The 57,671-nt window shown below is 65.9% G+C and carries 48 protein-coding genes (1 of these 48 running past the window's edge); 36 read left to right on the top strand and 12 right to left on the bottom strand.

Translation table 11 applies throughout. The annotated features are described in order from the left end of the window. The 4 genes from uraD to JFY56_RS22780 all read left to right on the top strand — a co-directional run. Positions 1-162, top strand: partial view of a 2-oxo-4-hydroxy-4-carboxy-5-ureidoimidazoline decarboxylase gene (gene uraD / locus JFY56_RS22795; RefSeq protein ID WP_208316514.1) — the end only. 354 nt of this gene lie to the left of the window's left edge; only the last 162 of its 516 coding nucleotides appear in the window; its start codon lies off the left edge, out of view; it ends in the stop codon at positions 160-162. A gap of 121 nt (positions 163-283) precedes the next feature. Continuing rightward, positions 284-1,279 (top strand): allantoicase, encoded by a 996-nt coding sequence (alc, locus tag JFY56_RS22790; protein ID WP_208316512.1) that lies wholly within the window; start codon positions 284-286, stop codon positions 1,277-1,279. Between the two features lie 93 nt (positions 1,280-1,372). Then, positions 1,373-1,885, top strand: a complete 513-nt coding sequence (locus JFY56_RS22785) for an ureidoglycolate lyase (RefSeq protein ID WP_208316510.1) — start codon at positions 1,373-1,375, stop codon at positions 1,883-1,885. Between the two features lie 85 nt (positions 1,886-1,970). Beyond that, the gene (locus tag JFY56_RS22780; RefSeq protein WP_208316508.1) at positions 1,971-3,296 is read left to right on the top strand and encodes a urate hydroxylase PuuD; all 1,326 of its coding nucleotides are present in this window, start codon (positions 1,971-1,973) and stop codon (positions 3,294-3,296) included. A gap of 274 nt (positions 3,297-3,570) precedes the next feature. Here the strand turns inward: JFY56_RS22780 and tpx are convergent, their stop codons facing one another. After that, positions 3,571-4,071, bottom strand: a complete 501-nt coding sequence (tpx, locus tag JFY56_RS22775) for a thiol peroxidase (protein WP_208316506.1) — start codon at positions 4,069-4,071, stop codon at positions 3,571-3,573. 217 nt (positions 4,072-4,288) lie between these two features. Between tpx and JFY56_RS22770 the strand changes: the two genes are divergently transcribed. The 5 genes from JFY56_RS22770 to JFY56_RS22750 all read left to right on the top strand — a co-directional run bounded on the left by JFY56_RS22770 (position 4,289) and on the right by JFY56_RS22750 (position 9,254). Then, positions 4,289-5,116, top strand: a complete 828-nt coding sequence (locus JFY56_RS22770; protein WP_328824952.1) for an EamA family transporter — start codon at positions 4,289-4,291, stop codon at positions 5,114-5,116. Between the two features lie 274 nt (positions 5,117-5,390). After that, on the top strand, positions 5,391-6,443 hold the full coding sequence (locus JFY56_RS22765; RefSeq protein ID WP_208316502.1) for an isopenicillin N synthase family dioxygenase: 1,053 nt from the start codon (positions 5,391-5,393) through the stop codon (positions 6,441-6,443). Continuing rightward, entirely contained in the window at positions 6,440-7,381 is a 942-nt protein-coding gene (locus JFY56_RS22760; protein ID WP_236033039.1) for a hypothetical protein, read from the top strand. The genes JFY56_RS22765 and JFY56_RS22760 overlap by 4 nt, the downstream gene beginning before the upstream one ends. A 268-nt stretch (positions 7,382-7,649) precedes the next feature. Then, positions 7,650-7,946 carry a helix-turn-helix domain-containing protein gene (locus tag JFY56_RS22755; protein ID WP_208316500.1) on the top strand — a complete coding sequence of 99 codons (297 nt, stop codon included), beginning with the start codon at positions 7,650-7,652 and terminating at the stop codon, positions 7,944-7,946. Continuing rightward, positions 7,947-9,254 (top strand): HipA domain-containing protein, encoded by a 1,308-nt coding sequence (locus tag JFY56_RS22750; RefSeq protein ID WP_208316498.1) that lies wholly within the window; start codon positions 7,947-7,949, stop codon positions 9,252-9,254. It abuts the gene before it with no gap. A gap of 260 nt (positions 9,255-9,514) precedes the next feature. On the opposite strand, the gene JFY56_RS22745 is transcribed toward JFY56_RS22750, so the two are convergent. From JFY56_RS22745 to mltA, 4 genes are all read right to left on the bottom strand, one after another. Beyond that, entirely contained in the window at positions 9,515-10,513 is a 999-nt protein-coding gene (locus JFY56_RS22745) for an LLM class flavin-dependent oxidoreductase (RefSeq protein ID WP_208316496.1), read from the bottom strand. A 165-nt stretch (positions 10,514-10,678) separates the two neighbouring features. Then, positions 10,679-11,887: a tryptophan synthase subunit beta gene (gene trpB, locus JFY56_RS22740; protein WP_208316494.1), complete on the bottom strand. Its 1,209-nt coding sequence runs from the start codon at positions 11,885-11,887 to the stop codon at positions 10,679-10,681. Positions 11,888-12,077: 190 nt separating this feature from the next. Next, the gene (locus JFY56_RS22735; protein WP_208316493.1) at positions 12,078-12,731 is read right to left on the bottom strand and encodes an HAD family hydrolase; all 654 of its coding nucleotides are present in this window, start codon (positions 12,729-12,731) and stop codon (positions 12,078-12,080) included. A gap of 152 nt (positions 12,732-12,883) precedes the next feature. Beyond that, a complete protein-coding gene (gene mltA, locus JFY56_RS22730; protein WP_208316491.1) occupies positions 12,884-14,038 on the bottom strand; it encodes a murein transglycosylase A in 1,155 nt (384 codons plus the stop codon). A 114-nt stretch (positions 14,039-14,152) separates the two neighbouring features. On the opposite strand from mltA, the gene JFY56_RS22725 reads away from it, so the two are divergent. Beyond that, positions 14,153-16,513, top strand: coding sequence for a DNA polymerase II (locus JFY56_RS22725; RefSeq protein WP_208316489.1), 2,361 nt, complete (start codon positions 14,153-14,155; stop codon positions 16,511-16,513). Between the two features lie 195 nt (positions 16,514-16,708). On the opposite strand, the gene JFY56_RS22720 is transcribed toward JFY56_RS22725, so the two are convergent. Further along, positions 16,709-17,728, bottom strand: a complete 1,020-nt coding sequence (locus tag JFY56_RS22720) for a zinc-dependent alcohol dehydrogenase family protein (protein ID WP_208316487.1) — start codon at positions 17,726-17,728, stop codon at positions 16,709-16,711. 226 nt (positions 17,729-17,954) lie between these two features. Here JFY56_RS22720 and JFY56_RS22715 point away from each other — a divergent pair, with 226 nt between their 5' ends. From JFY56_RS22715 to JFY56_RS22700, 4 genes are all read left to right on the top strand, one after another. Further along, entirely contained in the window at positions 17,955-18,869 is a 915-nt protein-coding gene (locus JFY56_RS22715) for a LysR family transcriptional regulator (protein WP_236033037.1), read from the top strand. 374 nt (positions 18,870-19,243) lie between these two features. Next, positions 19,244-20,479: a multidrug efflux RND transporter periplasmic adaptor subunit MexE gene (mexE, locus tag JFY56_RS22710; protein WP_208316485.1), complete on the top strand. Its 1,236-nt coding sequence runs from the start codon at positions 19,244-19,246 to the stop codon at positions 20,477-20,479. 85 nt (positions 20,480-20,564) lie between these two features. Then, the gene (locus JFY56_RS22705) at positions 20,565-23,756 is read left to right on the top strand and encodes an efflux RND transporter permease subunit (RefSeq protein ID WP_208316483.1); all 3,192 of its coding nucleotides are present in this window, start codon (positions 20,565-20,567) and stop codon (positions 23,754-23,756) included. Continuing rightward, positions 23,753-25,138 carry an efflux transporter outer membrane subunit gene (locus tag JFY56_RS22700; RefSeq protein ID WP_208316481.1) on the top strand — a complete coding sequence of 462 codons (1,386 nt, stop codon included), beginning with the start codon at positions 23,753-23,755 and terminating at the stop codon, positions 25,136-25,138. Before JFY56_RS22705 ends, JFY56_RS22700 begins: the two co-directional genes overlap by 4 nt. Positions 25,139-25,386: 248 nt before the next feature. On the opposite strand, the gene JFY56_RS22695 is transcribed toward JFY56_RS22700, so the two are convergent. Both JFY56_RS22695 and JFY56_RS22690 read right to left on the bottom strand, forming a co-directional pair. After that, the gene (locus JFY56_RS22695; RefSeq protein ID WP_208316479.1) at positions 25,387-26,601 is read right to left on the bottom strand and encodes a CynX/NimT family MFS transporter; all 1,215 of its coding nucleotides are present in this window, start codon (positions 26,599-26,601) and stop codon (positions 25,387-25,389) included. Continuing rightward, complete coding sequence (locus tag JFY56_RS22690; protein ID WP_208316477.1) at positions 26,598-27,053, bottom strand: nucleoside deaminase; 456 nt, start codon at positions 27,051-27,053, stop codon at positions 26,598-26,600. The genes JFY56_RS22695 and JFY56_RS22690 overlap by 4 nt, the downstream gene beginning before the upstream one ends. Before the next feature lie 88 nt (positions 27,054-27,141). On the opposite strand from JFY56_RS22690, the gene JFY56_RS22685 reads away from it, so the two are divergent. The 5 genes from JFY56_RS22685 (at position 27,142) to guaD (ending at position 34,312) form a co-directional block, all read left to right on the top strand. Then, a complete protein-coding gene (locus JFY56_RS22685) occupies positions 27,142-28,002 on the top strand; it encodes a LysR family transcriptional regulator (RefSeq protein WP_208316475.1) in 861 nt (286 codons plus the stop codon). Positions 28,003-28,201: 199 nt separating this feature from the next. Then, positions 28,202-29,665, top strand: coding sequence for a xanthine dehydrogenase small subunit (gene xdhA, locus JFY56_RS22680; protein WP_208316473.1), 1,464 nt, complete (start codon positions 28,202-28,204; stop codon positions 29,663-29,665). Continuing rightward, positions 29,658-32,048, top strand: coding sequence for a xanthine dehydrogenase molybdopterin binding subunit (xdhB, locus tag JFY56_RS22675; protein WP_208316472.1), 2,391 nt, complete (start codon positions 29,658-29,660; stop codon positions 32,046-32,048). The genes xdhA and xdhB overlap by 8 nt, the downstream gene beginning before the upstream one ends. 112 nt (positions 32,049-32,160) lie before the next feature. Further along, entirely contained in the window at positions 32,161-32,994 is an 834-nt protein-coding gene (xdhC, locus tag JFY56_RS22670) for a xanthine dehydrogenase accessory protein XdhC (protein ID WP_208316470.1), read from the top strand. 13 nt (positions 32,995-33,007) lie between these two features. Continuing rightward, entirely contained in the window at positions 33,008-34,312 is a 1,305-nt protein-coding gene (guaD, locus tag JFY56_RS22665; RefSeq protein ID WP_208316468.1) for a guanine deaminase, read from the top strand. Positions 34,313-34,506: 194 nt separating this feature from the next. On the opposite strand, the gene JFY56_RS22660 is transcribed toward guaD, so the two are convergent. Beyond that, positions 34,507-35,499: an AraC family transcriptional regulator gene (locus JFY56_RS22660; protein ID WP_208316467.1), complete on the bottom strand. Its 993-nt coding sequence runs from the start codon at positions 35,497-35,499 to the stop codon at positions 34,507-34,509. Between the two features lie 373 nt (positions 35,500-35,872). On the opposite strand from JFY56_RS22660, the gene antA reads away from it, so the two are divergent. The 9 genes from antA (at position 35,873) to JFY56_RS22615 (ending at position 44,610) form a co-directional block, all read left to right on the top strand. Next, complete coding sequence (gene antA, locus JFY56_RS22655; protein WP_208316465.1) at positions 35,873-37,267, top strand: anthranilate 1,2-dioxygenase large subunit; 1,395 nt, start codon at positions 35,873-35,875, stop codon at positions 37,265-37,267. Next, positions 37,264-37,755 (top strand): anthranilate 1,2-dioxygenase small subunit, encoded by a 492-nt coding sequence (gene antB / locus JFY56_RS22650; protein ID WP_208316463.1) that lies wholly within the window; start codon positions 37,264-37,266, stop codon positions 37,753-37,755. The genes antA and antB overlap by 4 nt, the downstream gene beginning before the upstream one ends. A 17-nt stretch (positions 37,756-37,772) precedes the next feature. After that, positions 37,773-38,798 carry an anthranilate 1,2-dioxygenase electron transfer component AntC gene (gene antC / locus JFY56_RS22645; RefSeq protein WP_208316461.1) on the top strand — a complete coding sequence of 342 codons (1,026 nt, stop codon included), beginning with the start codon at positions 37,773-37,775 and terminating at the stop codon, positions 38,796-38,798. A 296-nt stretch (positions 38,799-39,094) separates the two neighbouring features. Further along, positions 39,095-40,258 (top strand): ABC transporter substrate-binding protein, encoded by a 1,164-nt coding sequence (locus JFY56_RS22640; RefSeq protein ID WP_208316459.1) that lies wholly within the window; start codon positions 39,095-39,097, stop codon positions 40,256-40,258. A gap of 66 nt (positions 40,259-40,324) precedes the next feature. After that, entirely contained in the window at positions 40,325-41,236 is a 912-nt protein-coding gene (locus JFY56_RS22635; protein ID WP_208316457.1) for a branched-chain amino acid ABC transporter permease, read from the top strand. A gap of 11 nt (positions 41,237-41,247) precedes the next feature. After that, on the top strand, positions 41,248-42,267 hold the full coding sequence (locus JFY56_RS22630; RefSeq protein WP_208316455.1) for a branched-chain amino acid ABC transporter permease: 1,020 nt from the start codon (positions 41,248-41,250) through the stop codon (positions 42,265-42,267). Then, entirely contained in the window at positions 42,264-43,013 is a 750-nt protein-coding gene (locus JFY56_RS22625; RefSeq protein ID WP_208316453.1) for an ABC transporter ATP-binding protein, read from the top strand. The genes JFY56_RS22630 and JFY56_RS22625 overlap by 4 nt, the downstream gene beginning before the upstream one ends. Further along, entirely contained in the window at positions 43,006-43,698 is a 693-nt protein-coding gene (locus JFY56_RS22620) for an ABC transporter ATP-binding protein (RefSeq protein ID WP_208316451.1), read from the top strand. The genes JFY56_RS22625 and JFY56_RS22620 overlap by 8 nt, the downstream gene beginning before the upstream one ends. Before the next feature lie 60 nt (positions 43,699-43,758). Beyond that, complete coding sequence (locus JFY56_RS22615) at positions 43,759-44,610, top strand: alpha/beta hydrolase (protein WP_208316449.1); 852 nt, start codon at positions 43,759-43,761, stop codon at positions 44,608-44,610. Positions 44,611-44,689: 79 nt separating this feature from the next. Here the strand turns inward: JFY56_RS22615 and JFY56_RS22610 are convergent, their stop codons facing one another. Then, the gene (locus tag JFY56_RS22610; protein WP_208316448.1) at positions 44,690-44,980 is read right to left on the bottom strand and encodes a DUF1330 domain-containing protein; all 291 of its coding nucleotides are present in this window, start codon (positions 44,978-44,980) and stop codon (positions 44,690-44,692) included. A 79-nt stretch (positions 44,981-45,059) separates the two neighbouring features. Between JFY56_RS22610 and ribBA the strand changes: the two genes are divergently transcribed. The 6 genes from ribBA (at position 45,060) to JFY56_RS22580 (ending at position 52,538) form a co-directional block, all read left to right on the top strand. Next, entirely contained in the window at positions 45,060-46,169 is a 1,110-nt protein-coding gene (gene ribBA, locus JFY56_RS22605) for a bifunctional 3,4-dihydroxy-2-butanone-4-phosphate synthase/GTP cyclohydrolase II (RefSeq protein WP_208316447.1), read from the top strand. A gap of 620 nt (positions 46,170-46,789) precedes the next feature. After that, on the top strand, positions 46,790-47,815 hold the full coding sequence (locus tag JFY56_RS22600; RefSeq protein ID WP_208316446.1) for an ABC transporter substrate-binding protein: 1,026 nt from the start codon (positions 46,790-46,792) through the stop codon (positions 47,813-47,815). Next, entirely contained in the window at positions 47,800-48,750 is a 951-nt protein-coding gene (locus JFY56_RS22595) for an ABC transporter permease (protein ID WP_208316445.1), read from the top strand. The genes JFY56_RS22600 and JFY56_RS22595 overlap by 16 nt, the downstream gene beginning before the upstream one ends. Positions 48,751-48,753: 3 nt before the next feature. Further along, complete coding sequence (locus JFY56_RS22590) at positions 48,754-49,563, top strand: ABC transporter permease (RefSeq protein WP_208316444.1); 810 nt, start codon at positions 48,754-48,756, stop codon at positions 49,561-49,563. A 17-nt stretch (positions 49,564-49,580) separates the two neighbouring features. Further along, positions 49,581-50,729: an ABC transporter ATP-binding protein gene (locus tag JFY56_RS22585; RefSeq protein ID WP_208316442.1), complete on the top strand. Its 1,149-nt coding sequence runs from the start codon at positions 49,581-49,583 to the stop codon at positions 50,727-50,729. 477 nt (positions 50,730-51,206) lie between these two features. Further along, the gene (locus JFY56_RS22580) at positions 51,207-52,538 is read left to right on the top strand and encodes an OprD family porin (protein ID WP_208316440.1); all 1,332 of its coding nucleotides are present in this window, start codon (positions 51,207-51,209) and stop codon (positions 52,536-52,538) included. A gap of 443 nt (positions 52,539-52,981) precedes the next feature. Here JFY56_RS22580 and JFY56_RS22575 read toward each other — a convergent pair whose 3' ends face one another. Then, positions 52,982-53,815 carry a fumarylacetoacetate hydrolase family protein gene (locus JFY56_RS22575; protein WP_208316438.1) on the bottom strand — a complete coding sequence of 278 codons (834 nt, stop codon included), beginning with the start codon at positions 53,813-53,815 and terminating at the stop codon, positions 52,982-52,984. 172 nt (positions 53,816-53,987) lie between these two features. Between JFY56_RS22575 and JFY56_RS22570 the strand changes: the two genes are divergently transcribed. Continuing rightward, positions 53,988-54,692 (top strand): GntR family transcriptional regulator, encoded by a 705-nt coding sequence (locus JFY56_RS22570; protein ID WP_236033035.1) that lies wholly within the window; start codon positions 53,988-53,990, stop codon positions 54,690-54,692. Positions 54,693-55,153: 461 nt separating this feature from the next. Here JFY56_RS22570 and JFY56_RS22565 read toward each other — a convergent pair whose 3' ends face one another. Then, positions 55,154-56,548, bottom strand: a complete 1,395-nt coding sequence (locus JFY56_RS22565) for a purine-cytosine permease family protein (RefSeq protein WP_208316436.1) — start codon at positions 56,546-56,548, stop codon at positions 55,154-55,156. A 338-nt stretch (positions 56,549-56,886) separates the two neighbouring features. Here JFY56_RS22565 and JFY56_RS22560 point away from each other — a divergent pair, with 338 nt between their 5' ends. Continuing rightward, positions 56,887-57,372: a flavin reductase family protein gene (locus JFY56_RS22560; RefSeq protein ID WP_208316434.1), complete on the top strand. Its 486-nt coding sequence runs from the start codon at positions 56,887-56,889 to the stop codon at positions 57,370-57,372. Positions 57,373-57,671: the final 299 nt, after the last annotated feature.

Here is a 57,671-nt window from a genome sequence, read left to right as displayed (position 1 = left end):
GCCAGGTTCGGCTTCCCCTTCATCAAGGCGGTGAAGGGCAGCAACCGGCACCAGATCCTCGCCGCATTCGAAGAGCGCATCCACAACTCGCCGGAGCAGGAATTCCAGACCGCCCTGGCCGAGATCAACAAGATCGCGATGTTCCGTTTGCAGCAGCTGTAAGCACGCATTGATCCGTAGGAGCGAGCTCTGCTCGCGAATGCCGGCAACGCAAAAAGCTTCGCGAGCATCGGACTGGGCGTCCCCCTCGCTCCTACGAAGAACGAACAACCAGGAGAACAAGATGAGAACCTACAACGCTCCCTTCGAGAAATACGTGAACCTGGCGGACGACCGCCTCGGGAGCAAGGTGATCAGTGTCACCGACGAGTGGTTCGCCGCCGCCAGCCGCATGCTGCAAGCCGCAGCGCCGGTGTGGAAGGAAGGCGTATTCGACGACAACGGCAAGTGGATGGACGGCTGGGAATCCCGCCGCAAGCGCTTCGAAGGCTATGACTACGCGGTGATCCGCCTGGGCGTTCCGGGCTCGATCAAGGGCGTGGACATCGACACCAGCTTCTTCACCGGCAACTTCCCGCCGTCCGCCTCCCTCGACGGCTGCTTCGTGGCCGAAGGCGACCCGACCGACGAAACCCAGTGGACCGAAGTGCTGTCCTCCGTCGAGCTGCAGGGCAACAGCCACCACTACCACGCAATCGCCGACGACCGCGCCTACACCCACCTGCGCCTGAACATCTATCCGGACGGCGGCGTTGCCCGCCTGCGCGTCTACGGCATCCCGTTCCGCGACTGGGCCAACCAGAACCCGAACGAACAGGTCGACCTGGCCGCCGCCCTCAACGGTGGCCGCGCCCTCGCCTGCTCCGACGAACACTTCGGCCGCATGAGCAACATCCTCAACCCGGGCCGCGGCGTGAACATGGGCGACGGCTGGGAAACCGGCCGCCGCCGTACCCCCGGCAACGACTGGGTGATCGTCGCCCTCGGCCATGCCGGCATCGTCGAGCAGATCGTCGTCGACACCCTGCACTTCAAGGGCAACTACCCGGAAAGCTGCAGCATCCAGGCGGCCTATGTGAAAGGCGGCACCGACGGCCAGATCGAGACCCAGAGCCTGTACTGGCGCGAGCTGCTGCCAAGCCAGAAGCTGCAGATGCACAGCGAGCACACCTTCATCGAACAGATCAGGGAACTCGGCCCGATCACCCACGTGCGCCTGAACATCTTCCCGGACGGTGGCGTCAGCCGTCTGCGCCTGTTCGGCAAGGTGGCGAAGTAAGCAATGAGCCCCTCTCCCATTGCGGGAGAGGACCCTCACCCCAGCCCTCTCCCAGAGGGAGAGGGGGACAGACAACGAACAAGTAGACCAGCCATGCGTAGCCTGAAAATCGAGCCGTTGACCAAGGAAGCCTTCGCCCCGTTCGGTGATGTCATCGAAACCGAAGGCAGCGACTATTTCATGATCAACAACGGTTCCACCCGCCGCTATCACAAGCTCGCCACGGTGGAAACCGCGCAACCTGACGACAAGGCGATCATCAGCATCTTCAGCGCCGAAGCCCTGGAGATGCCCTTGCGCATCCGCATGCTGGAGCGTCATCCGCAGGGCAGCCAGGCGTTCATTCCGCTGCTCGGCAACCCATTTCTGGTCGTGGTCGCGCCAATTGGCGATGTACCTGTACCGGGTCTCGTCCGCGCCTTCCTCACCAACGGAAGGCAGGGCGTCAATTACCACCGCGGCGTCTGGCACCACCCGGTGCTGACGATCGAAAAGCGGGATGACTTCCTGGTGGTCGATCGCAGCGGTTCTGGCAACAACTGCGACGAGCATTTCTTCACAGAGGACGAACAGCTCCTCCTCGACCCCCAAGCCGGTCCGGTCTGAGCGCAGGTTCGCGTGCAGCCGGATCTAAACTAATAAGAGTGGCCCCGCTGCCGGCGTGCCGGCGAACGGGCAAGAGGTAAAAACTGTGGAAGCACATCTCATCGAATGGCTGAACCTGCTGGTCCGCTGGATTCACATGATCGTGGGAATCGCATGGATCGGCGCATCGTTCTACTTCGTCTGGCTGGAAAACAACCTCAACCGGGTCAACCCGCGCGACGGGCTCTCCGGTGATCTCTGGGCCATCCACGGTGGCGGTATCTACCACCTGGAGAAGTACAAGCTGGCCCCGCCGAAAATGCCGGAGAACCTGCACTGGTTCAAATGGGAGGCCTACGCCACCTGGATGTCCGGCGTCGCCCTGCTGACCATCGTGTTCTACCTGAACCCGACGCTGTATCTGGTTGCCCCCGGCAGCGATCTGGCTCCGGCCGCCGCCGTCGCCATCGGCATCGGTTCGCTGGTAGCCGGCTGGTTCATCTACTCCGCACTCTGCGACTCCGCCCTCGGCAAGACTCCGGCCCTGCTCGGCGGCATCCTGTTCGTCCTGCTGGTGCTGGCCGCCTTCCTGCTGAGCCAGGTATTCAGCGGCCGCGGTGCCTACCTGCACGTCGGCGCGATCATCGGCACCATCATGGTCGGCAACGTGTTCCGCGTGATCATGCCGGCCCAGCGCGCGCTGGTGAAAGCCATCGAGGAAGGCCGCGAGCCCGATCCGGTACTGCCGGCCAAGGGCCTGCTGCGTTCGCGCCACAACAACTACTTCACCCTGCCGGTGCTGTTCATCATGATCAGCAACCACTTCCCGAGCACCTACGGCAGCCACTACAACTGGCTGATCCTGGCGTGCATCGCGGCGCTGGCGGTGATCGTGCGGCATTACTTCAACACCCGCCACAACGGTAACGGCATGGCCTGGGCCCTGCCCGCCGGCGCAGTCGGCATGATCGCCCTGGCCTTCGTCACCGGCCCGAACTCGCAGCCGGTGGAAAACGTCACCAAGGTCGAACAGGTCGAGTACCAGCCGCTGCCGGCCACCGCCATCGGTGGCAAGACCGCAGCCGAACTGGCCAAGGAAGAAGCCGCCAAGCCGGCCGCTCCCGCCGAGGCTCCGGCCACCGCCCCGGCCCAGGCTTCCAACGCCGCCGGTAGCGGGGACTTCGACAAGGTGCACAGCGTGATCCAGGAGCGCTGCACCGTCTGCCACTCGTCCAAGCCGACCAGCCCGCTGTTCAGCACCGCGCCGGCTGGGGTGATGTTCGACACGCCCGAGCAGATCCAGCAACTGGCACCGAAGATCCAGGCCCAGGCCGTGGCTTCGCAGATCATGCCGCTGGGCAACATCACCCAGATGACCCAGGAAGAGCGCAACCTGATCGGCGCCTGGATCGCCAAGGGCGCGCCGCAGTAAGGACACCCGCAACGAAAAAGCCGCGCTATTCAGCGCGGCTTTTTCGTTTATGAGCGTGGCGGGTTTCACCCGCCCTACCCGATTGCTCCACCGGGAACACCGCGTAGGTTGGCGCTGAACGCAGTGAAGCCCAACGTCGCCACGCCAACCAAATGTTGGGCTTCGTACCTCAGCCCAACCTACAGAGTCGTAGGGTGGAAATCGCGAAGCATTTCCACCACCCCGCAGCGCCTATGGTGGATGGCAAAAGCGCCATCCACCCTACGCCACGAAATCAGCCCAGCGCAGCCACAGCCGCCGCATAGTTCGGCTCATCGGCGATCTCGCCGACCAGCTCGCTGTGCAGGACCTGGTTGTTCTCGTCCAGCACCACCACGGCGCGGGCGGCCAGGCCGGTCAGCGGGCCGCTGGTGATGGCCACGCCATAGTTGGCAAGGAACTCACGGCCGCGCATGGTGGACAGGTTCACCACGTTCTGCAGGCCTTCGGCGCCGCAGAAGCGGTTCTGCGCGAACGGCAGGTCGGCGGAGACGCAGAGCACCACGGTGTTCGCCAGCTTGCTCGCCTCGACGTTGAACTTGCGCACGGAGGTGGCGCAGGTCGGGGTATCGACGCTCGGGAAAATGTTCAGCACCTTGCGCTTGCCGGCGAAGTTCTCCAGGGAGACGTCGGCCAGATCGCTGTTGACCAGGCTGAAGACCGGAGCCTTCTCGCCTTTCTGCGGCAGCTTGCCATCGACGTGGATCGGGGAGCCCTTGAGGGTGACTTGAGCCATTGCTTGCTTCCTTTTCGAGTGGGATGGCCGGCCGCGAGGACCGGCATGGAGGCTCGCGCCAGACACTGGCGGAGCCGGAAGAATCGGGGCCGGGGAAGATGCTAGCACGATCTCCCGCGCCTGGATGGGGTGGTCGGCGAACGGGCTAGCATATGACGGGCCTTCCGATTCAGGCATGCTTGCACCCAGGGTCCATGGGCCGGACAAGGAGGACAGGGTGTCGGTCTACGCAGTCGTACTGTTCGCGGCATTGCTGCACGCCACCTGGAACGCCATCGTCAAGGGTGGCAGCGACAAGCTGCTGAGTACCGTCCTTATCACCACCACCGCGGCTGTCCTGGCCACGCCGATCCTGCCCTTCCTCCCGCAGCCGGCCATGCCTAGCTGGCCGTTCCTCGCCGCCTCGGTGGTCCTGCAGGTGGTGTACTTCGCGCTGGTGGCGCGGATCTACCATATCGCCGACATGAGCCAGACCTACCCGGTCATGCGCGGCACCGCGCCGCTGCTGGTGGCGCTGCTGAGCCTCCTCCTGCTCGACGACCACCTCTCCTCCACCGCCGTGCTCGGCATCGTGGTGATCTGCGCGGGCATCCTCTGCATGGGCGCCTGGCGCCAGCGCAGCAACCGCACCGGACTGGCGCTGGCCCTGCTGAATGCCGTGGTGATCGCCGGCTATACGCTGGTCGACGGCATCGGCGTGCGCCGCTCGGACGCGCCAATCGCCTATACGCTGTGGATCTTCCTGCTGACCGGCCTTGTTCTCGGCGCCTGGGCCCTGTTCGCCCGGCGGCGGGACTTCATCGGCTATATCGGCGCCAACTGGCGACTCGGCCTGGTCGGCGGTTTCGGCACCACCGCCTCCTACGGCATGGCGCTGTGGGCCATGACGCTGGCACCGGTCGCGGTGATCGCCGCACTGCGCGAGACGTCGATCCTGTTCGGCACGCTGATCGCCGGCCTATTCCTCAAGGAGTCGCTGACGCCGCTGCGGATCATCGGCGCAGGCGTCATCGCCGTAGGGGCGGTGGCATTGCGGCTTGCCTGAACGGCCCGCCTGCAATTCCGATACTCCGCACCACTTTCGCCGCGCCGCACCTGCCCGGTGCATCCGGCGCCATCGCCGTCATGCGCCGGCCGCCCCGGAAGGCCCGGATTCCACGGCGCACAACGTCTCCAGGGTAATTGGCACACAACTCGCTTGATCTCCCCGGACTGCCCGACAGGGCGGATCGTTCCCGGGACGACCCGGGTAGCCCCGTGGCTATCGCTCGATCTGGACGACCAGGTGACACTTCGATTCCCCAAATCAGGAGGTTGCCATGGCGTCAGCGCCGCGCGCCCACAGCCCGCACAGGGCCTTCAAATCATTGCCGCTGGTGGACATTTCCGGACTCGATTCCGCAGACCCGCTCGCCCGCCAGAGCACCATCGACGAACTGGACCGCGCCGCCCGCGAGGCCGGCTTTCTCTATCTCGGCGGACACGGCATTCCGCCCCGCCTGATCGAGGCGCTGAAGGCCCGGGCCCGCGAGTACTTCGCCCAGCCGCCCGAACGGAAGATGCGCGACTACATCGGCCAGTCGGTCAACCACAGCGGCTACGTGCCCGAAGGCGAAGAGCAGTTCGCCGGCGGCACGGTGGATCACAAGGAGGCCTACGACATCGGCTTCGACTACCTCGCCGAAACCGGCCGGCGGCCCATGCTCGGCCCCAACCAGTGGCCCGCCCTGCCCGGCTTCAGGGAGGATGTGCAGACTTACTACGCCGCCGTACTGGAGCTGAGCAACCGGCTGTTCCGCGGTTTCGCCCTGGCGCTGGGCCTGCCGGAAGACGCCTTCACCCGCCATGTCAGCACGCCGCCCAGCCAGCTGCGCCTGATCCACTACCCGTTCAATCCTTCTGCCCCGGCCGACCGCCCCGGCATCGGCGCTCACACCGACTACGAGTGCTTCACCATCCTGCTGCCGACCGCGCCGGGCCTGGAAGTGCTCAACGGCGCCGGCGAATGGATCGATGTCCCGCTCATCGACGGCACCTTCGTGATCAATATCGGCGACATGCTCGAAGTGCTCAGCAACGGCGCCTACGTGGCGACCTCGCACCGCGTGCGCAAGGTGGCCGAGGAGCGCTATTCGTTCCCCCTCTTCTGCGCCTGCGACTACGACACCATGATCGAGCCGGTCGCCAGTCTGGTCGAGAAGCACGGACGCCGCCCCTACGAGCCCGTGGTCTGCGGCGAACACCTGTATGCCCAGACCATCCAGACCTTCGGCTATCTGAAACACCGCCTGGACGCCGGCGAGCTGTCATTGCCGAGCGGTGCGAAAGGCCTGTCGTCCTATGGCCGCCAGTCGGCGCTGGAGGAAGCATGAGCATGACCCTCGCCGAACTCATCGCCAGATACGCCCGGAGGCCGACCAGTAGCGTGCCGGACTGGATGCTCGGTTTCTTCAAGCGCCGCTCCATCAGCTTCGCCAACGGCGAAACCGACGTGCGCACCCACGTCTGCTGGCTGCAGAGTCGCAACTTCACCATCGACCTGCGTCTGCCCCTAGCCGACCAGCAGGTGCCCGCCAAGGCGCTGGTCGAGTACTCGAAAGAGGAACTGCGCATCCTGGCCAACTACGAAGGCTGGGAAGCCCTCAGCACCTGGGACGGGCAGGCATTGAGCTGGCATAGCGACACCTCCCTGCAACTGCACAACCGCTGGCCGAAACCGGCCCTGCTGCAGCGCATCGGCAACTGCATGATCGAATTCGCTCCCAGCGGCGCCTACGTCGAGGACTGGCGCCTGCAGCCATCCGCGCCCGGCCCGCTGGTCGGCCTGCGGCTGATTGAGGAACGCAATCTCGCCGACGGCTCCATCCGCCATCGCGGCGGCGGGCTGATCGTCTGTGGTGAGCACGCGGCACTGGTGCTTGGCCGCGCCGAACCGGTGATCGCCGATATTGCCTTGCGCGATCTGGCCATCCAGGCCGTGGGCGATGCCGAACGCCTGGCGCAGCTGTTCAACTTCGAAACCTCCGTGGCCCATGGGTCGCTGGAAGACGGCTACCGCATCACCCTCTCGACCCGCCCCGAACGGCTGCAGCAACAACTGCTGCCGCTGGATGGATTCGAATTGCTGCCCGATGGCGAACGCGTACGGCAGCGGCTGTCGATCGACGGCGCCCCCTGTGAGCGTTTGTTCGCCATCGACACGCTGGAAGAACACTTCGTCTTCGAACAGGCCACCGGATTCACACCGGCCGCCCGCGACTGGTTCGAACGGGAGTCGCAGACGCTGGGGCGCTATACCGAGGTTGTGTAGGTTGGCGCTGAGCGCAGCGAAGCCCAACATCTGCCGAACCACTGCACCGTTGGGCTTCGCAAGCTCAGCCCAACCTACGCGAAGCAACGAATCCTCACGATCTTGCGTATTTTCTTGCGAATGGAGCCTCAATCGCTAAAATCCTTAAGACCGCGAGGATTCTTGTAGTTACCCCTGCTACCCCACCAATAATCCTCACAACCGAAAGGATTTTGTATTCCACGCCCCCCGCTCTGGAACATTCCTTACGATCTTGAGGATTCTGATCATGAAGTTCGTCATCGACTCCCCGGACCAACTCGGCAAGGTCATCCGCGCCAGTCGCAAGGCCATGGACATGCGCCAGGACGATGCGGCCGGCAGCATCGGCGTGAGCGAAAACTTTCTCGGCAAGGTCGAGCGCGGCGGCGAGACCGTCCAGTGGGGCAAGCTCTTCCAGGTGATGAAGGAACTGGGACTCAGCCTGTCCGTCGAGGTGCCCGACGAGTTCTCGGCGCGGGTCGAGGCGAGCCTGCAAGGCAAGGCAGCCCGCGGCAAGACATCGTCTTCGCGCGAGGCCGAGTAAATGGCGCGGGAACTGAACGTCTGGATCAACCATACCCAGGTCGGTGTGCTCGGCGAACAGAACGGCCTCTGGACCTTCGGCTACGGCCAGGAATGGCTGACCAACCCAGATGCCTATCCTCTTTGCCCCGGACTGCCCCTACAGGCGCAAGTACATGTCGACGGCGCCAGCGAACGTCCTGTGCAATGGTATTTCGACAACCTGCTGCCTGAAGAAGGACAGCGGATGCTCATCGCCAGGGCGGCCCACGTGTCCGAGGCGGATGCTTTCGGGCTGCTGGAGCACCTGGGGGCGGAGTCCGCCGGTTCGCTCACCCTCCTTCCGCCAGGGCAGACGCCTACGGCTGGCACCCTGCAGCCGCTGCCCGACGAGGTGCTGTCCCAACGCATCCGCGAAATGCCCCGGATACCCCTTGCGGAGCGTTCGGCGAAACGCATGTCGCTGGCCGGCGCCCAGCACAAGGTGGCGATAGTCCATGAAGGCGGAAGACTGCTGGAACCCGTCGGCAGCGCCCCCTCGACCCACATCCTAAAACCCGACCACCCGGACGAGGCATGGGCGCACTCGGTGATCAACGAGTGGTTCGTCATGACCCTGGCCAAGCGGGTCGGACTCTCGGTGCCGACGGTGTCCCGGCGCTACGTTCCGCAGCCGGTGTACCTGATCGAGCGCTTCGATCGCCGCCACGGCGCGGACGGCTGGGAACGCCTGCATTGCATCGACGCCTGCCAGTTGCTGGGGCTGGACCGGACCTACAAGTACGTCGAGGGGAGCATCGAACGGCTGGCCGAAATCGCCACCCATTGCCTCCCCTCGGCAAAGGCGCGGTTGTCGCTGTTCCAGTGGCTGGTATTCAACGTACTGGTCGGCAACGAAGACGCCCACCTGAAGAACCTCAGCTTCCTGATGAAGGGTCGCAGCGTGATGCTCGCACCCTTCTACGACCTGCTCTGCACTGCGGTCTACGGCACCCGCGCGTTCGGCCAGGACAGATGGCCTGCCCTGGCAAGCATGGCCTGGCCGATCCTTGGCGTTCAGCGCCTGCAGCAGATCGGAATGCAGGAGTTGACGGCGGCCGGCGAAAGCATGGGGATCAAGCCGGCAACGGCCAGGACCACCATTGCGAAGCTGGCTGCGGCGGTTCGCGATCAGGCACAGGCGCTGCTGCTGGAAGCCGAACAGGAAAATGCTGTACTGGCAGAGGCCCACCCCGACATTCGCCCGGCGCTTGCCGGGGAGATGAGGTTGTTGCGGGCTATCGTCAGTATCGTGATTAGCGAGATGACCGGGCAGCTTGCCGGTCAGTGACATGCTCGGGATCGTTGGGCTTCACTGCGTTCAGCGCCAACGGAGCCTCTCCCGCCTGGGGCCCCGTAGGATGGGTTGAGCAGAGCGATACCCATCGATCTCCGGCACCCAGCATGGGTATCGCTTCGCTCAACCCATCCTACGAAAAACCGCGTAGGTTGGCGCTGAACGCAGTGAAGCCCAACAATCATGCGAGCTGGCACCAGGATGTTGGGCTTCGCGGGCTCAGCCCAACCTACAACGCCCAACGCGCCGGCGTCTCAGCGAAGCCCTGCGACGATCTCCAGCGACCGCAACCTCAGCTCCTGGTCGTAGATATCGCTGGTGAAGATCAGCTCGTCCACCCCGGTCTGCTCCAGCAGGATTTCCAGGCGGGCGCGGACTTTTTCCGGGCCGCCGATTACCGCGAGGCCGAAGAAGTTGCCGACGGCTTCCTGCTCGTGGGGTAGCCAGCGGCCGACCATGCTTTCCACCGGTGGGCGCAACTTCAGGTCCTGGCCACGGATCAGCGCCAGGGTGCGCTGGAAGGCGGTGGTGGCGAGGTAGTCGGCTTCTTCGTCGCTGGGGGCGGCGATCAGGGGGACGCCGATCATGGCGTAGGGCTTGTCGAGTACCGCCGAGGGGCGGAAGTTCTGCCGGTAGATGCGCAGGGCGTCGTGCAGGTAGCGCGGGGCGAAGTGCGAAGCGAAGGCATAGGGCAGGCCCTTTTCCGCTGCCAGCCGGGCGCTGAACAGGCTGGAGCCAAGCAGCCAGATCGGCACGTTGGTGCCCTCCCCTGGCACCGCCACTATCGACTGTTGCGGGCGGCGCGGGCCGAGGAGCATTTCCAGTTCGGCGACCTGTTCCGGGAAATCCTCGCCTGCGCCCATCAGACGGTCGCGGCGCAGGGCGTGCATGGTCGCCTGGTCGGCGCCGGGGGCGCGGCCGAGGCCGAGGTCGATGCGGCCCGGGTAGAGGGTTTCCAGCGTGCCGAAGTTTTCGGCAATCACCAGCGGCGGATGGTTGGGCAGCATGATGCCGCCGGAGCCGACGCGGATGCGCTCGGTCTTGCCGGCGATATGGCCGATCAGCAGTGCGGTCGCCGAGCTGGCGATACCTTCCATGTTGTGGTGCTCGGCCAGCCAGTAGCGGGTGAAGCCGAGGCGCTCGACATGCCGTGCGGTCTCCACGGCATTGCTCAGGGCTTCGGCGGCGCTGCCGATATCGCGGATCGGCACCAGGTCGAGCATGGAAAAGGCGGTTTCGGAAAGGGACTTCATCGAACACTCCACTCAAGGTCGCGCCGGAGGGCGGACATGACTTTGAGCGCGACTCTAGCGAGCGGTGCCGCAACTGACCATTTATCGGGATCGATAGTGGTCATGCCGGGCAATGATGGAGGCGCGCCGCCGTCCCGATGGGAGAGCAGCGCGGGTAGTACTTAGTTAGAGGCCGAGCAGGTTGGCGACGTAATCCGCATCCTTGTCGCCACGGCCGGAGAGGTTGACCAGGATGTGCTGGTCCGGGCTCAGGGTCGGCGCGGTGCGGATGGCCCAGGCCACGGCGTGGGCGCTCTCCAGGGCGGGGATGATGCCTTCCACGCGCGACAGGGTCATGTAGGCGTCGAGGCATTCCTGGTCGGTGACGGTGGCGTATTCGACGCGGCCGATGTCCTTCAGGTAGCAGTGCTGCGGACCGGTGCCCGGGTAGTCGAGACCGGAGGCGATGGAATGCACCGCCGAGGGGTTGCCCTGTTCGTCTTCCAGCACGTAGCAGGCCATGCCGTGGATTTCGCCGGGCTTGCCCTTGGTCAGGGTGGCGGAATGGCGGCCGGGAATCTCCAGGCCCTCGCCAGCCGGTTCGACGCCGACCAGGTTGACGCCTTCGTCATCGAGGAACGCGGTGAACATGCCGATGGCGTTGGAACCGCCGCCGACGCAGGCGGTGACGTGATCCGGCAGGCGGCCATGGCGGGCGAGGAACTGCTCGCGGGCTTCGTTGCCGATGATCGACTGGAAGTCGCGGACCATCTTCGGGAACGGATGCGGGCCGACCACCGAGCCGATGGCGTAGATGAAGTTCTGCGGGTCCTTCAGGTATTCCTCGAAGGCGCTGTCCACCGCTTCCTTGAGGGTCGCGGCGCCGCGGGTGACCGATACCAGCTTGCAGCCGAGAATGCGCATCTTGATGACGTTCGGGTGTTCCTTCTCGATGTCCACCTGACCCATGTGGATCTCGCAGGGAATGCCCACCAGCGCACAGGCGGTGGCCAGCGCCACGCCATGCTGGCCGGCGCCGGTCTCGGCGATCACCTTGGACTTGCCCATGAACTTGGCCAGCAGCGCCTCGCCCAGGCAGTGGTTGATCTTGTGCGCGCCGGTGTGATTGAGGTCTTCGCGCTTGAGGTGGATCTGCGCGCCGCCTAGCTGGGCGGACAGTCGCTTGGCATGGAAGATCGGGCTGGGACGGCCGACGTAGTCGGCGAACAGCGAAGCCAGCTCCTCCTGGAAATCGGCACGCTGGCGGATTTCCTCGTAGGCGGCCTCGATATCGTCCATCGCCTGCTTGAGCTCCGGGGGCACCAGTTGGCCGCCGTAGGGGCCGAAGTAGCCGTTGGCGTCAGGCATGGGGGCGAAGCGGGAAGAAGCACTCATGGGGCGGTCTCGTCGAAAGGAGTGAACGAAGGCGAGCCCTCCTCCGCACAGGGCGGCAGGGCTCGGACCGGCACGGCCCAGAGGGGGAGCGGCGTCGGTGAAAACGGCCCCGGATATTACCGCCGCCGCTCCACGGGCGTCGAGATGAGGGGCAACCTGCCGTCGGCGAGCGCCAATCGACAGGCTGGCCTCATCGCCAGTTCAGGATCGGCCAGCCAGCCTCTTCGGCATGGGCGCGCAGGGCCGGGTCGGGGTTTACCACCCTGGGGTTCTCCACTATCGACAGCAGCGGCAGGTCGTTGCGCGAGTCGGAATAGAAGTGCGCTCCGGCCAGGCTCTCGCCCTGCTCCTTCAGCCAGGCGTTGAGGCGCAATACCTTGCCTTCACGGTAGGTCAGCACGCCACGGGTAAGGCCGCTGTACGCGCCCTGCCGCTCGTCCAGGTCGATGGCCAGGACTTCTTCCACGCCGAGGCGTCCGCCGATGCTGCTGACCAGGAAGTGCGCCGAGGCGGAGATGATCAACAGGCGGTCGCCGGCCTCGCGGTGGCGGGACAGGCAGCGGGTGGCGTCGGAGTGGATCAGCGGTTCGATGATGTCCTCGACGAAGGGTCCGACGACATAGTCCACCTCTTCGGTGCTGCGCCCCACCAGCGGCGACAGACTGAAGGCCATGTAGTCCTCCATCGCCAGCTTGCCTTCGGCGTAGAGCGCCATGAGTTCGCGGTCCTTGCGAATGAATGACTCGCCGTCCACCCAGCCCAGCGCCACCATGCGGTCGTTCCACAGGCTGGCGCAGTCGCCGTCGATGAGGGTGTCGTCCAGGTCGAATATTGCGAGGGCCATCGGGCCACCTCCCTGATTGCATGGTTGTCGATGCAAAGGCCCGCCTGTCGGCCTTTGTCGGTTGGAACGGACGTGGTCCGATCTTATCCGGCCCGTCTTACCATGACTTGACCGCCGGATTTCGCTGGCGGCACCTGCGGTCAAGTTGCCCGTTACTGGACGGTGGGCAGCGCCGCTCCCTTCGGCCACAGCAGCCAGATCTGCCCTTCCTGCTTCATGTTGCCGGCCAGCTCGCCGGCCTCGGCGCCGGTGCCGCAGAACAGGTCGGCGCGTACTTCGCCGGTGATCGCGCCGCCGGTGTCCTGGGCGGCCACCGGGCGGATCACCGGGCTGCCGTCCGGGCGTGTGGTGGACAGCCAGAGCATGCTGCCGAGGGGGATCACCTTGCGGTCGATGGCCACGCTGTAGCCGGCGGTCAGCGGCACGTTGAGCGAACCGCGCGGGCCTTCGTTGCTGTCCGGGCGCGGGCTGAAGAACACGTAGCTGGGGTTGCTCGCCAGCAGTTCCGACACCCGCTGCGGGTTGGCGCTGGCCCAGTCGCGGATGCGCCCCATGTTCACCTCTTCCTTGGCCATCTGGCCCTGCTCCACCAGCCAGCGGCCGACCGGCCGGTACGGGTGGCCGTTCTGGTCGGAATAGCCGACGCGCAGTTGTCGGCCGTCTTCCAGCTGGATGCGCCCGGAGCCCTGGATCTGCAGGAACTGCAGGTCCATCGGATCGTGCAGCCAGGCCAGCACCGGCGCCTTCACGCCTTCGCGGCGGATGGTGTCGGCGTCGTCGTAGGGCTTCAGCACATTGCCTTCCAGGCGGCCGCGCAGGCGCTTGCCCTTGAGCTCGGGGTAGACGCTGTCCAGCGCGACGACGATCAGGTCCTCGGGCACGCCGTAGACCGGCACCGGCGTGCGCTCGGTGGGTTCCAGGCTGCCGGGGTAGACCGGCTCGTAGTAACCGGTGATCAGCCCCTTCGCGCCATTGCTGGCCGAGTTCAGGCCGTACACCTGCAGGTTGGTTTCGAGGAAGTGGCGTACCGCGCCGGCCTCCTCCGGCACCTCGGCGGCGTTGCCGCAGGGCGCGGCCCAGACCGGGTCCCTGACCAGCCGGGCGCAGGCGGAACGCCAGGCGTTGAAGCCGCCGAGCACATCGGCGTCGCTGGTGGCCGGCAGGTCGCTCCATTCGGCCTTGCTGTAGGTGGCGACCTTGGCGGGTTCGGTGGTCTCGGTTTTATCGCCATCGCATCCTGCCAGTACCGCAGCGAGCGGGAGGGTGCAGAGCAAGAGCCGGCGCCAATGGGGGAATCGGACAGTCACGCCATGAATCCTGGAGAGTTCGGGACCGGCTAGCTTGGTGAAAAGCACTGCCGGCGTCAAACCGCGCGAGGACGGTAGAATGGCCGTCTGGAATGGATTGGAGAGGTCGTTCAGGTGGATCTGCAGCAGGGCTTCGTGCTCACCCGGCACTGGCGCGACACGCCGGAAGGCACGGAAGTGGCCTTCTGGCTGGCGACCGACGACGGCCCCCGGCACGTCCGCCTGCCCAGCCAGACCTCGGTGGCGTTCATCCCGGCGGAGCAGCGCAGGCGGGCCGAAGCGCTGCTGCAGGGCGAACGCGACGTCGAACTGCGCCCGCTGGAGCTGCGCGACTTCCATCACCGCCCCGTGCTCGGCCTGTACTGCAAGCAGCATCGCCAGTTGATGAAGCTGGAAAAGACGCTGCGCGGCGCCGGTGTCGACGTGTACGAAGGCGATATCCGCCCGCCGGAGCGCTACCTGATGGAGCGCTTCATCAACGCCCCGGCGTGGTTCGGCGGCACGCCGGACGCCAGCGGCACGCTGCTCGATGCGCAGATGAAACCCGCGCCGGACTACCGCCCGCGCCTGCGGCTGGTCTCCCTCGACATCGAGACCAACATGCGCGGCGATCTCTACTCCATCGCCCTGGAAGGCTGCGGCCAGCGCCAGGTCTACATGCTCGGCCCGGCCAACGGCGACGCCGGCGCGGTGGACTTCCAGCTGGAATACTGCGAAACCCGCGCGGAGCTGCTGGAGCGCCTCAACCACTGGCTGGCCCGCCACGACCCGGACGCCATCATCGGCTGGAACCTGGTGCAGTTCGATCTGCGCGTCCTCCATGAGCACGCCCAGCGCCTGAAAGTGCCGCTGCTGCTCGGTCGCGGCGGCGACGCGATGGGTTGGCGCGAGCACCGCAGCCACAACCACTACTTCGCCGCGGCGGCCGGGCGGCTGATCATCGACGGCATCGAAGCGCTGCGCTCGGCGACCTGGACCTTCCCCTCGTTCAGCCTGGAAAACGTCGCGCAGACCCTGCTCGGCGAGGGCAAGTCGATCGACAACCCGTACCAGCGCATGGACGAGATCGACCGCATGTTCGCCGAGGACAAGCCCGCCCTCGCCCGCTACAACCTCAAGGACTGCGAGCTGGTCACGCGCATCTTCGAGAAGACCGAACTGCTCACCTTCCTGCTGGAACGCGCCACCGTCACCGGGCTGGCCGCCGACCGCAGCGGCGGTTCGGTAGCGGCGTTCGAACACCTGTACATGCCGCTGATGCACCGCCTCGGCTTCGTCGCACCGAACCTCGGCGACAAGCAGCCCCAGGCCAGCCCCGGCGGCTTCGTCATGGATTCACGCCCGGGCCTGTACGAATCGGTGCTGGTGCTCGACTACAAGAGCCTGTACCCGTCGATCATCCGCACCTTCCTGATCGACCCGGTGGGCCTGATCGAAGGCCTGCGCCATCCGGACGACAGCGAATCGGTGGCCGGCTTCCGCGGGGCACGCTTCTCGCGTACGCAACACTGCCTGCCGAGCATCGTCGAGCGCGTCTGGCAGGGCCGCGAGGCGGCCAAGCGCGAGCACAACAAGGCGCTGTCGCAGGCGCTGAAGATCATCATGAACGCCTTCTACGGCGTGCTCGGCTCCAGCGGCTGCCGCTTCTTCGACACGCGCCTGGCCTCCTCCATCACCCTGCGCGGCCACGAGATCATGCGCCGCACGCGGGAACTGATCGAAGCCGAGGGCTACACGGTGATCTATGGCGACACCGACTCCACCTTCGTCTGGCTTCAACAGGCCCATGCCGAGGACGATGCGGCGCGCATCGGCCGCGCGCTGGTGCAGAACGTCAACCAGTGGTGGCGCGATCACCTCAAGCGCGAATTCGGCCTGGAAAGCGCGCTGGAACTGCAGTTCGAGACGCATTACCGGCGCTTCCTGATGCCCACCGTGCGCGGCGCCGAGGAAGGCAGCAAGAAGCGCTACGCCGGGCTGGTGCAGCGTGCCGATGGCAGCGAGGAAATGATCTTCAAGGGCCTGGAAACCGTGCGCACCGACTGGTCGCCGCTGGCCCGCGAGTTCCAGCAGGAACTCTATCTGCGCATCTTCAACCGCCAGCCGTACCAGGACTATGTGCGCGACTACGTGCGCCGGACCCAGACGGGCGAACTGGACGACCTGCTGATCTACCGCAAACGCCTGCGCCGCCCGCTCGACGACTACCAGCGCAACGTCCCGCCCCACGTCCGCGCGGCGCGCACCGCCGACCACTACAACGACAGCCTGGGGCGCCCACGGCAGTACCAGAACGGCGGCTGGATCAGCTACGTGATCACCGTCGCCGGCCCGGAACCGCTGGAAACCCGGCGCTCGCCGATCGACTACGAGCACTACATCAGCCGGCAACTGAAGCCGGTGGCGGACGCCATCCTGCCGTTCGTGGGCGGCGATTTCACGTCACTGGTGGATGGGCAGATGGGGTTGTTCTGAGGGGCAAGGCATCGGGGCGGGGGTGAGGAACAACCGTAGGGTGGACAACGCGAAGCTTGTCCACCTTTCGTTTCGGTGGAAAACGCTTCGCGGTTTTCCACCCTACGGACCGGGGTGAGGTATCGGCGTGGCCCATTTCCCCTCACCCCAGCCCTCTCCCTCCGGGAGAGGGCTGGGGTGAGGGGAAGAAACTGATCAATCAGAAACCTTCATCACCACCCGCCCACCGCCAGGACAGGTCTCCATATAACGGTTGGCCTCGACGAAGTCCGCGAAGTCGAAAACCTTGTCGATATTCGGCTTCAGCAGATGGTCGGCAGTCAGTTGGTTGATCCCGTGCAGCGCCTTCTGCACCGCCTCCTCGTCGCGGACCAGGCCAAGCTCGGGCTGGCCGGTAAAGTCCATCACGCAGTGGCGATAGAACTGCAGGTGCTTCTTGAACGCCGCGCAGGCCGGGAAGGCTGTGTCGTTGCCGCCGTTCACGCCGTACAGGACCAGCTTGCCGCGCGGCGCGGCGACGTCGCCGAGGAGTTTCATCTGCGGGCCGGCACACTGGTCGAGGGATACCTCGACGCCCTGCCCCTGGGTGAAGCGCTCGACTTCCAGCACCAGGTCCTGTTCCTCGGTGTAGATCACCTTGTCCGCGCCGAGGCTGCGGATGAAGTCGCGGCTTTCGGCCTCGCTGGTGGTGGCGATCACTTGCGCGCCGAGGGCCTTGGCCAGTTGCACCGACTGTGGCGCCAGGCAGTGTCCGGCCTCGGTGATCAGCACGCGCTGGCCGGGCTTGATCTTGGCCAGCTCGACCAGGGCGAACCAGGCGCACAGCAGGCCGGTGTAATGCACCGCCGCCTCGTTGGGGCTGAGCACGGACGGATAGCGGGTCAGCGCGGTGCGCGGCATCAGCACCATGTCGCCCCAGGCCGGATAGCGGTTCGGCGAGTCCGCCGGGAAGCTGGCCACGGGCACGCCGGGCTGCAGATCGGTGATGCCGTCGCCAACCGCTTCGACGATGCCGGACAGTTCGTAGCCCAGGCCGGCAGGCAGCGTGGCCTGATCGGGGGCGAGGTTCTGCCGCCAGAGCACGTCGCGCCAGAGCACGCCCAGCGCCTGCACGCGCACCAGCACTTCGCCCGGCCCCGGTTGCGGGGTCGGCACTTCCTCGAGCCTGAGCACCGAGGCGTCGCCGAACTGGTGGAAACGGATCATGCGGGACATCGAATACCTCGCCTTTTATTGCCTTATAGCCACGGACTCTATCCGGGCTTTGCCAGCCACGCCACCTGCCGCCGTTGATAGTCGACATAAATGGCGATGATGCGGCTGCTCGGAAAAGCTGCCGCAACACCCAAACATTCTCCTACAAAATCATAGGAACAGTTCTGACAGAACTTGACGTTCACCCCCGTGCGCTTCACTTTTCACCCATCGCCGGGGAGCCTTCATGAATCGCAACGACCTCCGCAAGGTTGACCTCAACCTGTTGATTGTCTTCGAGACGCTGATGCACGAGCGCAGCGTGACGCGCGCGGCCGAGAAGCTGTTCCTCGGCCAGCCGGCGATCAGCGCCGCCCTGGCGCGCCTGCGCAACCTGTTCGACGACCCGCTGTTCGTCCGCACCGGGCGCAGCATGGAGCCCACCGCGCGGGCCCAGGAAATCTTCGGCCACCTCTCTCCCGCGCTGGACTCGATCTCCACCGCAATGAGCCGCGCCGCCGATTTCGATCCGGCGACCAGCAAGGCGGTGTTCCGCATCGGCCTGTCCGACGACGTCGAGTTCGGCCTGCTGCCGCCGCTGCTGCGCCGCCTGCGCTCGGAGGCGCCGGGCATCGTGCTGGTGGTGCGCCGGGCCAACTATCTATTGATGCCCAACCTGCTCAACTCCGGGGAAATCTCGGTGGGCGTCAGCTACACCGACGAGCTGCCGGCCAACTCCAAGCGCAAGACCCTGCGCCGCAGCATCTGGAAGATCCTGCGCGCCGACTCGATTCCCGGCGCGCTGAGCCTCGACGACTACTGCGCCCGCCCGCACGCGCTGGTGTCCTACGCCGGCGACCTTGACGGCATGGTCGACCAGACCCTCGCCGATATGGGCCGCAAGCGCCAGGTAGTGCTGGCCGTGCCGCAGTTCAACGGTCTCGCCTCATTGCTCGCCGGCACCGACATCATCGCCACCGTGCCGGAATACGTGGCCCTCGCCCTCACCGCCGCCGGCGGCCTGCGCGCCGACGAACCGCCCTTCCCGACCCGCCCAGCGGAACTCTCCATGGTCTGGCGCGGCGCCCAGGACAACGACCCGGCCGAACGCTGGCTGCGCTCGCGGATCAGCATGTTCGTGGGCGATCCGGATAGCCTCTGAGCGGCGCCGTTCCTGGCGGGTTGCACCCGCCCTACCCGGATTTCCTTGACGACATGGCGTCCGGCCGACACGGCGATCGCCCGCCGCGTAGGGTGGATCACGCTTCACCGATCCACCATTCCCATACGCCCAAGGATGGACAAGCACCGTAGGTTGGCGCTGAGCTTGCGAAGCCCAACATCAGGTGGGCGTTGCACCATTTCGTTGGGCTTCGCTGCGCTCAGCGCCAACCTACGAAGGCAACGATTCATGCGCATGCCGCAAGAACCTTTATCACTCCACGTGATAATCAAAATCTGCCCGTTCGATTAGTCCATTCGGACGTCGACCTGCAGACTCCGCCCATTAAAACCAGAAACTGGCGGAGTCTTCCCATGGAGCGTGCAACCAACATCCTGCGTATTCCCCTCGCCCTTGCCGCGGCGCTGGTGCTCAGTGCCTGTGGCAAGAGCGAGGATGCCGCGCAGTCGGCCCCGGCGCCGAAGGTCAGCGTGGCCGAAGTCATCGAGCAACCGATCAACGAATGGGACGAGTTCACCGGCCGCCTGGAGGCTCCGGAGTCCGTCGATCTGCGTCCGCGCGTGTCCGGCTACATCGACAAGGTGACCTTCCGCGAAGGCACCATCGTGAAGAAAGGCGACCTGCTGTTCCAGATCGACCCGCGCCCGTTCCAGGCCGAGGTCAAGCGTCTGGAAGCGCAGCTTGCTCAGGCCCGCGCCAACCAGCAGCGCACCGCCAACGAGTCCGCCCGTGGCGAGCGCCTGCGTGCCACCAATGCGATCTCCGCCGAACTGGCCGATGCCCGCAGCAGCGCCGCCGCCGAGGCTCGCGCGGTGGTCGCGGCGACCCAGGCCGAACTCGACAACGCCCGCCTCAACCTCAGCTTCACCCAGGTCACCGCGCCCATCGATGGCCGCGTCAGCCGCGCCGAGGTCACCGCCGGCAACCTGGTCAACAGCGGGCAGACCCTGCTCACCACGCTGGTTTCCACCGACAAGGTCTACGCCTACTTCGACGCCGACGAGCGCGTCTACCTGAAGTACGTCGACCTGGCCCGCCACGGCGGTCCGGATGCTCGCGGCAGCAGCCCGGTGTATCTCGGTCTGACCGGCGAGGATGGCTTCCCCCACGAAGGTCGCCTGGACTTCCTGGACAACCAGGTCAACCCGAAGACCGGCACCATCCGTGGCCGCGCGGTGTTCGACAACACCCGTGGCGACTTCACCCCCGGTCTCTATGCGCGCCTCAAGCTGGTCGGCAGCAAGGCCTACCCGGCCGCGCTGATCAAGGACGAAGCGGTGGGCACCGACCTCGGCAAGAAATTCGTGCTGGTGGTCGGTGCCGACAGCAAGGTCGACTACCGCGGCATCGAACTCGGGCCGAAGCTGGAAGGCCTGCGCATCGTCCGCAGCGGTCTGGCCAAGGGCGACCGTATCGTGGTCAACGGCCTGCAGCGGGTGCGCCCCGGCACCCAGGTGGATGCCCAGGGCGTCGCCATGGCCAGCCCGGAAACCCTCGCCGCCCTCGCCCGCCAGCGGCAGGCGGTGGATGGCACCGATGTGCCGAAGGTCGCGGAGAAGAATCCGCAGCGAAGCAGCCCGCGCGGCTGACCGTCACCCTCAAACCCTTTGAATCGCAGTACCAGGCCCCGTCCTTGGCGGGGTCATGGGTGACCTTTGCCCACAGGACCACGCCATGAACTTCTCGCAATTCTTCATCCAGCGGCCGATCTTCGCCGCCGTGCTGTCGCTGATCATCCTGATCGGCGGGGCCATCTCGCTGTTCCAGCTGCCGATCAGCGAATACCCGGAAGTGGTGCCGCCCACCGTGGTGGTGCGCGCCAACTTCCCCGGCGCCAACCCCAAGGTGATCGGCGAGACCGTCGCCGCGCCGCTGGAACAGGCCATCACCGGCGTCGAGAACATGCTCTACATGTCCTCGCAGTCCACCGCCGACGGCAAGATGACCCTGACGATCACCTTCGCCCTCGGCACCGACCTGGACGACGCCCAGGTGCAGGTACAGAACCGCGTGACCCGCACCCAACCCAAGCTGCCCGAGGAAGTCACCCGCATCGGCATCACCGTCGACAAGGCCTCGCCCGACCTGACCATGGTCGTGCACCTGACCTCGCCGGATAACCGCTACGACATGCTCTACCTGTCCAACTACGCCCTGCTCAACATCAAGGACGAGTTGGCACGGCTGGACGGCGTGGGCGATGTGCAGCTGTTCGGCATGGGCGACTACTCCCTGCGCGTCTGGCTCGACCCGAACAAGGTGGCCTCGCGCAATCTCACCGCCACCGACGTGGTGACGGCGATCCGCGAGCAGAACCGCCAGGTCGCGGCCGGCGCCCTCGGCGCGCCGCCGGCGCCGACTGCCACCAGCTTCCAACTGTCGATCAACACCCAGGGCCGGCTGGTCAACGAGGAAGAGTTCGAGAACATCATCATCCGCAGCGGCCCGGACGGCGAAATCACCCGTCTGAAGGACATCGCCCGCGTCGAACTCGGCTCCAGCCAGTACGCGCTGCGCTCGCTGCTGGACAACCAGCCCGCCGTGGCCATCCCGATCTTCCAGCGCCCCGGCTCGAATGCCATCGAAATCTCCAACCTCGTCCGCGAGAAGATGACCGAGCTGAAGCAGGGATTCCCGCAGGGCGTCGACTACTCCATCGTCTATGACCCGACCATCTTCGTGCGCGGCTCCATCGAGGCGGTGGTGCACACCCTGTTCGAAGCGCTGGTGCTGGTGGTGCTGGTGGTCGTGCTGTTCCTGCAGACCTGGCGCGCCTCGATCATCCCGCTGGCCGCCGTGCCGGTGTCGCTGATCGGCACCTTCGCGGTGATGCACTTCTTCGGCTTCTCGCTCAACGCGCTGTCGCTGTTCGGCCTGGTGCTGGCCATCGGCATCGTGGTGGACGACGCCATCGTGGTGGTGGAGAACGTCGAACGGAACATCGGCCTCGGACTCACACCGATAGAAGCCACCAAGCGCGCCATGAAGGAAGTGACCGGCCCGATCGTCGCCACCGCGCTGGTGCTGTGCGCCGTGTTCATTCCGACCGCGTTCATCTCCGGGCTTACCGGGCAGTTCTACCGGCAGTTCGCGCTGACCATCGCCATCTCCACGGTGATCTCCGCGATCAACTCGCTGACCCTCTCGCCCGCGCTGGCCGCCGTCCTGCTGAAGGGTCACCACGAGCCGAAGGACCGCTTCTCCGTGCTGCTCGACAAGCTGCTCGGCGGCTGGCTGTTCCGTCCGTTCAACCGCTTCTTCGACCGCGCCAGCCATGGCTACGTCGGCACCGTCACCCGCGTGCTGCGCGGCAGCTCCATCGCCCTGCTGGTCTACGGCGGCCTGATCGGCCTGACCTACCTGGGCTTCTCCAGCACGCCGACCGGTTTCGTGCCGCAGCAGGACAAGCAGTACCTGGTGGCCTTCGCCCAGCTGCCCGATGCGGCGACCCTCGACCGTACCGAGGCGGTGATCAAGCGCATGTCGGAAGTCGCCGGCAAGCACCCGGGCATCGAGCACACCGTGGCCTTCCCCGGCCTGTCGATCAACGGCTTCACCAACAGTCCGAACAGCGGCATCGTCTTCACCCCGCTGAAGGACTTCAGCGAGCGCAAGGGGCCGGGCATGTCCGCCGGGGAAATCGCCGCCGAGCTGAACAAGCAGTTCGCCGACATCCAGGACGCCTATATCGCGATCTTCCCACCGCCGCCGGTACAGGGGCTGGGGACCATCGGCGGCTTCCGCCTGCAGATCGAGGACCGTGGCGGGCTGGGCTACGAGGAGCTGTACAAGCAGTTGCAGAACCTGCTCGAAAAAGCCCGCGCGCTGCCTGAGCTGGACCCGAACTCGGTGTTCTCCAGCTACCAGGTGAACGTGCCGCAGGTGGATGCCGCCATCGACCGCGAGAAGGCCAAGACCCACGGCGTGGCGATCAGCGACATCTTCGACACCCTGCAGGTCTACCTCGGCTCGTTGTACGCCAACGACTTCAACCGCTTCGGCCGCACCTACCAGGTGAACGTGCAGGCGGAGCAGCAGTTCCGCCTGGAGCCCGAGCAGATCGGCCAGCTTAAGGTGCGCAACAACCGTGGCGAGATGGTCCCGCTGGCGACCTTCATCAAGATCAGCGACACCTCCGGCCCGGACCGGGTGATGCACTACAACGGCTTCATCACCGCCGAGATCAACGGCGCCGCCGCACCGGGCTACAGCTCCGGCCAGGCCGAGTCGGCCATCGAGCGGCTGCTGAAGCAGGAACTGCCCAACGGCATGAGCTACGAGTGGACCGACCTGACCTACCAGCAGATCCTCGCCGGCAACAGCGCGATCTTCGTCTTCCCGCTCTGCGTGCTGCTCGCCTTCCTCGTGCTGGCCGCGCTGTACGAAAGCTGGGGCCTGCCGCTGGCGGTGATCCTGATCGTGCCGATGACGCTGCTGTCGGCCATCGCCGGGGTGATCCTGTCCGGTGGCGACAACAACATCTTCACGCAGATCGGCCTGATCGTACTGGTCGGCCTGGCGTGCAAGAACGCGATCCTCATCGTCGAGTTCGCCAAGGACAAGCAGGAAGAAGGCATGGACCGCCTGAGCGCGGTGCTGGAAGCCTGCCGCCTGCGTCTGCGGCCGATCCTGATGACCTCCATCGCCTTCATCATGGGCGTGGTGCCGCTGGTGCTGTCGTCCGGCGCCGGCGCGGAAATGCGCCATGCCATGGGCGTCGCGGTGTTCTCCGGAATGCTCGGCGTGACCTTCTTCGGCCTGCTGCTGACGCCTGTGTTCTACCTGCTGATCCGCCGCGTGATGGACGACCGCGCCGAGAAGAAAGCCCAACGCCGCATCGCCCATTCGCCGGAGGCCCACGCATGAAGTTTTTCGCACCCGCCCTGCTCGCCCTCGCGCTCAGCGCCTGTGTCGTTGGGCCTGACTACCAAGTGCCGCAGACCGCGCCGGCGCAGATCGAAACGACGGCGGGCAACTACGACCGCAGCCGTTTCGAGGGTGCCTGGTGGAAGCAGTTCGACGACCCGGTGCTGGAACAGCTGGTGCAACAGGCGTTGCAGGAGAACCGCGAACTGCGCGTCGCCTTTGCCCGAGTGAAGGCATCGCGGGCGATACGCGACGACGTGGCCAACGACCGCTTCCCCACCGTCACCAGCCGCGCCTCCGCCGATATCGGCAAGGGCCAGGTGCCGGGGATCACCGAGGATCGCGTCAACACCGAGCGCTACGACCTCGGTCTGGACATGATCTGGGAAGTCGACCTGTTCGGCCGCGTGCAGCGCGCGCTGGAATCCAGCGATGCGCAGAGCGAAGCCGCGCTGGCCGACCTGCAGCAGTTGCAGGTCAGCCTGATCGCCGAACTGGCCGATGCCTACGGCCAGCTTCGCGGCGCGCAACTGCGGGAAAGCATCGCCCGCAGCAACCTGGAGAACCAGCGCGAATCCCGCGACCTGACCATCCAGCGCCGCGATGCCGGCATCGGCAACGAACTGGACGTACAGCGCTCCGAAGCGCGCCTGGCCGCCACCGAAGCCAGCGTGCCGCAACTGCAGGCCGAGGAAGTGCGCCAGCGGAACCGCATCGCCACCCTGCTCGGCCAGCGCCCGGAGCAACTCAGCGTCGACCTCGCACCGAAGAAGCTGCCGGCCATCGCCAAGGCCCTGCCCATCGGCGACCCCGGCGAACTGCTGCGTCGCCGCCCGGACATCGCCGCCGCCGAACGCCGGCTGGCATCGGCCACCGCGGATGTCGGCGTGGCCACGGCGGACCTGTTCCCGCGGGTGAGCCTCGGTGGCTTCCTCGGCTTCACCGCCGGCCGTGGCTCGCAGCTCGGCTCGTCCGCCGCCCGCGCCTGGGCGGTATCGCCGAGCATCACCTGGGCCGCCTTCGACCTCGGCAGCGTCCAGGCCCGCCTGCGCGCCGCCAGGGCCGACGCCGACGGTGCGCTGGCCAGCTACGAGCAACAGGTGCTGCTAGCCTTGGAAGAGTCATCCAACGCCTTCAGCGACTACGGCAAGCGCCAGCAGCGCCTGCTCTCCTTGGTGCGCCAGTCGGAAGCCAGCCGCGCCGCTGTGGAACAGGCCGGACAGCAATACCGCGAAGGCACGGTGGACTTCCTCGACCTGCTCGACGCCGAACGCGAACAGCTCGCCGCCGAGGATGCCCAGGCACTGGCGGAAGTCGACGTGTACCGCGGCATCGTGGCGATCTACAAGGCACTCGGCGGCGGCTGGCAACCCTCCGCCTGACGGTTTACCTCTCCGGTCGAGCAATCGACCTCTCCACCCCCGCGGTCCCTGCTCCTGGCCGCGGGGATTTTTTTGTCCGGCCAATCGCCGTGAGACCGTCATCATTCCCGCGCTCCCGCGTGGGAATGCATCCCTGGACGCTCCAGCGTCCGGACGCGGAGCGTCCATGGAGTCGCGCTACCACGCAGGAGCGTGGGAGCGATGACCGTAAGCGGGCCATGCCCGCGATTCGCGCGCATGGCGCGCGCCTACAGGTTCGATGCGTATCCCGCCATCGCCCTCGTATACCCCTTCGGCGCAAACCACACCGTCACCCCAAGCATCGCCACCACCAGCACCGCCAGCAGCGTCCACGACATCTGGAAGCTGCCGGTGTAATCCCGCAGCCACCCCGTCACATAGGGAATGATCCCGGTGATGATGAACCCGATCCCCTGCACGAACGCCGCCAGACGGCCAGCCGCGCCGGGGTCGGGAAGGTGGTCGAGGGTCAGGGTCAGGCTGAGGGCGAAGCAGGCGCCGAGGCCGTAGCCGATCAGCGCCACCCACAGGCCGGGCAGGTGCAGCGGTGCCAGCAGCAGGCCGCAGAAGCCGGCGAGCTGGATCAGCAGGCACAGGGCCAGCCAGCCGCGGCGGTCCAGCGAGCTGCGGATCAGCAGCGGAATGCTCAGCGCGGCGAGCACCTGGAAGATGGTCATCAACCCGACCAGTTGCCCGCTGGCCTCGGCGCTCCAGCCGAGCTGGCGGTAGTACACCGGCAGCCACGCCACCATGCTGGTGTAGCCGCCATTGATCATCCCGAAATAGATCGCCAGCAGCCATGCGCGGCGGCTGCCGAAGAAATGCTGGGTGCGACGTGCCGGCTCCTGGGCGACAGCTTCGCGTGGTCTTGCCAGGCACCAGAACAGCAGGCCGACCAGCGCCAGTCCGGCCCAGACGCCAAGCCCGGTCTGCCAATGCCCAAGACGAGTCGCCACCACCGGCGCCAGCACTGCGGCGCTGCCGCCGCCAGCCATCAGCGATGCCGAATAGAGACCCATCGCCCCCGGCACGCGAGTCGGAAACCAGCGCTTGATCACGCCCGGCACCAGCGCCTGGATGATCGCCACGCCGATGCCGGCCAGCACCGCGCTGGCGATCAGCGCCATGCCGCTGTCCAGCAAAAGGCGCCACAGGCAGGCGGTGGCGATGGCCAGCAGGCCACAGGTCATGCCGCGAGCCTCGCCCAGACGCGGGCCGATCCACGGCAAGGCGAGCGCGAAAAAGCCCATGCACAGCACCGGCAGCACGGTGAGCAGCGATGCGCCCTGGAAACCGAGCCCGGTGGCCTCGCGGATTTCCGCCAGCAGCGGGCCGATGGACGTGAGGATCGGCCGCAGGTTGATGCCCAGGCAGACGATCACCACGAGCCCGAGCCAGCCGACCCTCGCCCGCTCGGCCTGCAGGGAAGCCACGCGGTTCATGCCTTGCGCGCCTGCCAGAGTGCGTAAAGCCCCTCCTCGCCCGCCGGCCGCAGCGGGCGCAACGGCAGCGACTGCTGCAGCGGCGGCCGTGCCATTTCGCGGTAGACGGCGGCGGTGGACAGGCCGAACGGCTCGCCGTCGTCGTTGGAATAGGCGAAGTACGCCGCGCTCACCCCGCACAGATGCATCGCGGCCAGGCACATCGGGCATGGGTGGCCGCTGGCGTAGATCACGCAGCCGTCCAGGCGCGGACTGCCGAGCACCTGGCTGGCCTGGCGGATCGCCTGCAGTTCGGCATGGCCGGTGGGATCGTTGTCGAGATGGATGGTGTTGGCGGCGCGGGCGATGACCTGGCCGTCGCGCACCAGCACCGCGCCGAATGGCCGGCCGCCGGCGCCGATATTGGCGCGAGCCAGATCGACCGCCTCGCGCATGAAGTCTTCGTGATGCATGGGGAAATCCTCCTCTCGGAGGAAAGTATGAAGTCGGCGCATTCCATGCTGAAATTAAATGATTCACTACAAATCAGTGGGAATCATGATGCTCGACCCCATCCTGCTGCGCAGCCTGGTCAGCGTGGTGGACGCCGGCAATTTCACCCGCGCCGCCGAACAGCTGAACCTCACCCAGTCCACCGTCAGCCAGCATGTGCTGCGCCTGGAACAGCAGCTCGACGCCCGCCTGCTGGATCGCAGCCAGCGCCAGGTGCTGCCGACAGAGGAAGGCGAACGCCTGCTCGGCTACGCCCGGCGCATCCTCCAGCTCGGCGAGGAAGCCCGCGAGGCGCTGAGCAGCGAACACAGCGAGGGCGTGCTGCGCCTCGGCCTGCCCGAGGATTTCGCCGGTGAGCGGATCATGCCGCTGCTGGCAAGGTTCGGCGCGGAACGGCCACGGCTGCGCCTGGAAGTCTCCAGCGGCCTGAGCCATGAACTGCTGCGCCAGTACCGCAACGGCGAGCTCGACCTGCTGCTGGTCAAGCAATGGGGCGCCGACAGCGACTGCCTGGAACGCTGGCCCGAACCGCTGGGTTGGCTGGACAGCGCCGAACGCCCCGCCGCCGGCCGCGACCCGCTGCCGCTGGTGGTGTTCCCGCTCGGCGCGCTGTACCGCCAGGAGATGCTCCACGCCCTCGAAAGCCTCGGCCAGCCGTGGCGCATCAGCTATTGCAGCGCCAGCCTGGCCAGCCTCTGCGCAGCAGTGAGCGCCGGTATGGGCATCAGCCTGCTGCCGCTGCGCTGCCGTCAGAAAGGTCATGTCCTGCTGGATGAGAAGAGCGGCTTCCCGGCCATCGGCGGGCTGGAACTGGCGCTCTACGCCCGCCCCGGCCTGGGCAGCGCCGGGCGTTCGCTGCGCGATCAGCTCCGGGCTCTCTGCGCTTCTGCCCAACGCAACCCAACGTAGGTTGGCGCTGAACGCAGTGAAGCCCAACGATGGCACCCGGCAATGTTGGGCTTCGCAAGCTCAGCACCAACCTACGAATTCAAACTTCCGTGGATGTTTCTGACCACACAGACAGATTTTAATTGACTTGAAAGTCAGCTTTTCCTACATTCGCCTCATCCCCCATTCCAAAAACAAAAACAGCCTGGAGGCATGCCTTGTGATCAGGTTCCTGCTCAACCGCGAGCTGCGAGTCGAAGACCGCCTCGATCCCAATCTCACCGTGCTCAACTACCTGCGCCAGCACCTCGGCAAGACCGGCACCAAGGAGGGTTGCGCCTCCGGTGACTGCGGCGCCTGTACCGTGGTGGTGGGCGAGCTGGTCGGCGCGGAAGGCGCCGAGCGCATTCGCTATCGCACCCTCAATTCCTGCCTGACCTTCGTTTCCTCGCTGCACGGCAAGCAGCTCATCAGCGTCGACGACCTCAAGCACCGCGGCCAGCTGCACGGCGTGCAACAGGCCATGGTCGACTGCCACGGCTCGCAGTGCGGCTTCTGCACCCCCGGCTTCGTCATGTCGCTGTTCGCCCTGCAGAAGAACACCAGCGGCGCCGACGCCGAGGAGCGCAAGGCCGAAGCCCATGAAGCGCTGGCCGGCAACCTCTGCCGCTGCACCGGCTACCGGCCGATCCTCGATGCCGCCGAGCAGTCCTGCTGCCAGAAACAGCCGGACCAGTTCGACGCCGCCGAAGCCGCCACCATCGCCCAGCTCAAGGCCATCGCCCCGCGCGAAACCGCCGAGCTGAACAGCGGCGACAAGCGCTGTCTGCTGCCGCTGACCATTGCCGACCTCGCCGACCTCTACAGCGCCAACCCGCAGGCGCGCCTGCTGGCCGGCGGCACCGACCTAGCGCTGGAAGTCACCCAGTTCCACCGCGAACTGCCGGTGATGATCTACGTCGGACATGTCGAAGAGATGAAGCGCGTCGAGGTGCTGGTCGACCGCATCGAGATCGGCGCCGCCACGCCGCTGACCGACTGCTACGAAGCCCTCGCCCACGACTACCCGGACTTCGGCGAGCTGCTGCACCGCTTCGCCTCGCTGCAGATCCGCAACCAGGGCACGCTCGGCGGCAACATCGGCAACGCCTCCCCCATCGGCGACTCGCCGCCGCTGCTGATCGCCCTCGGCGCGCGCATCGTGCTGCGCAAGGGCAGCGACAGCCGCGAGCTGCCGATCGAGGACTACTTCATCGACTACAAGGTCACCGCCCGCCAGGAAGGCGAGTTCATCGAGAAGGTCATCATCCCGCGCCCGCAGGGCAACCAGGCGTTCCGCGCCTACAAGGTTTCCAAGCGCCTGGACGACGACATTTCCGCCGTCTGCGCCGCGTTCAACCTGACCGTGGAGAACTGCCGCATCACCGCCGTACGCAGCGGCTTCGGCGGCATGGCGGCGATTCCGAAACGCGCCAAGGCGTGCGAGGCCGCGCTGCTTGGCCAGCCGTTCAACGCCGCGACCTTCGAACGCGCCGCCGAGGCGCTGGGCGAGGACTTCGCCCCGCTCAGCGACTTCCGCGCGAGCAAGGAATATCGCCTGCTCACCGCGCAGAACCTGCTGCGCAAGTGCTTCTACGAGCTGGAAGCTCCTCAGGCCGTTACCCGGGTGACCGCATATGCATAAGCAACACAAGAGCCAGGAAGAACTCGCCGCCCTCTTCCGCGCGGACCTGACCACCGGCGTCGGCAAGAGCGTCAAGCACGAGAGCGCGCCCAAGCACGTGACCGGCGAGGCGATCTACATCGACGACCGCCTGGAATTCCCCAACCAGTTGCACGTCTACGCCCTCATGAGCGACCGCGCCCACGCGCGCATCACCAAGCTGGACGTCAGCCCCTGCTACGAGTTTCCCGGCGTGGCCATCGCCATCACCAAGGACGACGTGCCCGGCCAGTTGGACATCGGCCCGGTGGTCGCCGGCGACCCGCTGCTGGCCGACGGCAAGGTCGAGTACGTCGGCCAGATCGTCCTGGCGGTCGCCGCCGACAGCCTGGAAACCGCGCGCAAGGCGGCGATGGCCGCCATCGTCGAGTACGAGGACCTGGAGCCGGTGCTCGACGTGGTCGAGGCCTACCGCAAGAAGCATTTCGTGCTGGACAGCCACCAGCACAAGATCGGCGATTCTGAAGCCGCGCTGGCCACCGCACCGAACCGCCTGCAGGGCACCCTGCATATCGGCGGGCAGGAGCACTTCTACCTGGAGACGCAGATTTCCTCGGTGATGCCCACCGAGGACGGCGGCGTGATCGTCTACACCTCGACGCAGAACCCGACCGAGGTGCAGAAGCTGGTCGCCGAAGTGCTCGGCGTGTCCTTCAACAAGGTGGTCATCGACATGCGCCGCATGGGCGGCGGCTTCGGCGGCAAGGAAACCCAGGCCGCTGCGCCCGCCTGCCTGTGCGCGGTGATCGCGCGCCTGACCGGCCGCCCGGCGAAGATGCGCCTGCCGCGCGTGGAAGACATGACCATCACCGGCAAGCGCCACCCCTTCTACCTCGAATATGACGTCGGCTTCGACGACGACGGCCTGCTGCACGGCATCCAGATCGACCTGGCGGGCAACTGCGGCTACTCGCCGGACCTCTCCGGCTCCATCGTCGACCGCGCCATGTTCCACTCGGACAACGCCTACTTCCTCGGCAACGCCACGGTCAACGGCCACCGCTGCAAGACCAACACCGCATCGAACACCGCCTACCGCGGCTTCGGCGGCCCGCAGGGCATGGTCGCCATCGAGGAGATCATGGACGCCGTGGCCCGTTCGCTCGGCAAGGACCCGCTGGACGTGCGCAAGCGCAACTACTACGGCAAGGACGAGCGCAACGTCACCCACTACCACCAGACCGTCGAGCACAACCTGATCGAGGAAATGACCGCCGAGCTGGAGGCCAGCGCCGAGTACGCCAAACGCCGCGCCGAGATCCGCGAGTTCAACGCGAAGAGCCCGATCCTGAAGAAGGGCCTGGCGCTGACGCCGGTGAAATTCGGCATCAGCTTCACCGCCACCTTCCTCAACCAGGCCGGCGCGCTGATCCACATCTACACCGACGGCAGCATCCACCTGAACCACGGCGGCACCGAGATGGGCCAGGGCCTGAACACCAAGGTCGCCCAGGTCGTCGCCGAAGTGTTCCAGGTCGATATCGACCGCGTGCAGATCACCGCGACCAACACCGACAAGGTGCCGAACACCTCGCCGACCGCCGCATCCTCCGGCGCCGACCTGAACGGCAAGGCCGCGCAGAACGCCGCCGAGATCATCAGGCAGCGTCTGGTCGAGTTCGCCGCCCGGCACTGGAAGGTCACCGAGGAAGACATCGAATTCCGCAACAACCAGGTGCGCGTGCGCGACCTGATCGTGCCCTTCGAGGAGCTGATCCAGCAGGCCTACTTCGGCCAGGTGTCGCTGTCGTCCACCGGCTTCTACCGCACGCCGAAGATCTACTACGACCGCGACAAGGCGCGCGGCCGGCCGTTCTACTACTACTCGTTCGGCGTGGCCTGCTCGGAAGTGATCGTCGACACGCTGACCGGCGAATACCGGATGCTGCGCACCGACATCCTCCACGACGTCGGCGACTCGCTGAACCCGGCCATCGACATCGGCCAGGTGGAAGGCGGCTTCGTCCAGGGCATGGGCTGGCTCACCATGGAAGAGCTGGTGTGGAACGCCAAGGGCAAGCTGATGACCAACGGCCCGGCCAGCTACAAGATCCCGGCCATCGCCGACATGCCGCTCGACCTGCGGGTGAAGCTGGTGGAGAACCGCAAGAACCCGGAGCAAACGGTGTTCCATTCCAAGGCCGTCGGCGAACCGCCGTTCATGCTCGGCATCTCGGTGTTCTGCGCGATCAAGGACGCCGTGGCCAGCCTCGCCGACTACCGCGCCCAACCGCAGATCGACGCCCCGGCGACGCCGGAGCGGGTGCTGTGGGGTGTGGAGCAGATGCTCAAGCTGAAGGCACAGCAGGCATCGAAAGCCCCCACCGAAGCCGAACCGGCGTAATAACGTAGGGCGGGTGCAACCCGCCACGGTGTGCCCCCATTGGCGGGTTGCACCCGCCCTACGCAACGCAACGAACAAACGTGCCCCGTGCAAACCCACCGAGGTTGACGACATGAGCTGGATCAACGCCCTTGCCGACCTGCAGCAACGCGGCGAGCCCTGCGTGCTGGTGACCATCATCGAGGAGCGCGGCTCCACCCCGCGCAATGCCGGATCGAAGATGGTGGTCAGCGCCGACGCACTGTACGAAACCATCGGAGGCGGTCATCTGGAATATAAGGCGATGAAGATCGCCCGCGAGATGCTCGCCGAGCGCAGCCGCGACACCCGCCTGGAGCGCTTCAGCCTGGGCGCCAGCCTCGGCCAGTGCTGCGGCGGCGCCACGGTGCTGCTGTTCGAACCGCTCGGCCAGCCGCAGGCGCATATCGCCGTGTTCGGCGCCGGCCACGTCGGCCGTGCCCTGGTGCCGCTGCTCGCCAGCCTGCCGTGCAAGGTGAGCTGGATCGACTCGCGGGAGAACGAGTTCCCGGAAGCCATCCCGGCCGGGGTCAACAGGATCGTCAATGAAGAGGTGGTCGACGAGGTGGAGAACCTGCCCGCCGGCAGCTACTACATCGTCATGACCCATAATCACCAACTGGACCTGGAACTGACCGCCGAAATCCTCAAGCGCGACGACTTCGCCTACTTCGGCCTGATCGGCTCGAAGACCAAGCGCGTCAAGTTCGAGCACCGCCTGCGCGAACGCGGCTTCGCCGGCGAGACCGTGCAGCGCATGCGCTGCCCGATGGGCATCGCCGAAGTGAAAGGCAAGCTGCCCGTGGAGATCGCCGTGTCCATCGCCGGCGAGGTGATCGCCACCTACAACGCCAATTTTGGCGAGAAATCCAACGTGCCCCGGCTGGTCCCCGAATCACGCCGCGCACAGCAACCTACGCGGACCTAATGAAGAGATCGATATGAGCAGTTCAGTCAAAGCCTATCGCGCCGCCATTCTGCACAGCATCGCCGACCCCGCCGAAGTGGGCGCGAAGCACTCCTACGAATACTTCGAAGACGGCCTGCTGGTCGTCGAGGATGGCAAGATCGTCAATGTCGGCCATGCCGCCGACCTGCTGCCGGGCGTGTGCGGTGTGGAAGTGGTCGAGTACGCCGACGCGCTGATCGTCCCCGGCTTCATCGACACCCATATCCACTACCCGCAGACCGGCATGATCGCCTCCTACGGCGAGCAGCTGCTGGACTGGCTGAACACCTACACCTTCCCCACCGAGCGCCAGTTCGCCGACCCGGCACATGCCGCCGATGTCGCCGGCATCTTCCTCAAGGAGCTGCTGCGCAACGGCACCACCACCGCGCTGGTGTTCGGCAGCGTGCATCCGCAGTCGGTGGATGCGTTCTTCTCCGCCGCCGAGAAGCTCGACCTGCGGATGATCGCCGGCAAGGTGATGATGGACCGCAACGCGCCGGACTACCTGACCGACACCGCCGAGACCAGCTACCGCGACAGCAAGGCATTGATCCAGCGCTGGCACGGCAAGGGCCGCCTGCTCTATGCGGTGACCCCGCGCTTCGCCCCGACCAGCACGCCCGAGCAGCTCGACGCCGCCGGCCGCCTGCTCAGGGAGCATCCGGGCGTGTACCTGCACACGCACCTGTCGGAGAACCGCAAGGAGATCGAGTGGGTCAAGGAGCTATTCCCGGAGCGCAGCGGCTACCTGGATGTCTACGACCACCATGGCCTGCTCGGCCCGCGCTCGGTGTTCGCCCACGGCGTGCATCTGTGCGATGGCGAATGCCAGCGCCTCTCCGAGACCGGCTCGGCGGTGGCGTTCTGCCCGACTTCCAACCTGTTCCTCGGCAGCGGCCTGTTCGATCTGGCGAAGCTGGAGAAGCACAAGGTCAAGGTCGGCCTGGGTACGGACGTCGGCGCCGGCACCAGCTTCTCGCAACTGCAGTCGCTGAACGAGGCGTACAAGGTCATGCAGTTGCAGGGCATCAAGCTCGATCCGTTCAAGTCGCTGTACCTGGCGACCCTCGGCGGCGCCCGCGCGCTGGAGCTGGACGACAAGATCGGCAGCTTCGCCGTGGGCAACGAGGCGGACTTCGTGGTCCTCGACCAGCACGCCACCCCGCTGCTGGAATACCGCCTGCGTCAGGCCCGTGACCTGGAGGAAAAACTCTTCGCGCTGATCATGCTCGGCGACGACCGCACGGTGAAGGAAACCTTCGCCGCCGGCCGCTCGGTGCACCGCCGCGATTGATGACAGTAGGTTGGCGCTGAGCCTGCGAAGCCCAACATTGCCGGCTTCAGCAGTCGTTGGGCTTCACTGCGTTCAGCGCCAACCTACGGGAGCTACGCTCAGTTTCAACCGTATCAGCCGGGCACGCTCAGAACCTCGGCTGGTACGGTTTTTTTATTCCAAACGATGGCGCACCCACCCTACGCGCTACTCGCTTATCCCCTGCTCCGCTGCTGCGTAACGCTGGGCGTCTCGTCGAACAACTTGCGGTACTCGCTGGCGAAGCGGCCGAGGTGGGTGAAGCCCCAGCTCATGGCGATCTCGGAGATGTTGCGGCTGGCGCCGCTTTCGAGGATTTCCTGGCGCACGACGGTCAGGCGGTGGTTCTTCAGGTAGGCCATCGGCGACAGGCCGAAGTAGCGCTTGAAGCCATCGAACAGCTTGAAGCGCGAGACCCCCGCGGCATTCTCGATATCCTCCAGGCACAGCGCCTCGCGGGCGTTGGCGTGGATGAACTCGCGGGCCCGCAGCAGGTAGTGCGGCGGCTTCACGCCGAGGCTCTGGCGCAATGCGTCGGAGTAGTTGTTCGGCTGGGCGAGGATCAGCCCCTTGATCAGCGCACGCTCCAGATCGCGGGTGAAGAACAGCTGGCCGTACAGGTCGCTGTGCTCCATCTCGTCGATGAAGTGCTTGGCCATGCGCCACCAGGACGCGGTCGCGCCGTTCAGTGCGTCCATTTCCGGATCGAAGCGCAGCGGCTTGTCGATGGGCCGCTGGAGCATTTCCTCCAGGGTCTTGTGCATGGCGGTGCGGGTGATCACCACCTGCAGCTTGCGGCAGTCGCCGGCGATGTTCAGCTCCTGCGGCTCGTTGGGCGAGACGATCACGCCGCGGCCGGGATCGGAGCGCAGGTGCACGCCGCCCTTGCTCAGCTCCTGCTCGCCGTGCAGCGGCAGGCTCAGGCTGTAGCTGTTGAAGCTGTCGACCTCGACGATGCCGATGGTCACGTCGGTGCCGTACTCGATGCAGCCGAGGGTGGTGGACATCGACTTCAGCACGTTGCCGCTGTGGCGGAACTGGATATCGGCGGGATGGCTGGCATTCAGCATGTGCGGCCCGCAAATGCTCGACATCCACGAGCGGGCACCGGCCACGTCGAAAAGATCGGCGTGGATATCGCGGAACGGGACCACGGGTTTCGTACTCATCTGGCAACGCTCGACACGGTAGTTTTAATTCGCGCTCTGACGGCGCATGACATATCAAAAGGCAAGGTTCGGGCCGCTGCCTACACGATAAGGCCCAACCCGGAATTTCCGGATAGCGTTCGTCGATTTTCCGGATAAATGGCCGCCCCGCTCCCGCTCTCGCTGCCTGCCGTCGCTCCGCAACGGTGCGCCGCGCGCCCCACGCTGTGCGCTTTCTACCCATCCGTGTTACCCCCCGGAAACCGCCGCCTGCGCCAATAGAAGCAGCGCCAAATTTGCGGACTGCCTTCGCCAACTAAGCGGATAGACCGGAATACGCGCCGATCCATTTAATGCCTCCAACCGATTCGCCCGATGTGGGAGGTACAAGAAAATGAACAACTCAACGAGAAGCGTCGCGCAGTGGAAGGAATACATCAGCGGTTGCCTGGACTTCCGCCCTGTCGAAGGCGTCTACCGCATCGCCCGGGACATGTTCACCGAGCCGGAACTCTTCGATCTCGAAATGGAGCTGATCTTCGAGAAGCAGTGGATCTACGCCTGCCATGAGAGCGAGATCGCCAACCCGAACGACTTCATGACCATGCGCGCCGGCCGCCAGCCGATGATCATCACCCGCGACGGCAACGGCCAGCTGCACGCGCTGGTCAACGCCTGCCAGCACCGCGGCGCCACCCTCACCCGCGTCGGCAAGGGCAACCAGTCCACCTTCACCTGCCCGTTCCACGCCTGGTGCTACAAGAGCGACGGCCGCCTGGTGAAGGTCAAGGCGCCGGGCGAATATCCGGAAGGCTTCGACAAGGCCACCCGCGGCCTGAAGAAGGCGCGCATCGAAAGCTACAAGGGCTTCGTCTTCATCAGCCTGGACACCGCCGCCAGCGACAGCCTGGAAGACTTCCTCGGCGACGCCCGGGTGTTCTTCGACATGATGGTCGCCCAGTCGCCCACCGGTGAGCTGGAAGTGCTGCCCGGCAAGTCCACCTACACCTTCGACGGCAACTGGAAGCTGCAGAACGAGAACGGCCTGGACGGCTATCACGTCAGTACCGTGCACTACAACTACGTGGCCACCGTGCAGCACCGCCAGCAGGTCAACGCCGAGAAAGGCGCCACCAGCGACACCCTCGACTACAGCAAGCTCGGCGCCGGCGACGCGCAGACCGACGACGGCTGGTTCTCCTTCGCCAACGGCCACAGCGTGCTGTTCAGCGACATGCCCAACCCCACCGTGCGCCCCGGCTACGCCACCGTCATGCCGCGCCTGGTGGAGGAATTCGGCCAGGGCAAGGCCGAGTGGATGATGCACCGCCTGCGCAACCTGAACATCTACCCCAGCCTGTTCTTCATGGACCAGATCAGCTCGCAGCTGCGCATCGTGCGCCCGGTGGCCTGGAACAAGACCGAGATCATCAGCCAGTGCATCGGCGTGAAGGGCGAATCGGACAAGGACCGCGAAAGCCGCATCCGCCAGTTCGAGGATTTCTTCAACGTCTCCGGCATGGGCACGCCCGACGACCTGGTGGAGTTCCGCGAGCAGCAGCGCGGCTTCCAGGGTCGCCTGGAGCGCTGGAGCGACATCTCCCGCGGTTATGACAAGTGGGTCACTGGCGTCACGCCGAACAGCCAGACCCTCGGCATCGCCCCGGCGCTGACCGGCACCGAATTCACCCACGAAGGCCTGTACGTCAACCAGCACGCCAACTGGCAGCGCTTCCTGCTCGATGGCCTGGACCGGAAAGCCCTGAAACTGCAGGAGGTGCAGGCATGAATCCGCAGCTGCAACACCAGATCGAGCAGTTCCTCTTCCGCAAGTCCGAGCTGTGCGACGCCCAGGACTGGGACGCCTACCTCGACCTGTTCGACGAGAACTGCGAATTCCACCTGCCGCAGTGGGACTCCGAGCACACCTACACCACCGACCCGAAGCGCGGCATGTCGCTGATCTACTACTCCAACCGCGGCGGCCTGGAGGACCGGGTGTTCCGCATCCGCACCGGCAAGGCCGCCTCCACCGTGCCGATGCCGCGCACCCTGCACCAGATCAGCAACGTGCGCATCGCCGAGCGTGACGGCGGCGAGCTGGAAGTACGCGCCAGCTGGCACACCCTGTACTACCGCCTGGGCGCCGCCGAGCAATTCTTCGGCCACGCCACCTACCACCTGCGGCCCACCGGCGAGAGCTGGAAGATCACCCGCAAGCACACCCTGTTGCTCAACGACACCATCAACTCGGTGCTCGATTTCTACCATCTGTGACGGGCGGAGTAGCACCCATGAACCACAAGGTCGCCTTCAGTTTTGCCGACGGCAAGACGCTGTTCTTCCCCGTGCAGGGCAACGAAATCCTCCTCGACGCCGCGCTGCGCAACGGCATCAAGATTCCCCTGGACTGCCGCGAAGGCGTCTGCGGCACCTGCATGGGCCGCTGCGAGTCCGGCCGCTACGCGATGGACTACGTCGACGAGGAAGCCCTGTCGCCGCAGGACCTGGAGCAGCGCAAGATCCTCACCTGCCAGACCCGCGTGCAATCCGACGCGTCGTTCTACTTCGACTTCGACTCGTCGCTGTGCAGCGCCGCCGAACCGGTGCACGAACACGGCGTGGTCACCCACGTCGAGCAGGTCTCGCCGACCACCGCGATCCTCCACCTGGACGCCGGCGTCGACGGCCAGCAGCTGGACTTCCTGCCCGGCCAGTACGCGCGCCTGCAGGTGCCCGGCACCGACGACAAGCGCTCCTATTCCTTCGCCAACCGGCCGAACCCGCAGAACCGGCTGCAGTTCCTCATCCGCCTGCTGCCGGACGGGGTGATGAGCAACTACATCCGCGAGCGCTGCAAGGTCGGCGACGAGATCCGCTTCGAAGCCCCGCTGGGCGCCTTCTACATGCGCCACATCGACAAGCCGCTGCTGCTGGTGGCCGGCGGCACCGGCCTCTCGGCCTTCCTCGGCATGCTCGACGAGATCGCCGAGAAAGGCGGCGGCGGCCAGCCGGTGCACCTGTACTACGGCGTGCGCCAGGTCGCCGACCTCTGCGAACTGGAGCGCATCGCCGGTTACGCCGAGCGCATCCCCGGCTTCCGCTTCACCCCGGTGATCAGCGACGACGCCGGCCAGTGGGACGGCAAGCGCGGCTACGTGCCCGAGCATTTCGACGCGACGGAACTGCGCGAGGCGCCCTTCGACATGTACCTGTGCGGCCCGCCGCCGATGGTCGAGTCGGTGAAGACCTGGCTGCAGGACCAGCAGCTCGGCCACGGCAACCTGTATTTCGAGAAGTTCACCGAGAGCAATACGTAACCCTGATACCTCCCCCTCACCCTAACCCTCTCCCAAAGGGAGAGGGGACGGCTCGATGTTGCCGGCTGGCACGGCACATCTCCCAACACCGTATTGCCCCCTCTCCCTCCGGGAGAGGGCTGGGGTGAGGGAACCCCCAGCGCCAAAGCTCGCGTAGGAGCGGACCATGCCCGCGATGAAATGCCCCCGAACAAGAGGAACCACCACCCGCAACACCCCGACTTTCCCGACTGCCCTGCAATTCCAATAACAATCGGCGAGCCGCTCGCACGGCATCGCACAGAAAAGGCGGCATCATGAAAAAGACCCTCCCCCTTGCGTTGCTCGGGGCCGTAATGGCCTCTTCCCTCCCCGCCCTGGCACAGGACCCTGTGCGCATCGGCTTCATCACCACCCTGTCCACGCCCGCCGGCTACCTCGGCGAGGACGCCCGCGACGCCTTCCGCCTGGCCATCGAGCAGGAAGGCGGCAAGCTCGGCGGCGTCCCGGTGGAACTGGTGGTCGAGGACGACGGCCTGCAGCCCGCGCGCGGCAAGCAGATCGTCGACCGCATGAGCCTGGACGGCATCTCCCTCTACACCGGCGTGATGTTCTCCAACGTGCTCGCCGCGGTGGTGAACAGCGCCACCCGCAACGACGGTTTCTACATCAGCGCCAACGCCGCGCCGTCCAACCTGGCCGGCGAGCAGTGCAAGGCCAACTATTTCTCCGCGTCCTACCAGAACGACGTGCCCCACGAGATGGCCGGCGTCGCCGCCAACGAGCTGGGCTACCGCAGGATGGTCATCCTCGCGCCCAACTACCAGGCCGGACGCGACGCCCTGGCCGGCTTCAAGCGCACCTTCAAGGGCGAAGTCACCGAGATCTACACCAAGCTCAACCAGCTGGACTTCTCCGTCGAACTGGCGCGCGTGCGCTCGCTGGCGCCGGACGCGGTGTTCCAGTTCCATCCGGGCGGCGCCGGCATCAACTTCGCCAAGCAGTACGGCAGCGCCGGCCTGAACAGGAGCATCCCGATGCTGGTGCCGGTGTTCTCCATGGACGAGCGCATGCTCGCCGCCACCGGCAGCGTGGCCGAAGGCGTCAACGTGGTCAGCGGCTGGAACCCGCAGTCGGACAACCCGGCCAACCAGGCCTTCATCAAGGCCTTCAACGACAAGTACCACCGCGCGCCGACCATGTACGCAGCCCAGGGCTACGACACCGCGCGGCTGATCGGCTCAGCCCTCAAGGCCACCAACGGCAACCTCAAGGACGCCGGAGCCTTCCGCGCCGCCCTGCGCGAGGCACGCTTCGACTCGGTGCGCGGCGACTTCCGCTTCGCCAGCAACCAGCACGCGGTGATCGACTGGCACCTGCTGCGCGTGCAGGCCGACGCCAGCGGCAAGCTCGCCGAAGTGCCGGTGAAGACCATCGCCAAGTCCCAGGTCGACAGCTACGCCGCACGCTGCGCGCTGTAATCCGTCGCCGCTCCAGCCAGCCCGCCGGCCACCAGGCCGGCGGGCATTCCTCGCAGGACTATCGCCATGCTGTTGCTCGAACAAATCCTCAACGGCCTGCAGTACAGCGCGCTGCTGTTTCTGCTGGCCTCGGGCCTGACGCTGATCTTCGGCATCATGGGTGTCATCAACCTGGCCCACGGCGCCTTCTACATGGTCGGCGCGTTCTGCGCCGCCTACACCGCCATCGCCAGCGGCTCGTTCTGGCTCGGCGGCCTTGCCGCCCTGTGCGGCGCGGCGCTGTACGGGCTGGTGATCGAAACCGGGATCATCCGCCGGCTGTACAACCGCGACCATCTGGACCAGGTGCTCGCCACCCTCGCCGTGGTGTTCTTCAGCAACGAGCTGATCACCCTGCTGTTCGGCCGCAGTCCACCGGCCATGCCGACCCCGGACTGGTACAACGCCTTCGTCGAGGTGCTGCCGGGGCTGATGTACCCGGTCAGCCGCCTGCTGTTCATCGGCGCCGGCGCGCTGGTGGCGATCGGCATGTGGCTGCTGATCAACCACACCCGCCTCGGGATGCTGATCCGCGCCGGCGCCGACGACCACGAGATGGTCGGCGCCCTCGGGGTGAACATCTCCCGCCTGTACACCCTGGTGTTCGTCTTCGGCTGCGTGCTCTGCGGCCTCGCCGGCTTCATGGCGGCGCCGCTGCTGTCGGTGGAGATCGGCATGGGCGAGAAGGTGCTGATCACCACCTTCGTGGTCATCGTCGTCGGCGGCGTCGGTTCGGTGCGCGGCGCGCTGGTCGGCGCCCTGCTGATCGGCATGGTCGACGGCCTCGGCCGCGCCTACATCCCGCAACTGCTGGACCGCCTGCTGCCCGCCGAAGTCGCCGGTGCCCTCGGCGCCGGCCTGATTTCCGCCAGCGCCTACATCGTCATGGCCCTGGTGCTGCTGGTGCGCCCGCGCGGCCTGCTGCCGGCGCGCGCCTGAAGGAGAACGAGATGTCCCGTCGAATGCTTATCGATCTGGCCTGCCTGGCCATCTTCGCGCTGATGCCGCTGCTGGCGGCGCTGCTCGACGAACCCTTCCTGGTCAGCCTGTTCACCCGGCTGGCGATCTACGGCCTGGCCGCCGCCAGCCTCGACCTGCTGATCGGCTACGGCGCCATGGTCAGCTTCGGCCACGCCGCCTTCTTCGCCATGGGCGGCTACGTGGTCGGCATCGTCGCCTTCCACACCTCGCAGATGCTGCCGCTGTGGGGCTGGGAAGGCAGCAACAGCGCGCTGCTGATCTGGCCGCTGGCCCTCGGGCTGTGCGCCCTGCTCGGCCTGGCGATGGGCTACCTGTCGCTGCGCACCAGCGGCGTGCAGTTCATCATGATCACCCTCGCCTTCAGCCAGATGCTCTATTTCATCCTCGGCTCGCTGTCGCTCTACGGCGGCGACGACGGCATCCTGCTGCTGGAACGCAACAGCCTGCCGGGAATGGATCTGAACGATCCGGCGCAGTTCTACTACCTGTGCGTCGGCTGCCTGGTCGGCTGGCTGCTGTTCTGCCGGCGGCTGGTCGCCTCGCGCTTCGGCTTCGTCCTGCGCGGGCTCAAGCAGAGCGAGCGGCGCAGCGTCAGCCTGGGCCTCAAGCCGCTGCGCTACCGCCTCACCGCCTTCGTCATCGCCGGCCTCGGCGCGGGCCTGGCGGGCATCCTCTGGGCCAACTACGCGATGTTCGTCAGCCCCGACATGGGCTCCTGGCAGAAGTCCGGCGAGCTGATGGCAATGGTCATCCTCGGCGGCGTCGGCACCCTGGTCGGCCCGGTCCTCGGCGCCGCCGTCTACCTCGGCCTGGAGCAGTTGCTGAGCCTCTGGACCGAGCACTGGCTGCTGTTCTTCGGCCCGCTGCTGCTGGCCGTGGTGCTGTTCGGCAAGCAGGGCGTCTACGGCCTCCTGCTGCTTTCGCGCAGGCAACGCAAACCCGCGCCGGCCGCCGAGCCCGGCGTTCGACTGGGCGAGGTGACCCCATGAGCGCACAACTGTCCATCCGCGGGCTGGAAAAGTCCTTCGGCGCGGTGAAGGCCACCAACGGCGCCAACCTCGAACTGGCGCGCGGCGAACTGCACGCCATCATCGGTCCCAACGGCGCCGGCAAGTCCACGCTGATCTCGCAGATCGCCGGGGAAATCCAGCCGGACCAGGGCCATATATTCCTCGCCGGCCAGGACATCACCCGCGTCCCCGCCCACGATCGGCCGCGCCTGGGCCTCGCCCGTTCGTTCCAGGTCAGCCAGCTGTATCCCGAGTTCAGCCTGCTGGAGAACGTCGCCCTGGCCATCGCCGCCCGCGAAGGCCGGACGTTCGGCATGTGGCGTCCGCTCAGCCGCGACCGCCGCCTGCTCGATCCGGCGAGGGAGTATCTGCAAACCGTCGGCCTCGGCGGCCGTGCCGAGCATCTGGTGAGCGAACTGTCCCACGGCGAACGTCGGCAACTGGAACTCGCCCTGGCGCTGGCCCAGGAGTCCTCGGTGCTGCTGCTCGACGAACCGATGGCCGGGATGGGCGCCGAGGAATCGGCGCGCATGACCGAGCTGCTGCAGGCGCTCAAGGGCCGCTACTCGATCCTCCTGGTGGAGCACGACATGGACGCCGTGTTCACCCTCGCCGACCGCATCACCGTGCTGGTGTACGGCCAGACCATCCTCACCGGCAGCGTCGATGAGGTCCGCAGCAACGCGCAGGTGCGTGCCGCCTACCTGGGAGAAGAACATGCTTGAAGTCAGTGGTTTGCAGGCGGGCTACGGCCTCAGTCAGGTGCTCTTCGACATGCACCTGACGATCAAACAGGGCCAGGTGGTCTCGCTGATCGGCCGCAACGGCATGGGCAAGACCACCACGGTGAAATCCATCATGGGCCTGCTCAAGCCCAGCGCCGGCAGCATCCGCGTCCACGGCAGGGAAATGCGCGGCGCCACGCCCTACCGCATCGCCCAGGCCGGCCTCGGGCTGGTGCCGGAAGGCCGCCGCGCCTTCGGTTCGCTCAGCGTGCGGGAGAACCTGCTGGCCACCGCCGCCGGCCGCAGGGGCAAGTGGGACCTGGCGCGCATCTACCGGCTGTTCCCGCGCCTCGAAGAACGCCAGGACCAGCTGTCGAAGACCCTCTCCGGCGGCGAACAGCAGATGCTGGTGGTCGGCCGCGCGCTGATGACCAATCCGCAATTGCTGATCCTCGACGAAGCCACCGAGGGCCTGGCGCCGGTGATCCGCGAGACCATCTGGAACTGCCTGGCGACTCTCAAGGACGAAGGCGAGACCATCCTGGTGATCGACAAGAACCTCAAGGAGATGGCCCGCGTGGTCGACCGCCACCACATCATCGAGAAAGGCCGCCAGGTCTGGCAGGGCACGCCGGCGGAGCTAGCCGCGACGCCCGAGCTGTCGCACCGCTACCTGGGCGTCTGACGCCATCCCTCCCCAACGGGCGCTTCGGCGCCCGTTTGCTTTCCATGACCGGAGATCCCCATGACCGACCTCGAACTGGCCGCCTACTACGACGTGCAATACAACGCCCGCGCCAGCGTCGCCGACTACGAACAGTACCCGCGGCTGTACCGCGAACTCAGCGACCGCGCCCATGCCGGCCTGCGCTGCTTCAAGGACGTGCCCTACGGACCGGGCGCCAGCGAGCGGCTGGACATCTTCCCCGCCAGCCGCCCCGATGCGCCGGTGCTGCTGTTCATCCACGGCGGCTACTGGCGGGCGCTGTCCAAGGCCGATTCGGCGTTCATGGCCCCGGCGCTGACCGAAGCCGGCGCCTGCGTGGCGGTGCTCGACTACGACCTGGCGCCGGCGGTGAGCCTCGACCATATCGTCGACCAGGTACGCCGCGCGCTGGCCTGGCTGTACCACAACATCGCCGGCTTCGGCGGCGATCCCCGGCGCCTGTTCGCCAGCGGCAGTTCGGCGGGCGGACACCTGACCGGCATGCTGCTGGCCGGCGTCTGGCACGCCGGCTACGGCATCCCGCCGGACGCCCTGCGCGGCGCCCTGCCGATCAGCGGCCTGTTCGACCTGCGCCCGCTGCTGCCCACCCATATCAACGCCTGGATGCACCTCGACGAAACCGCCGCGCGACGCAACAGTCCCCTCTTCCATTTGCCCGACAGCGCGGGGGAACTGGTGGTGAGCTACGGCGCACTGGAAACCGGCGAATTCGCCCGCCAGTCCCATGATTTCCTGAGTGCCTGGAATGCTTCGGGCCTGCGCGGCCGCCATGTGCCGGCGGAAGGACGCAACCACTTCGACGTGGTGCTGCAACTGGGCGAGCCGGGTACGCCGCTGTATCGGGCGGTGCTGGAGCTGATGGAGCCGTAGGTTGTGCTGAGCGCAGCGAAGCCCAACATCTGGTGGGGCCTGCCCCAATTCCGTTGGGCTTCGCAAGCTCAGCGCCAACCTACTCGACACCCTCCACGATGATCACTTCCGCCCGCGCCACGCCCTGGCGATAGCTGCACGCCTCCTGGTACTCCGCCGAGCGGTAGCAGGCCAGCGCCTGTTCGTACGAGTCGAACTCGATCACCACGCTACGCTGGGGTGTGGGGCGGCCCTCCATCGCCTGCGAGCGGCCGCCGCGGGCCAGCATCCTGCCGCCGTACCTGGCGAAGGCCGCCGGGGCGCGGCTGGTGTATTCGCTGTATTGCGCGGGGTCCGTCACATCGACGTGGGCGATCCAGTAAGCCTTCATGCTGACCTCTATTGTCCGGCTCAAATATGTATTATGGTATACCAAACTAAATCACCATGATCCAGCCAGGTAAACCGACATGCCGTTCAATCGCATCGAAGAAATCATCGAAGACTATCGCCAGGGCAAGATGGTCCTGCTGGTGGACGACGAGGACCGCGAGAACGAGGGCGATCTGCTGCTGGCGGCGGAGAAATGCACCCCTGCGGCGATCAACTTCATGGCCCGCGAAGCGCGCGGCCTGATCTGCCTGACCCTGACCGACGAGCATTGCCAGCGCCTCGGCCTGGAGCAGATGGTGCCGGCCAACGGCAGCGCCTTCTCCACCGCCTTCACCGTTTCCATCGAGGCGGCCAGCGGCGTGACCACCGGCATCTCCGCCGCCGACCGCTCCCACACGGTGCTGACCGCCGTGGCCCCCGATGCGAAAGCCGACGACCTGGCGCAACCCGGCCATATCTTCCCCCTGCGCGCCCGCGAAGGCGGCGTGCTGACCCGTGCCGGCCACACCGAAGCCGGCTGCGACCTGGCGCGCCTGGCAGGCTTCACCCCGGCTTCAGTGATCGTCGAGGTGATGAACGACGACGGCAGCATGGCGCGCCGGCCGGAGCTGGAAACCTTCGCCGAGCAGCACGGGATCAAGATCGGCACCATCGCCGACCTGATCCACTACCGCCTCAGCACCGAGCACACCGTCACCCGTATCGGCGAGCGCGAGCTGCCCACGGTGCACGGCACCTTCCGCCTGGTGACCTACGAGGACCGCATTGCCGGCGGCGTGCACATGGCCATGGTGATGGGCGACATCCACCGAGACGAGCCGACGCTGGTGCGGGTACATGTGATCGACCCGCTGCGCGACCTGGTGGGCGCCGAATACACCGGGCCGAAGAACTGGACCCTGTGGGCCGCCCTGGAGAAGGTTTCCGAGGCCGGCCATGGCGTGGTGGTGGTGCTGGCCAACAACGAATCCTCCCAGGCCCTGCTGGAACGCGTCCCCCAACTCACCCAGCCGCGCCGGCAGTTCAGCCGCACACAATCGCGCATCTACTCGGAAGTGGGCACCGGCGCGCAGATCCTCCAGGACCTCGGCGCCGGCAAGCTGCGCCACCTGGGCCCACCGCTGAAGTACGCCGGCCTCACCGGCTATGACCTGGAAGTGGTCGAGACCCTGCCGTTCGAGGGCTGACAAGGAGTAGGAGCAACTGTCTTGCATCGTCATGATGCTTCCCCCCTCACCCTAACCCTCTCCCTCAGGGAGAGGGGACTGTCCGGAGTTGCCGGCTGGCACGGAGTACCACCTCATACCGTCGCGCCCCCTCTCCCTCCGGGAGAGGGTTAGGGTGAGGGGATCGCAACACCGGAGTATCCGTAGGAGCGGACCATGTCCGCGATCGGCCTCTCCCAGGAGCATCGCGGGCATGGCCCGCTCCTACGGGCTGCAATGCCCACCGTAGGTTGGCGCTGAGCAACGCGAAGCCCAACATCGCCATCGTTGGGCTTCACTGCGTTCAGCACCAACCTACGCGGGTTATGGCCCAGCCACCCAGCCACATGGTTACGCAGGATGCAAGACAGTTGCTCCTGCGGGAATCGCAACCACTCGTCGCCCGGCGATGATCGGTACGCCGAGGACTTGCAAAATTTTTGGCATACCATAATATGCCATTCCATAGGCCGAGATAATTTCCGGGACCTGCCTCCCGCCACGGCCGCCCTTGAAACCCCACCCACCGGGGTCACTGCTCCTGATAAGCGGGCAAGAACAAGGCCCGCTTGCTTACAAACACAACAATGAGGGCAAGCAAGATGGTGTTCAAAAAACGTGCAATCGCGGTGCTCGCCGCGGCACTCCTTACCGCGACCGGTACTGCCGCCATCGCCGCCGACAATCTCAGTTTCGTCAGTTGGGGCGGCACCACCCAGGATGCACAGAAGCAGGCCTGGGCCGAGCCCTTCAGCCAGGCCAGCGGCATTCGCGTGGTGCAAGACGGCCCCACCGACTACGGCAAGCTCAAGGCCATGGTGGAAAGCGGCAACGTGCAGTGGGACGTGGTCGACGTCGAGGCCGACTTCGCTCTCCGCGCTGCCGCCGAAGGCCTGCTGGAGCCGCTGGACTTCAACGTGATCCAGCGCGACAAGATCGACCCGCGCTTCGTCTCCGACCACGGCGTCGGCTCCTTCTATTTCTCCTTCGTGCTCGGCTACAACCAGGGCAAGACCGGCGGCAAGGCCCCGCAGGACTGGAGCGCCCTGTTCGACACCGCCAGCTATCCCGGCAAGCGCGCCCTCTACAAGTGGCCGAGCCCCGGCGTGCTCGAACTGGCCCTGCTGGCCGATGGCGTCCCCGCCGACAAGCTCTACCCGCTGGACCTCGACCGCGCCTTCAAGAAGCTCGACACCATCAAGAAGGACATCGTCTGGTGGGGCGGCGGCGCCCAGTCCCAGCAGCTGCTCGCTTCCGGCGAGGCCAGCATGGGTCAGTTCTGGAACGGCCGCATCTATGCCCTGCAACAGGACGGCGCGCCGGTGGGCGTGAGCTGGAAACAGAACCTGGTCATGGCCGACTTCCTTGTCATCCCCAAGGGCGCCAAGAACAAGGATGCGGCCATGAAATTCCTGGCCAACGCCAGCAGCGCCAAGGGCCAGGCCGACTTCGCCAACCTCACTGCCTATGCCCCGGTGAACGTCGACAGCATCGGCCAGCTCAAGGGCGACCTCGCCCCCAACCTGCCGACCGCCTACGCTAAGGATCAGATCACCCTCGACTACGCGTACTGGGCCAAGAACGGCCCGGCAATCGCGGCACGGTGGAACGAATGGCTGGTCAAGTGAAGATGGCTGCCATTCAGCCCACGCCACCGGCCAAGGCCACTGGAGGCGCCTCCCGCGCTTCCAGCTCCGGGGCTGTGTCGATGAAAGAAGACAACCAGGCCGCGCTGCGCTGGCGCGGCGCCAGCAACCTGCTCCCGGCCCTGCTGTTCCTCGGCCTGTTCTTCCTCGCCCCGCTGATCGGCCTGCTGCTGCGCGGCGTGCTGGAGCCGACTCCGGGCCTGGGCAATTACGAGCAACTGTTCGCCAACTCGGCGTATGCCCGGGTGCTGTTCAACACCTTCGCGGTGGGCGGTCTGGTGACCGTGATCAGCCTGCTGCTGGGCTTCCCGCTGGCCTGGGCGATCACCCTGGTGCCGCGCGGCTGGGGCCGCTGGTTGCTGAACATCGTGCTGCTGTCGATGTGGACCAGTCTGCTCGCACGCACCTACTCCTGGCTGGTGCTGCTGCAGGCGTCCGGGGTGATCAACAAGATCCTGATGGCGATGGGCATCATCGATCAACCGCTGGAACTGGTGCACAACCTCACCGGCGTGGTGATCGGCATGAGCTACATCATGATCCCGTTCATCGTGCTGCCGCTGCAGGCCACCATGTCGGCCATCGACCCGATGGTGCTGCAGGCCGGCTCGATCTGCGGCGCCAGCCCCTGGACCAACTTCTTCCGGGTGTTCCTGCCACTGTGCCGGCCGGGACTGTTCTCCGGCGGGCTGATGGTCTTCGTCATGTCGCTCGGTTACTACGTCACCCCCGCCCTGCTCGGCGGTGCGCAGAACATGATGCTGCCGGAGTTCATCGTCCAGCAGGTGCAGTCCTTCCTCAACTGGGGCCTGGCCAGCGCCGCCGCCGCGCTGCTGATCGTCATCACCCTGGTGCTCTTCTACTTCTACCTGAAGCTGCAGCCGGAATCCCCGGTGGCTTCGAGTACCGCGAGGTAAGCCATGCTGCTGTCACCCAACGCCATGGGCCCGCGCCTGCGCTTCGGCCTGTACCTGACCACCGGGGCGATCGCAGCCTTCCTGCTGCTGCCGATCGTGTTCATCGTGCTGCTGTCCTTCGGCTCGTCGCAGTGGCTGGTGTTCCCGCCGCCGGGCTGGACGCTGAAGTGGTACGAGCAGTTCTTCTCCAACGCGGAGTGGATGGAGTCGGCGCTGACCAGCCTGAAGGTCGCCGTGTTGACCACGGTGTGCTCGGTCGCCCTCGGCCTGCCCACCGCCTTCGCCCTGGTGCGCGGCAAGTTCCCCGGCCGGGAGATGCTCTACGGGCTGTTCACCCTGCCGATGATCGTGCCGCTGGTGATCATCGCGGTGGCCGTGTACGCGCTGTTCCTCAAGCTCGGCTACACCGGCACGCTGTTCTCCTTCGTGGTCAGCCACGTGATCGTCGCATTGCCGTTCACCATCATCTCGATCATCAACTCGCTGAAGCTGTTCGACCAGTCCATCGAGGATGCCGCGGTGATCTGCGGGGCATCGCGGTTGCAGGCGGTGTTCAAGGTGACCTTCCCGGCGATTCGCCCGGGCATGGTGGCCGGCGCTCTGTTCGCCTTCCTGGTCTCCTGGGATGAGGTGGTGTTGAGCGTGATGATGGCCAGCCCGACCCTGCAGACCCTGCCCGTGAAAATGTGGACCACCCTGCGCCAGGACCTGACCCCGGTGATCGCCGTCGCCTCGACGCTGCTGATCGGCCTGTCCGTCCTGGTAATGCTGGTCGCCGCCGCACTGCGCCGGCGCAACGAAATCCGCGCCTGAGCGCCGAGGTAACCGAAATGAGTGCCGTGATCCAAGACACCCGCGAAAACAAGACCCTGGTCAGCCTGCGCAACCTGAACAAGCACTACGGCGACTTCACCGCCGTCGACAACATCTCCCTGGACATCCAGGACGGCGAGTTCCTCACCTTCCTCGGCTCCAGCGGCTCCGGCAAGAGCACCACCCTGTCGATGCTGGCCGGCTTCGAGACGCCCAGCTCCGGGGAAATCCTCGTCGAAAGCAAGTCGCTGGTGAACGTGCCGCCGCACAAGCGCGACATCGGCATGGTGTTCCAGCGCTACTCGCTGTTCCCGCACCTGTCGGTGCGCGACAACATCGCCTTCCCGCTGACCATCCGCAAGCAGAACGCCGCCGAGACCGCCAAGCGCGTCGACGCCATGCTCAAGCTGGTGCAACTGGACAAGTTCGCCCACCGCCGCCCGGCCCAGCTTTCCGGCGGCCAGCAGCAACGCGTGGCCATCGCCCGCGCGCTGGTCTACGAGCCGCGCATCCTGCTGATGGACGAACCGCTCGGCGCGCTGGACAAGAAACTGCGCGAGGACCTGCAGGACGAACTGCGCCACCTGCACCGCCGCCTCGGCATCACCATCGTCTACGTGACCCACGACCAGGAAGAAGCCATGCGCCTGTCCCAGCGCATCGCCATCTTCAGCCACGGCAGGATCGTCGGCCTGGGCAGCGGCTATGACCTCTACCAGAACCCGCCGAACGCCTTCGTCGCGTCCTTCCTCGGCAACTCCAACTTCCTCAAGGTGAAGGCCCAGGGCAACGCCGCGGCCAGCTTCGAGAACCAGCCACTGGCCATCCGCCCCACCGCCGGCCTGCACGACGGCCAGGACCTGGTGCTGATGGTCCGCCCGGAAAAAGCCCAGGTGCTGACTCCGGAACAGTCCGCGCAGACTCCGCTGGCCGCCGGCTGGAACGAGATCCCGGCCAAGGTCGCGGAAACCGTGTTCCTCGGCGAGAGCCTGACCTGCAGCGTGGTCACCTCCGGCGGTACCAACCTGACCCTCAAGGAACTCTCCGGCGCCACCCAGCCGCTGCAACCGGGCGCGCCGGTGCGGGTACGCTGGGCCGCCGCCGACGCGTGCGTCTACAGCGAGTGGAACGAAAGCGACCTGACCAAGGCTGCAGGTTCGCATTGAGGCAACCGGGCAGGTGGAAAGCCTGCCGGAAGCCGACCTGTCACACCGCAGGCGGCTTCCTCGATGGCTTCCACGACTCCGCGCACTTCTTCCTGAAAATCACCCCGTGAAAGCGCGATGCACCAATCAATAAAAGCCGCCTCTGCATAAACAGGGACGGCTCTGGATTGGTGCCCGAGGTCGGGGTCGAAGCGGCACGCCCAACTCCCCGCATTTCCCGCCGGTTGAAGTGGATCAACCGGTGCGGCTCCTTAAATTATTTGACTTTAAGGTCAAGTTTTGGCGTCATGCACGCCGCCTCGCGCTTTTCGACTGTCATCCAGACCGTCTCGCAGCCCTGAACGAAGCCTCCTGAGCGAATCGGAAATATCTGCTAAGCCAATTTCCGCCTTTCGCTATATACAAAATAATATAGCGATGATATCCCGAAGCGCTCGGAAGAGGCCCTTCAAGACCATAAGAAAAAGGAGTGTCACGATGTACAAATCCCCTCTCGCCCTGGCCGTCACCCTCGGCGTGCTGGCCCAGCAGGCCACCGCCGGCGGTTTCGTCGAAGACAGCAAGGCCAGCCTGACCCTGCGTAACTTCTATATCAATTCGGACAACCGTCAGTTCGCCGACGCACCTTCCAAGCAGGAGGAGTGGGGCCAGGGCTTCATCTTCAACTACGCCTCGGGCTTCACCGAAGGGACGGTGGGCGTGGGTGTCGATGCCCTCGGCCTGCTCGGTGTGAAACTGAACTCCGGCAAGGGCCGCCACTACAACCCCACCAGCGCCAGCTACGGCGGCATCGTGTTCCCCACCGACGACGACGGCCGCGCCAAGGATGATTTCGGCAGCCTGGGCGTGACCGGCAAGGTACGCCTCTCCAAGACCGAGGCGCGCATCGGCACCCTGCTGCCGAAGCTGCCGGTAGTGACCTCCAACGACGGTCGCCTGCTGCCGCAGACCTTCGAGGGCGGGCAGATCACCTCCAGCGAGATCAAGGGCCTGACCCTGGTCGGCGGCCAGCTGGAACACGCCAAGGGACGCAACTCCAGCGATGCCCGCGGCCTGTCCATCGCAGGCGCGAACAACGCCCGCAGCGGCCAGTTCGTCAACAAATTCTACTTCGCCGGCGGCGACTACAAGGTCAGCGACAATCTCGCCGCCCAGTACTACTACGGCAACCTGGAAGACTTCTACAAACAGCACTTCCTCGGCCTGACCCACAACTGGGCGCTGCCGGTGGGCGCGCTGAAGTCCGACCTGCGCTACTTCTACAGCGATTCCGATGGCAAGAACGCCAGCGCTGCCGGCCGTGCCGAAGGCTTCCGCAGCAGTGGCAACTGGGCAGCCAGCGACCCGGACCGCTACGAAGTGGACAACCGCACCTGGAGCGCCTTCTTCACCTACAGCCTGGGTGGCCACGCGGCGAGCCTGGGCTACCAACAGGTGTCCGGCGACAGCGCCTTCCCCTTCCTCAACCAGGGCGACGGCGCCACTGCCTACCTGATCACCGACCGCCAGATCGGCAAGTTCCTCAGCGCCGGCGAACGCACCTGGGTGGCTGAGTACGGCTACGACTTCGCCAAGCTCGGCGTGCCGGGCCTGAAGGCGATAGCGACCTACCTGAAGGGCAGCAACATCGAGACCCAGGCCAGCGACCAGGGCGAGTGGGAGCGCGATTTCCGCCTCGACTACGTGCTGCAGGAAGGCCCGCTGAAAGGCCTCGGCTTCTCCTGGCGCAACGCCGCCCTGCGCAGCGACGCAGCCCGCGACCAAGACGAGAACCGCCTGATCCTGAGCTACACCCTGACGCTTCTCTAAGGAACCCCGCCTCCTCTCCCGCATCCGGGAGAGGGCCTCCCGTAGGTTGGCGCTGAGCGCAGCGAAGCCCAACGACCAAGAGACAGTCCGCCGAATCACAGCTGCGAGGGGCAATCGGAAAGCCTGAAGTGCCTCGCCTTCCGCACCACCAGGCGAGCCATCACAACGGCCTCTCGCACTACTTCAACGAAACGCGGATCAACGTCGACTACACCCTGGAGCTCTGGTAGCAAAGACAGGGCGGCGCGAGGGAAGGAACGTCGCACGGCACCGTTGGCGCCGGCGACGGCATGCGCATCCGGCACATGACGGGAACGAAGCCGGGACGGTACGTCCGGCTTCGTCACACCGACATCCTGTCGGTGCTATGGCGTGGGTGCTCGGGTTGTTGTAGCCGAAGCCCCGGGACAGGGGCTTCTCTTCTCGTCTGCGAAACGAGCCGCTCAGGCTTCGTCGACCACCGGGTTGACCAGCGTGCCGATGCCTTCGATGGAGACTTCCACCACATCGCCGGCCTTCAGATAGACCTTCGGGTCCATGCCGAAACCGACGCCGGCCGGGGTGCCACTGACGATCACGTCGCCCGCTTCCAGGGTCACCGCCTCGCTGAGGGTCGAGATGATGGTGGCCACGTCAAACAGCATGTCATTGGTGTTGGCCGACTGCACCACCTTGCCGTTCACCTTGGTCTGCAGCAGCAGGCCCTTGCCGCCGGCCGGCAGTTCGTCGGCGGTCACCAGGTCCGGGCCGAAGGCGCCGGTGTCGTCGAAGTTCTTGCCCACGGTCCACTGCGGCGACTTGAACTGGTACTCGCGCACCGAGCCCTCATTGAACAGCGCGTAGCCGGCGACATGCTGCAGCGCCTGGTCCTTCGGGATATGCCGGCCGCCGCTCTTCAGTACCACGGCCATCTCGCCTTCGTAGTCGAGGGTGTCGGAGATGCGCGGGCGGATCAGCGGCTTGTTGTGCGCGGTGAGGCTGCTGTTGAAGCGCGGGAACAGGGTCGGGTAGTCCGGCTGCGCGTAGGGCGATTCCTTGGTGTGATCGGCGTAGTTGAGGCCGACGCAGACGATCTTGGTCGGACGGGTCATCAGCGGCAGGTAGTCCTGCTCACCGATCTCCACCAGCGGCCCGTTGGCTTCGGTGCCGTAGGTGGCGAGGTCGACGCCCCGCTCCAGCAGCGACTCCAGGGTTTCCTCGCCCAGGACGCGGACACCTTCGGCAGTATGCACGCCCAGCACCGGGCGGCCTTCGTGATTGAAACGGACGTAACGCATGGAGCTGACCTCTTGTTGTGATTCGTGACGACCGCCAGGCAGGACGGTATGGGCCCTAAGCTAATCCCAGGAAAATATGCCGTCAACGATAAAATATATTTTACTGGGATTATCGATAAAACCTCCTCGTGTGTATTATTTGCCTCATCAGTAATCAACCGTGGTACAGCCCATGAACCGATCCGAACGCTGGGTGGAGCAGCCCGAAGCCTCGGAGAAGCGCACCATGGCGTCCCAGCTGGAAGCCAGGGTCCGCGAAGACATCATCAACGGCCGCCTGACGCCGGGCAGCCGCCTGCGCCTCAAGGAACTGGCCGAGCACTACGACGCCGGGGTCATCCCGCTGCGCGAGGCACTGTCGCGCCTGGCCGCCAGCGGCTTCGTATCCGCCGAGGACCAGAAGGGCTTCAGCGTCGGCCGCATCTCCGCCGAGGAAATCCGCGATATCACCAACACTCGCCTGCTCATCGAATGCCAGGCGCTCGCCGAGTCCATCCGCCGGGGCGACCTGGAGTGGGAAAGCCGATTGATCGCCGCCCACCACCGCCTGGACCGACTGCCCATCGTCGAAGGCCCGGAACGGCTGATGAAGCCGGAATGGGAAAACGCCCATGAGACCTTCCACCAGGCGCTGATCGCCAACTGCGGCTCGCCCTGGCTGCTGCACCTGTCACGCATGCTGCGCGACCAGACCGCGCGCTACCGCATGCTCTCGGTGCACTACGAGAACGGCGCCGAACGCGACGTCCCCGGCGAACACCGCGCGCTGCTCGATGCCGCCCTGGCGCGGGATGTCGACAAGGCCTGCGTGCTGCTGGCGCAACACTACGAAACCACCACCCGCACCGTGCTCGCCCACGAGGCGCTGAAGGGCTGAGGCGACGTCATGGGAGCCCCGCTTCCCTGTAGGAGCGCCCCCTGGGCGCGATTCGCGGGCAGGCCCGCTCCTACAGGCGGCAATGTCCACCGTAGGTTGGCGCTGAGCAACGCGAAGCCCAACATCGCCATCGTTGGGCTTCACTGCGTTCAGCACCAACCTACGTGAGTTATGGCCCAGCCACGTAGTTACGCAGGATGCAAGACAGTTGCTCCTACGAGGTGCAGGAAAAACGCCGTCGGCAAGACATGGCCGCGCCGGCCTATCGGAGCGCGTCAGAAGCAATAGAGCGCTTCCACCGTCGTCCCCAACCGCGTGCGGTCGCGGCTGTTGCCATAGGGGCGGCCATGGTCGCGGGCGTCGAACCAGTCGTATGGCTTTCGATGCCTACCTGGGCGGCGGCCAGGTAGGACGCTTTTCCCGGACCATATGAAAAAACGCGCCCTGCCCGGGCACAGCGATCAGCACTCCTCCAGCGCATAGCGAGCCGACGCCTTGGTGCGGGTCGCCAGGCAGTAGTACAGCGGGCAGGTCACCAGCAGCCCGACCAGCCAGGACAGGTCCACACCGTCGATGTAGTTGGCATAGGGGCCGACGTAGAGCGCGGTGTTGGCGAACGGCAGCTGGACCAGGATGCCCATGAAGTACGCGGTGATCGCATGCGGGTTGAAGCGTCCATAGATGCCGCCGTCGGCCCGGAAGATCGAGGCGATGTCGTAGCGGCCGCGCTTGATCAGGTAGAAGTCGATCAGGTTGATCGAGGCCCAGGGCACCAGCACGATCAACAGCGCCAGGATCAGGCCGATGAAGTGCGAGATGAAGTTGGCCGAGGCGCCCAGCGCCATCAGGCAGCTGCCGGCCAGCACCACCGCCGACAGCACCACGCGCACGCGGATGCTCGGCGTCCAGTTGCCGGCGAAGGTCTGGATCGAGGTGACGATGGACAGCACGGCGCCATACAGGTTGAGGGCGTTGTGGCTGATGATGTTGAGCAGGAACAGCAGCATCAGGACCGGGCCGAGCACGCCGGTGGCCTGCTTCACCGCCGCCATGGCCTCGGTGCCTTCCGGGGTCGCCAGCACGGCGACCGCACCGAAACTGAACGACAGGATGGTGCCCAGGCAGGCGCCGGCGTAGGTGGCCAGGAACGGCCTGGCGATGCCGACGCTGGCCGGCAGGTAGCGCGAGTAGTCCGACACGTAGGGCGAGAAGCTGATCTGCCAGATGGTTCCCAGGCAGATGGTCGCCAGGAAGCCCGACAGGTTGAAGCTGCCGCGGCTGAAGAAGTCCGCCGGCAGCTCGTTCATGAAGATCCAGGCGAAGCCGGCCAGCAGCGCCCCGCCCATCACCCAGGTGCCGATGCGGTTGAGGGTATGGATGAAGCGATAGCCGATCACGCCAATGGCGGTCGCGCTGATCGCGCCGATGACGATGGCCGCCGGCATCGGCACGGTGGGAGCGATGCCGTGGATCGACTCGCCGGCCAGGACGATGTTGGAAATGAAGAAGCCGACATAGATGACCGCGGCGAAGAACACGATCAGCAGTGCGCCGTAGCGACCGAACTGGCCGCGGCTCTGGACCATCTGCGGGATGCCCATCTGCGGTCCCTGGGCTGAGGCCAGCGCAATGAACACGCCGCCGAGCATGTGGCCCAGCACGATGGCCAACAGGCCCCAGAGCAGGTCGAGGTGGAACACCTGGACCACCATGGCCCCGGTGACGATGGGCAGCGGCGCGATGTTGGTGCTGAACCACAGCGTGAACAGGTCGCGTGCCCTGCCATGGCGTTCGGCGGGCGGCACGTAGTCGACGGTATGGTTCTCGATCAGCGTCTGCTGGGAATTCTCGGACATCGTCTTGCCTTGCTTATTGTCTTTGTAGGAAAGCCGCGAGGGCTCGTCTTCGGGCTCGTGGCCATGACTCCGGCCAGCCGCTTGGCGCGGGCCATATTATGGTATTCCAAAAGACAGGCAAGACTTTTCAGATCGGATTGGAGCAGGAAAACCCTATCAGAACGGCGCGCACCGCCCTTCCACTTATCGCTGAAAGCCGCGCTTTTACTGGCTTTCAGCCTGGCTCTCGTCGTTCGTCGGAAGCACCGGAAAATAGTACTTGCAACTTAGGTATTACGGTATACCATCAGACACACACGAGCTGCCGGCCGCAGCCACCTGCCCGATAGGTACCCGAAATGATCGACACCAATGCCTACAAACAAGTCATGGGCTCCTTCCCCTCCGGCGTCACCGTCATCACCACCCTGGATGACGATGGCCAGGTCGTCGGGCTGACTGCCAGCGCCTTCAGTTCCCTGTCCATGGACCCGGCCCTGGTGCTGTTCTGCCCGAACTACAGCTCCGACTCCTACCCGGTGCTGATCCGCAACAGGCGCTTCGCCATCCACCTGCTCTCCGCCGACCAGCGCGACGAAGCCTATGCCTTCGCCAAAAAGGGCAAGGACAAGGCGCAGGGCATCGACTGGACCCTGAGCGAACTGGGCAACCCGCTGCTGCCGAACGCCACCGCCATCATCGAATGCGAGCTGTGGCGCGAATACGAGGGCGGCGACCACGCCATCCTGGTCGGCGCGGTGAAGAACCTGATCGTGCCGGAGCAGGACGTGATCCCGATGATCTACTGCCGCGGCAAGATGGGCGCGCTGCACGCCTTTGCCTGACGACCGACCGATACGCTTTCTCTCGGCCCCCTTTATTGGGGGCTTTTTTATGTCTTTGCGGATGGCCGGGTGGGGGGACAAGACCCGATTCATCCGCATGGGTATCGCTGCGCTCAACCCATCCTACGGAACCACCGCGCGGGGACATTGTAGGAGCACGCCATGCGTGCGATTCGCGGGCATGGCCCGCTTGTATGGCGGTAGGGTAGGAACCTGTCGGGGGTGGAGGGACAAGACCCGCTTCTGCAAGCCAGACGGTAGGAGACTTCCCCCACCCACGCGCTCACGACAAGCGCCGA

Source organism: Pseudomonas schmalbachii (assembly GCF_017589465.1).
Lineage (GTDB): Bacteria > Pseudomonadota > Gammaproteobacteria > Pseudomonadales > Pseudomonadaceae > Pseudomonas > Pseudomonas schmalbachii.
The sequence above is the reverse complement of the archived record's forward strand: the minus strand, read 5'-3'. Positions and strand labels throughout refer to the sequence as shown.

Bases quoted from the DNA above. Each gene is read 5' to 3' on its own strand.
- alc (WP_208316512.1), top strand. From the start codon at position 284: ATGAGAACCTACAACGCTCCCTTCGAGAAATACGTGAACCTGGCGGAC.
- JFY56_RS22785 (WP_208316510.1), top strand. From the start codon at position 1,373: ATGCGTAGCCTGAAAATCGAGCCGTTGACCAAGGAAGCCTTCGCCCCG.
- tpx (WP_208316506.1), bottom strand. From the start codon at position 4,071: ATGGCTCAAGTCACCCTCAAGGGCTCCCCGATCCACGTCGATGGCAAG.
- JFY56_RS22765 (WP_208316502.1), top strand. From the start codon at position 5,391: ATGGCGTCAGCGCCGCGCGCCCACAGCCCGCACAGGGCCTTCAAATCA.
- JFY56_RS22760 (WP_236033039.1), top strand. From the start codon at position 6,440: ATGAGCATGACCCTCGCCGAACTCATCGCCAGATACGCCCGGAGGCCG.
- JFY56_RS22755 (WP_208316500.1), top strand. From the start codon at position 7,650: ATGAAGTTCGTCATCGACTCCCCGGACCAACTCGGCAAGGTCATCCGC.
- JFY56_RS22750 (WP_208316498.1), top strand. From the start codon at position 7,947: ATGGCGCGGGAACTGAACGTCTGGATCAACCATACCCAGGTCGGTGTG.
- JFY56_RS22745 (WP_208316496.1), bottom strand. From the start codon at position 10,513: ATGAAGTCCCTTTCCGAAACCGCCTTTTCCATGCTCGACCTGGTGCCG.
- trpB (WP_208316494.1), bottom strand. From the start codon at position 11,887: ATGAGTGCTTCTTCCCGCTTCGCCCCCATGCCTGACGCCAACGGCTAC.
- JFY56_RS22735 (WP_208316493.1), bottom strand. From the start codon at position 12,731: ATGGCCCTCGCAATATTCGACCTGGACGACACCCTCATCGACGGCGAC.
- JFY56_RS22720 (WP_208316487.1), bottom strand. From the start codon at position 17,728: ATGTCCCGCATGATCCGTTTCCACCAGTTCGGCGACGCCTCGGTGCTC.
- JFY56_RS22715 (WP_236033037.1), top strand. From the start codon at position 17,955: ATGAATCGCAACGACCTCCGCAAGGTTGACCTCAACCTGTTGATTGTC.
- mexE (WP_208316485.1), top strand. From the start codon at position 19,244: ATGGAGCGTGCAACCAACATCCTGCGTATTCCCCTCGCCCTTGCCGCG.
- JFY56_RS22705 (WP_208316483.1), top strand. From the start codon at position 20,565: ATGAACTTCTCGCAATTCTTCATCCAGCGGCCGATCTTCGCCGCCGTG.
- JFY56_RS22700 (WP_208316481.1), top strand. From the start codon at position 23,753: ATGAAGTTTTTCGCACCCGCCCTGCTCGCCCTCGCGCTCAGCGCCTGT.
- JFY56_RS22695 (WP_208316479.1), bottom strand. From the start codon at position 26,601: ATGAACCGCGTGGCTTCCCTGCAGGCCGAGCGGGCGAGGGTCGGCTGG.
- JFY56_RS22690 (WP_208316477.1), bottom strand. From the start codon at position 27,053: ATGCATCACGAAGACTTCATGCGCGAGGCGGTCGATCTGGCTCGCGCC.
- JFY56_RS22685 (WP_208316475.1), top strand. From the start codon at position 27,142: ATGCTCGACCCCATCCTGCTGCGCAGCCTGGTCAGCGTGGTGGACGCC.
- xdhB (WP_208316472.1), top strand. From the start codon at position 29,658: ATGCATAAGCAACACAAGAGCCAGGAAGAACTCGCCGCCCTCTTCCGC.
- xdhC (WP_208316470.1), top strand. From the start codon at position 32,161: ATGAGCTGGATCAACGCCCTTGCCGACCTGCAGCAACGCGGCGAGCCC.
- guaD (WP_208316468.1), top strand. From the start codon at position 33,008: ATGAGCAGTTCAGTCAAAGCCTATCGCGCCGCCATTCTGCACAGCATC.
- JFY56_RS22660 (WP_208316467.1), bottom strand. From the start codon at position 35,499: ATGAGTACGAAACCCGTGGTCCCGTTCCGCGATATCCACGCCGATCTT.
- antA (WP_208316465.1), top strand. From the start codon at position 35,873: ATGAACAACTCAACGAGAAGCGTCGCGCAGTGGAAGGAATACATCAGC.
- antB (WP_208316463.1), top strand. From the start codon at position 37,264: ATGAATCCGCAGCTGCAACACCAGATCGAGCAGTTCCTCTTCCGCAAG.
- antC (WP_208316461.1), top strand. From the start codon at position 37,773: ATGAACCACAAGGTCGCCTTCAGTTTTGCCGACGGCAAGACGCTGTTC.
- JFY56_RS22640 (WP_208316459.1), top strand. From the start codon at position 39,095: ATGAAAAAGACCCTCCCCCTTGCGTTGCTCGGGGCCGTAATGGCCTCT.
- JFY56_RS22635 (WP_208316457.1), top strand. From the start codon at position 40,325: ATGCTGTTGCTCGAACAAATCCTCAACGGCCTGCAGTACAGCGCGCTG.
- JFY56_RS22630 (WP_208316455.1), top strand. From the start codon at position 41,248: ATGTCCCGTCGAATGCTTATCGATCTGGCCTGCCTGGCCATCTTCGCG.
- JFY56_RS22625 (WP_208316453.1), top strand. From the start codon at position 42,264: ATGAGCGCACAACTGTCCATCCGCGGGCTGGAAAAGTCCTTCGGCGCG.
- JFY56_RS22620 (WP_208316451.1), top strand. From the start codon at position 43,006: ATGCTTGAAGTCAGTGGTTTGCAGGCGGGCTACGGCCTCAGTCAGGTG.
- JFY56_RS22615 (WP_208316449.1), top strand. From the start codon at position 43,759: ATGACCGACCTCGAACTGGCCGCCTACTACGACGTGCAATACAACGCC.
- JFY56_RS22610 (WP_208316448.1), bottom strand. From the start codon at position 44,980: ATGAAGGCTTACTGGATCGCCCACGTCGATGTGACGGACCCCGCGCAA.
- ribBA (WP_208316447.1), top strand. From the start codon at position 45,060: ATGCCGTTCAATCGCATCGAAGAAATCATCGAAGACTATCGCCAGGGC.
- JFY56_RS22600 (WP_208316446.1), top strand. From the start codon at position 46,790: ATGGTGTTCAAAAAACGTGCAATCGCGGTGCTCGCCGCGGCACTCCTT.
- JFY56_RS22595 (WP_208316445.1), top strand. From the start codon at position 47,800: ATGGCTGGTCAAGTGAAGATGGCTGCCATTCAGCCCACGCCACCGGCC.
- JFY56_RS22590 (WP_208316444.1), top strand. From the start codon at position 48,754: ATGCTGCTGTCACCCAACGCCATGGGCCCGCGCCTGCGCTTCGGCCTG.
- JFY56_RS22585 (WP_208316442.1), top strand. From the start codon at position 49,581: ATGAGTGCCGTGATCCAAGACACCCGCGAAAACAAGACCCTGGTCAGC.
- JFY56_RS22580 (WP_208316440.1), top strand. From the start codon at position 51,207: ATGTACAAATCCCCTCTCGCCCTGGCCGTCACCCTCGGCGTGCTGGCC.
- JFY56_RS22575 (WP_208316438.1), bottom strand. From the start codon at position 53,815: ATGCGTTACGTCCGTTTCAATCACGAAGGCCGCCCGGTGCTGGGCGTG.
- JFY56_RS22570 (WP_236033035.1), top strand. From the start codon at position 53,988: ATGAACCGATCCGAACGCTGGGTGGAGCAGCCCGAAGCCTCGGAGAAG.
- JFY56_RS22565 (WP_208316436.1), bottom strand. From the start codon at position 56,548: ATGTCCGAGAATTCCCAGCAGACGCTGATCGAGAACCATACCGTCGAC.
- JFY56_RS22560 (WP_208316434.1), top strand. From the start codon at position 56,887: ATGATCGACACCAATGCCTACAAACAAGTCATGGGCTCCTTCCCCTCC.